Source organism: Enterobacter sp. WP_7_1, assembly GCF_003688535.1.
Lineage (GTDB): Bacteria > Pseudomonadota > Gammaproteobacteria > Enterobacterales > Enterobacteriaceae > Enterobacter > Enterobacter asburiae.
Genome location: NZ_REFK01000004.1, coordinates 401,096 through 446,513 on the forward strand (window position 1 = coordinate 401,096; position 45,418 = coordinate 446,513).

Consider the following 45,418-nt stretch of genomic DNA (forward strand, 5'->3'; position numbering starts at 1 on the left):
TCATTCAGCGCATTTATTGTGTTCAATTAAACGCTTCGTGACAACCTTAACCGAAACATCGCACCCCGGGAGGCCCCATCGTGAGTTTATTCGACAAAAAGCATCTGGTTTCACAAGCTGATGCATTACCGGGACGCAACACCCCTATGCCTGTGGCGACCTTACACGCCGTCAATAACCATTCCATGACCAACGTGCCGGAGGGAATGGAAATCGCCCTGTTCGCCATGGGCTGCTTCTGGGGCGTTGAGCGCCTCTTCTGGCAGCTGCCCGGCGTTTACAGCACGGCGGCTGGCTACACGGGCGGCTACACGCCGAATCCGACCTATCGCGAAGTCTGCTCCGGCGAAACCGGGCATGCGGAAGCGGTACGCGTGGTCTATGACCCTGCAGTCATTAGCTACGAGCAGCTCCTGCAGGTCTTCTGGGAAAACCACGACCCGGCGCAGGGCATGCGCCAGGGCAACGACCACGGCACACAGTACCGTTCGGCTATTTATCCGCTCACGCCCGAGCAGGATGCCGCCGCGCGCGCCAGCCTTGAGCGTTTCCAGCAGGCCATGCGTGAAGCGGGCGATACGCGCGAGGTGACGACGGAAATCACCACCGCGAAACCGTTCTACTATGCCGAGGACGACCACCAGCAGTATCTGCATAAAAACCCGTACGGCTACTGCGGTATCGGGGGCATCGGCGTCTGCCTGCCGCCACAGCTGGCCTGATACTTACCCAGCGCCACGCGAGCCGCGTGGCGCTCAAGAAAGCGACTGCGTTGTCTCATAATATAACAACCACCCGTTAGCCGCCCCCGCCGGCCATCTTCGCCAAATTGTGACCTCTGGCAGATTTACATCTCTTTACGCTATACTACCCGCTGAAATAATCGGCTCAACGCTACGAGCTGATTTTCAATGTGTTTTCACACAAATGGTATCAACTCCCCTTCTGAGGATCTGGCGAGAAGCCGGATAAACTATGTTAAACAGTATTTTAGTAATACTTTGTCTGATTGCCGTCAGCGCGTTTTTCTCGATATCTGAGATCTCGCTGGCCGCGTCCCGTAAAATCAAACTGAAGCTGCTTGCCGATGAAGGCAACATCAATGCCACACGCATCCTGAAAATGCAGGAAAACCCCGGGATGTTCTTCACCGTGGTGCAGATTGGCCTCAACGCGGTCGCCATTCTCGGCGGTATCGTGGGTGATGCGGCGTTTTCCCCGGCGTTTTATAGTCTGTTTGTTAAGTACGTGTCCGTTGAACTGGCCGAACAGCTGAGCTTTATCCTCTCCTTCTCGCTGGTAACCGGCCTGTTCATCCTCTTTGCAGACCTGACCCCGAAACGCATCGGTATGATTGCGCCAGAAGCTGTGGCTTTGCGTATCATCAACCCGATGCGCTTCTGTCTGTACGTGTTTCGTCCGCTGGTGTGGTTCTTCAACGGCCTGGCGAACGTGATTTTCCGCATCTTTAAGCTGCCAATGGTGCGTAAAGATGACATCACCTCTGACGACATTTATGCGGTGGTGGAAGCCGGCGCGCTGGCCGGGGTGCTGCGCAAGCAGGAGCACGAGCTGATTGAGAACGTATTCGAACTGGAATCCCGTACCGTGCCGTCTTCCATGACGGGCCGTGAGAACATTATCTGGTTCGATTTACATGAAGATGAGCAGAGCCTGAAGAACAAAGTGGCGCAGCATCCGCACTCTAAGTTCCTGGTCTGTAATGAAGATATCGACCACATCATCGGTTACGTCGACTCCAAAGACCTGCTGAACCGCGTGCTGGCAAACCAGAGCCTCGCGCTCAACAGCGGCGTGCAGATCCGCAATACCCTGATTGTGCCGGACACCCTGACGCTCTCAGAAGCGCTGGAAAGTTTCAAAACCGCCGGGGAAGACTTCGCGGTTATCATGAACGAATACGCGCTGGTGGTGGGTATTATCACCCTGAACGACGTGATGACCACGCTGATGGGCGACCTGGTTGGCCAGGGGCTGGAAGAGCAGATTGTTCAGCGTGACGATAATTCATGGCTGATTGATGGCGGCACGCCGATTGAAGACGTAATGCGCGTGCTGGATATCGACGAGTTCCCGCAGTCCGGTAACTACGAGACCATCGGCGGCTTTATGATGTTTATGCTGCGTAAGATCCCGAAACGTACCGACTCGGTGAAGTTCTCCGGCTACAAGTTTGAAGTGGTGGATATTGATAACTACCGCATCGACCAGCTGCTGGTGACGCGCATCGACAACAAACCGACCGTACTGGTACCAAAGCTGCCGGACGCGGAAGAGAAGGTGTCGGCGTAAACTCCCTGCCCCCGCAAACATCAACGGCTCCCATTGGGAGCCGTTTTTTTAACTACTGCATAGCACGTTGGTTAAGCCATCTCAGTCTGCAGACGCATAACCTGACGGTTGACTTCGGACATCACAGACAGGTGCTGTTTGTCCTTCACTTTTGGGACAAGGATCTTGCCCTTATCAAACTCAAAAGCGCCAACATCCTTGATGTACAACCGTCCACGGAACAGGATCTTCACGTACTTCGCCACCTGAAGCGGGTTGTAGCGTTGGAAAATTTTCATTCTTGTATCTCCTGCGAATCATACGCTCTTGCGGTGCCACAATCGGCCCGACTGTCCTGAGCGCAAATTTTAATGCCCAATGACTATAGACCAGAACTTAGGTGTTACCCAGTGTGCATAAGTTTATTTACCGTTTGATTACAATTATTCAGAATAATCTTTGCAAAGCGTGACTGAGAGCAGTATAAGCCGTCGTTTTTTCATGGATATGTGCGTTCGCCCGCAAACTGGCATCGGGATTGCGGGAAAACCCCATTGATCGCACTTATGATTAAAAGCGCAAGACCAAGTGGTCGGATCACCTGCAAACAATAAGGAAACGCCATGACCCTACGTAATATCCTTGCAGCAGCCTGCCTGCTGCTGCCCCTGTGGGCTTCCGCTCACAACATTGAAAAAGGACAACGTGTACCGCCAGTCGGCATTGCTGACCGGGGAGAATTGATTCTCGACAATGATAAGTTTAGCTACAAACCCTGGAATAGCGCGCAGCTCGCGGGCAAAGTGAGAGTTGTACAACATATTGCCGGTCGTACATCCGCAAAAGAGAAAAATGCCAACCTGGTGGAAGCGATCAAGGCCGCAAAATTCCCTCACGACCGCTACCAGACGACCACCATTGTTAACACCGATGACGCCATTCCGGGCTCCGGGATGTTTGTGCGATCCAGCCTTGAGAACAATAAAAAACTCTATCCGTGGTCGCAGTTTATCGTCGACAGCAACGGCGTAACCCGTAAGGCCTGGCAGCTGGAGGAAGAGAGCTCCGCGATTATCGTGCTGGATAAGGAAGGTCGCGTACAGTGGGCGAAAGACGGCGCGTTAACCCAGGAAGAGGTGCAGCAGGTTGTCGACCTGCTGCATAAGCTGCTGGCTCAGTAAATAGAGACGCGGAAGCCGGGGTTGAGGAAGGATTCGCGCGGGGTATAGTCCAGCGGCTTGCCCTGCCAGTCGTGAACATGCGCCCCGGCGGCCGCAGCAACGGCATGACCTGCCGCAGTATCCCAGACGTTGGTTGGCCCAAAGCGAGGGTAGAGCTGCGCGTGGCCTTCCGCCACCAGGCAGAATTTCAGCGATGAGCCAATCGAGGTAGTCTGGTGTTCACCCAGCTGCTGCAGGTACTCCTGCAGTTCGCTGTCGCTGTGCGAGCGGCTAATCACCACCAGCGGTGGACGCGCATCGCGCACCTGGATCTGCTTGCGCACGCCGCACTCTTCCTTCCACGCCTTCCCTTCTGCGGCGCTGTACATCACCTTCATTACCGGCGCGTAGACCACGCCCAGCACCGCTTTGCCCTTCTCAATCAGGGCGATATTGACGGTGAATTCACCGTTGCGCTTGATGAACTCTTTTGTCCCGTCCAGCGGATCGACCAGCCAGTAGCGCTGCCAGTGCTGGCGCTCGTCCCAGCTTTGCGGCGCTTCTTCTGACAGAACGGGGATGTCCGGCGTTAAGGCCTGTAACCCTTTCAGAATCACCTTATGAGCCGCAATATCCGCCGCCGTGACCGGAGAGTCGTCGGCCTTGCTGACAACCTCCATAGGTTTACTGCCGTCATACACCTGCATGATGGCATCTCCCGCATCCCGTGCGAGCTGACAAATTTTATCTAGCATTTTCCACCTCTTTGTTAACGCAGTGAGGTTAACTCTTTGTTTTAGTTATATCGTAATGTGAACAATTCCGCTATCTGTGAAGCAATTCCGGTTTCAGGTTACTTTTTTCTGTCAGGATTCACATTTCTGTAAGCAACAAGCTATAGATACATACTCTTTTGTGGTCTGCATCGAAAAAAGGACTCCTCTGATGATTAAGTTTAGTGCAACGCTTCTGGCGACGCTGATTGCAGCAAGCGTACAGGCGGCGACGGTAGATCTGCGTATTCTGGAAACGACCGATCTGCACAGCAACATGATGGACTTCGATTACTACAAAGATACCCCGACGGAAAAATTCGGCCTGGTACGCACGGCAAGCCTGATCGATGCGGCGCGTGGCGAAGTGAAAAACAGCGTGCTGGTCGACAATGGCGACCTCATTCAGGGCAGTCCGCTCGGGGATTACATGGCGACCAGGGGGCTGAAAAAAGGCGAGATTCATCCTGTTTATAAAGCGATGAACACCCTGGACTATACCGTCGGCAACCTCGGTAACCACGAATTCAACTACGGTCTGACATACCTGCACGATGCGCTCGCCGGTGCGAAATTCCCGTACGTTAACGCCAATATCATCGACGTTAAAACGCAAAAGCCACTCTTTACCCCTTACCTCATTAAAGAGACCAACGTCGTCGACCAGGACGGTAAAAAACAGACGCTGAAAATCGGCTATATCGGCTTTGTGCCGCCGCAGATCATGACGTGGGATAAGGCCAACCTCGACGGTAAAGTGACCGTTAACGACATCACCGAAACCGCGCGCAAATACGTGCCGGAAATGCGCGAAAAAGGCGCCGATCTGGTCGTCGTTGTCGCCCACTCGGGCCTCTCCGCCGATCCGTACCAGACCATGGCAGAAAACTCCGTTTACTATCTGAGTGAAGTTCCGGGCGTCGACGCGATCCTGTTCGGCCACGCCCACGCGGTCTTCCCGGGCAAAGATTTCGCCAGCATCAAAGGGGCGGACATTGAGAAAGGGACGCTCAACGGCGTGCCGGCGGTGATGCCGGGCATGTGGGGCGACCACCTTGGCGTGGTGGACCTGGTGCTGAATAACGACAGCGGCAGCTGGAAGGTGACGCAGTCAAAAGCCGAAGCGCGCCCGATTTACGACGCTGCGGCTAAAAAATCTCTGGCGGCGGAAGATAAAAAACTGGTTGACGTGCTGAAGCACGATCACGACGCTACGCGCGAATTCGTCAGCAAGCCGCTCGGCAAATCCGCCGACAACATGTACAGCTTCCTGGCGCTGGTTCAGGACGACCCGACCGTTCAGGTCGTCAACATGGCGCAGAAAGCCTATGCCGAACACTTTGTGCAGGGCGATCCGGATCTGGCAAAGCTGCCGGTTCTGTCAGCCGCTGCGCCATTCAAGGTGGGCGGGCGTAAGAATGACCCGGCAAGCTATGTTGAAGTCGAAAAGGGCCAGCTGACCTTCCGGAACGCCGCCGATCTCTACCTCTACCCGAACACGCTGGTGGTGGTAAAAGCGACGGGCCAGGAGGTGAAAGAGTGGCTGGAGTGCTCTGCCGGACAGTTTAACCAGATTGACCCGCACAGCAGTAAGCCACAGTCGCTGATTAACTGGGACGGCTTCCGTACCTATAACTTCGACGTGATCGACGGCGTGAACTACCAGATTGACGTCACCCAGCCGGCGAAATATGACGGCGAGTGTCAGGCGATCAACCCGCAGGCGGAGCGCATCAAAAACCTGACCTACAACGGCAAGGCGATCGACCCGAATGCCACCTTCCTGGTCGTGACCAATAACTACCGCGCCTACGGCGGTAAGTTTGCCGGTACGGGGGATAGCCACATCGCCTTTGCCTCGCCGGACGAGAACCGCTCGGTGCTGGCGGCGTGGATCAGCGCGGAGTCGAAGAAGGCGGGCGAAATTCATCCGGCGGTGGATAACAACTGGCGTCTCGCGCCGATCAACAGCGATACCAAACTGGATATCCGCTTCGAAACGTCGCCGTCCGATAAGGCAGCCGCGTTTATCAAGGATAAAGCCCAGTATCCGATGAAGAAGGTCGCAACGGATGATATCGGATTCGCGATTTATCAGGTGGATTTGAGTAAGTAAAAACAAAACGGCAACATGCGTTGCCGTTTTTGGTGTTTGTTCCCTCTCCCTATGGGAGAGGGGGTCGCCCACGCAGGCATTAGGTCAGGGTGAAGACATCAGGCCGCACGATCGTCCCTGTTCGCCATCACCTTCGGCGTATTCACCTCAATCCAGTCCGCCAGCGCGGCGACCTTCTCGCTCACCTCAGTCCCCATCGGCGTCAGGCTATACTCTACGTGCGGCGGCACCACCGGATACGACACGCGATCGACAAACCCGTCCAGCTCCAGCGCCTGGAGTGACTGGGACAGCATCTTTTCGCTCACCCCGCCCATTTTACGGCGCAGATCGCTAAAGCGATGCGTTCCCTGGCGCAGGGCCAGCAGAATCAGGACACCCCAGCGGCTGGTCAAGTGTTTGAGCACCTCGCGTGAAGGACACTGTTCCGCGAAAAGATTGCCATCGCGCATTTGTTCGCTGAGCGTCGGTATCGTTGTTTTCATACTTACCTTTTTGTACGTACTTACTAAAAGTTAGCTATGGTGCTAGTGTGCCACAACACCAGACAAACACGAAGGAGATTCATCATGATCGCGATTACCGGCGCTACCGGCCAGCTTGGCCATCTCGTTATCGAACAGCTTCTGAAAACCGTACCGGCCAGCCAGATTGTGGCCATCGTACGTAACCCGGCGAAAGCGCAGGCCTTAAGCCAGCAGGGAATTGTGGTTCGTCAGGCGGACTACACGGATGAAGCCGCATTCACCGCCGCGCTGAGCGGCGTGGATAAGCTGCTGCTGATCTCTTCCAGCGAAGTCGGCCAGCGCGCGACCCAGCACCAGAACGTGATTAACGCCGCCAAAACGGCTGGCGTGAAATTTATCGCCTACACCAGCCTGCTGCATGCGGACAACTCACCGCTGGGCCTGCACGTTGAACACGTTGCCACTGAAAAAGCGCTGGCGGCATCCGGCATTCCTTATGCCCTGCTGCGCAATGGCTGGTATACCGAAAACTATCTGGCGAGCGCGCCGCCTGCGCTGGAACACGGCGTGTTTATTGGTGCGGCAGGCGAAGGCAAAATTGCCTCTGCCACCCGTGCAGACTATGCCGCGGCGGCAGCGAAAGTGATCGCAGAAGAGGGCCACGCGGGCAAGATCTATGAACTGGCGGGCGACCACGGCTGGACGCTGAGCGAACTGGCGGCTGAACTCAGCAAACAGAGCGGGAAGCCGGTAACCTATCAGAACCTCAGTGAAGCGGATTTTGCCGCCGCGCTGAAAAGCGTCGGCCTGCCTGCCGGGCTGGCAGATATGCTGGCGGACTCCGATGTCGGTGCGTCCAAAGGGGGACTTTTTGACGATAGCCATACGCTGAGCAAACTGATCGGGCGCGCGACTACGCCGCTGGCGCAGAGCATTAAAGCCATTCTTTAACGGTGTCACCGTTCTTTCCTGCGGCCGGGTGATTTCCCTTACCCGGCCCGCTCATATTTATTAATAATAAAAACAGATATAACGATTAAAAGTCCGGGTATTCTTTATCCGTCGCGTACGTTATCGGTTTTTCAAATCCGGGAATAGTGATGCCATTCATATCAATCTTAATATCTTCCTCATTTATTCCCTGCTGTCCGAACAGATAAATGACATTCAGTTCCCCCTGTGACGCCGCCTGGTCGTACGCGTTAGCCTGACGTCGCACCTGGCGGTTACGCTGCTGATATTCCGCAAACACCGCTTCCCCATAGCGTTTACGCAACCATTGATGGGTAAGCTTTGGCGAGTAAACCACCCCCGTGGCATTATTACCGCCAAAGCCTTTTGAATTAATAAAGGCGATTTGTCCCTGGTCTTCCTCTAATTTGCAGTCCTGAAGAGGAATGGTTAAGCGCGCGTTATTCACCTGCGGCGCGATGTGGGACACGCTTTTAATTCCCGGCAAAATACCATAGCGGAAGACGCCGAGGCAGCTGATTAGCTGGTCGCCGCTGGCGGGGCCCAGGGAGTGGCCGAGATACGATTTCACCGCCGTCACCGGCCAGTCGCGAATCGAAAATGCTTGCGCAACGCGGTCAAAAATATCCGCCTCGGAGACGCAATTCTTCGGCGTGCTTGAGCCATGCGCCTGAATAAACGATCCCTTCTGCACCGTCTCTATCCCGGCCATCGATACCGCAGAGGCTACGGCTTTCGCCATGGTGATGTAATTCCCCGGACCCGGCGACGCAATAGAACGTTTAAAGCCGTCAGCGTTGATGAAGACGTTCCCCACCGAACCGTGGATCTCTGCGCCAAGCTGCAGCGCCAGCTCGTCGTCCATTAGCACGACATACTGGCTGGATTCTGCGATAACAAAACCGCAGCTGTTGCCAAACGGGCGGCTGCTGTTGCGCCAGTCGGCCGTTTCCGTTTCATCAATGTGCTTAAGCTTGCTCTCCGTTGCCAGGGCGCCCATGGCATCGAAGCCTTCAATCACTTCTGAGGTGACCGGCGCTTCGGCGCTGCCAACGACGGCCACGCGAATGCGCCCCGCTTTGATATCTTCGACTGCCGCATGCAGGTTATACAGAAACGTGGCGCACGCCCCCAGCGTGGCGCTGGTATGACCGACGCTACCCAGCACATAGGCATTGAGGAAATCGGCGCACATGCTGTTCAGGCCCAGCGGGCACTGTTTGGCGCTGACGCGATGGCCTTTCAGGCGCGACTGCAGCATTCCGCCAAAGCCATAATCGTCGAGCTGCCCCATGATATTGCCCGAATAGACGCCGAGCTGATCCGGCGTGATTTTGGCCTGTACCTCTCGCCACGGGATCCCCAGGGCGTTGATGGCGTCTGACGCTCCGACAATCGCCATTTGTAACGCCCGCGGATGGAACTGCGAATTGTAATGGTCGCCCGGGCGGAATCCCTGCGGCAACAGCCCTGCAGCCTGAACCTCCGTGCGCAGCAACGCCTCAATTTTGCAGTCCATCGCTCCCTGAACGGTAATACGGACACGCCGATCCGCTAATTCTTCAACGTGCCATCCCGCCGGTAAGGGTTGAGGTAACTGTCTGGCAGAGATATTAAAACTAAGCCCCTCGTCGCCTGAAACCATATTCAATTTTGCATGGCTGGCGATAGCATCGACATCAAAATAGTCGCGCGTGATTTTTCTGATAAGGGTCCCCTCAAGCGCCTCGTCTTTTATCCTCGCGGCAGCCTGAGCAGGTGTAAATATTTTACCGGAAATATCGCGATACCCACTTTCATCATATTTAAGGGCGCCCATCAGAATGGCTAACGATAATAACGTCCCCTGCCTTTCCTCTTCAGATAATGACTCGATAATCATTCGGCGAAATGCATGATGTGAAGAACTACGACCAGCTGGACCATAGCCGCCAAATGCCGTTATTACGGGTAACTTCACCATAATTTATCCTGTAGTGGTCGTGAATTTATTTCGGTAAGTAAGTGCGATAATTCCAGATATTAGTTTACAAACCACCACCAAAAGCTAATATGCAAATCCAGCCAAAATGCTGACTTTTTTGGCCAGGACAACGATGAGCTACCAAAAACAATAGTCAAAACAGGTATTAATCAAAAATGACAAATACACAAATAGGATTTGTGTTATGCGAACGCATGCTAAGTTCCGGTCTCAGTCTTCCGATTGAAATGTGGAAAGCCGCAGCCAGTAGTTATTTAGCTGAGCAAAAAACAACATCTCACGCAGACACGCACAAACAGGAGAAGTCGCCCTTCAGGCTCTGTCGCCCGGAGAGTATTCTGAAGGTGAATACCATTGGCATAAACAGCGAGCCCATCCTGACGCACAGTGGCTTTAGCATTACCGCCGATACTACACTTGCCGCAGACAGGCACTATGACGTTATCTATCTTCCGGCCCTTTGGCGCAATCCTCGCGCAGTGGTCAGACAACAGCCTGAGCTCCTGGAATGGCTGACCGAGCAGGCCGCGCGAGGAACCCGCATCGCCGCCGTCGGAACGGGCTGCTGCTTTCTGGCGGAGTCGGGACTGCTCGACGGGAAACCCGCCACTACCCACTGGCACTACTTCAAACAATTCTCGCGCGACTACCCCGCCGTAAAATTACAAACAAAACATTTTCTCACTCAGGCCGATAATATTTACTGCGCCGCAAGCGTTAAGGCCCTGTCAGACCTGACGATCCATTTTATAGAAACGATATACGGGAAACGTGTAGCCACACATACTCAACGGACATTTTTCCATGAAATTCGTAGCCAGTTTGAACGCCAATGTTACAGTGAAGAAAACAAGCCCCATCCGGATGAAGATGTTATTCAAATTCAAATCTGGATAAAAGCTAACTGCGCTTCGGATATATCCATGCAAAGTCTTGCAGATATGGCCGGCATGAGTTTGCGCAACTTTAATCGCCGCTTTAAAAATGCCACCGACATGTCTCCTCTGCAGTATTTATTAACCACCAGAATTGAATCCGCCATGACAATGCTGCAATCCACCAATCTTTCCATTCAGGAGATCGCGAATGCGGTTGGATATCAGGATATTGCGCACTTTAATCGCCAGTTTAAGCATAAAACAACGGTTTCACCGGGGGATTACCGTAAGACCGTCCGGGCAAAGATGTTTAGTGCATAAACGCCGGTCATCTCTGATAATGAAAAGATGATCACGAGGAGGCTCAACGTGCAAGGCGTACCGGAACAGTTTAATGATGAAAGAGACAGCGCGCGCTTTCGCCATCTGGCGCAGCTGCCGGGCCTGGAGCTTTATCACGCGCATATTTCTGACTACGCCTTTGAGCCTCACACCCATGAAGCCTTCGGGATCGGCACGATTGAAACCGGTGCCGAACGCTTTCGCTATCGCGGTACCCAGCATCTCGCGGCGGAAAAATCCGTCGTCACCATGAACCCGGACGAGATCCATACCGGCGAATCCGCCACCGAAGGCGGCTGGCGCTACCGGATGGTCTATATCGAACCCGACCTGCTGGAAGAGGTGACCGGCCTCCGGCACTGGTGGTTTAGCGATGTCACGCGTCATGACCCGCTGCGCTCGCAGCAAATCGGCAGGCTGATTTACGGCCTGTGGCACACGGACGATCCGCTTGCGCAAAAAGGATTACTGCTGGATCTGATTGAGACCTTCCGGCCGCTGGCCCATCACGCGCCGGTGATTCAGGAAGGCGCGCACCGCTTCGAACGCGTACGCGAGTATCTGCACGACAACTATATGCGCGCCCTGACGCTGGACGAGCTGGCCAGCGTCGTATCGCTCAGCCCGTACCATTTCCAGCGCCAGTTCAAAGCCCATTTTCACGTTACGCCGCACCAGATGCTGATGGCCATTCGCCTCTGGCGCGCCAAAGCGTTCCTCACCCACGGCATGCCCGCCGCCGAAGTGGCAGCCGCGACCGGGCTGACCGACCAGTCCCATTTAACCCGCGCGTTTACCCACCGCTACGGCATTACGCCCGTGCGCTACCAGAAGCAGGTCACCCGGCGCTAATGCGCAACCTCATACAATACGCGCGCATTTTGCCCTCCTACACTGCCTACAGCGTAAATACCTGTGGATGGAAAAATGATTAGTGGAGTGTTATATGCCCTGCTGGCCGGGATGATGTGGGGGCTGATTTTTGTCGGCCCATTAATTGTGCCCGAGTATCCGGCAATACTGCAGTCGACCGGGCGTTATCTGGCGCTCGGGCTGATTGCCCTGCCTCTGGCGTGGCTGGGACGCGCGCGCCTGCGTCAGCTCAGCCGTCAGGACTGGGGTACCGCGCTGGCGCTGACCATGATGGGCAATCTTATCTACTACGTTTGCCTCGCGAGTGCCATTCAGCGTACCGGTGCGCCGGTATCTACCATGATTATCGGCACGCTGCCGGTCGTTATCCCCGTCTTTGCTAACCTGCTCTACAGCCACCGCGATGGCAAACTGGCGTGGTCGAAAATGTCACCGGCGCTGGTATGCACCGCCGTTGGGCTGGTATGCGTCAATATTGCCGAGCTGCGTCACGGGCAGGCGGAAGTTGACCTGTGGCGTTACGGTTCTGGTATTGTGCTGGCGTTCATTTCCGTGGCGTGCTGGGCATGGTATGCCCTGCGCAACGCGCGCTGGCTGCGGGAGAACCCGGACAAGCACCCGATGATGTGGGCGACGGCGCAGGCGCTGGTCACGCTGCCCGTCTCGCTGGTGGGCTATGCCGGGGCGTGCATCTGGTTAGGCCAACAACAGCCAGACTTCGCCCAGCCCTTCGGGCCAAGACCCTGGGTGTTTATCGGCCTGATGGTTGCGATTGCGGTGCTGTGCTCATGGGTGGGCGCGCTGTGCTGGAACATTGCCAGCCAGAAGCTGCCAACGGTGATTTTAGGGCCGCTGATTGTCTTCGAAACCCTGGCCGGACTGCTTTATACCTTCCTGATGCGTCAGAGCGTGCCGCCGCTATTTACGGCCTGCGGGATCGCGCTGCTGGTGGTGGGAGTGGTGATGGCGGTAAGAGCGAAGCCGGAAAAACCGAGGGTCGTTCCGGCGTCGGAGGTGTGAGCATTGCCCGGCGGCGCTGCGCTTGCAGGGCCTACAAAACCGTAGGCCCGGTAAGGCGTAACCGCCACCGGGCAAGTCCTTAAAACGTTTCCCAGTTCCCTTCAGACGCCGCCGCTGCGGGCTGCGCTTTTGGCACATAGGTTTTCACCGGCGCCGCTTTTACCGCCTGGTTGCGGGTGATTTTGAACACCGCCACCGCTTCGTTCAGGCGTGCAGCCTGATCTTCCAGCGCCGCCGCCGCGGCCGCGGACTCCTCTACCAGCGAGGCGTTCTGCTGGGTCACGCGGTCCATCTCGGCTACCGCCTGGCCTACCTGGTCAATACCGCGGCTCTGCTCGTCAGAGGCCGAGGCAATTTCGCCCATGATGTCGGTGACGCGGGTGACCGCATTAACGATCTCTGCCATCGTCTCCCCGGCTTCGTTAACCAGCTGGGAGCCCGCGTTCACGCGCTCGCCGGAATCATCGATCAGCGCTTTAATCTCTTTCGCCGCCTGGGCACTGCGCTGGGCGAGAGTACGCACTTCCCCAGCCACAACCGCGAAACCACGGCCCTGCTCGCCCGCGCGCGCCGCTTCCACCGCCGCGTTTAGCGCCAGGATGTTAGTCTGGAAGGCAATACCGTCGATCACGTTAGTAATTTGCGCGATTTTACTGGAACTGGTGGCGATTTCGTCCATTGTACGCACCACGCCTTCCACCACGTTACCGCCCTTCTTCGCCGTTGAGGAGGCGTCCAGCGCCAGACGGGAAGCCTGACGCGCGTTATCGGCGTTCTGCTTCACGGTTGCCGTCAGCTGTTCCATGCTGGCTGCCGTCTCTTCCAGAGACGCGGCCTGCTGCTCGGTACGGGAAGAGAGGTCATTACTGCCCGCAGAGATTTCGCCTGCACCGGTGTAAATCGTATCTGCGCCTTCACGCACCACGCCCACGGTGTTCGCCAGCGAGGTCTGCATCTCCTGAACGTTGCGCGCCAGGATAGCCATTTCGTTCTTACCTTCAGCCTGAATCGGCTGGGTTAAATCCCCTGCCGCAATGGCGCGAATATGGTTAATCACCTCTTCCAGAGGCAGCAGCAGCACGCGGCGCATGGCTACCCAGCTGGAAATAATCACCACAATCACCAGCAGCATAACCGCAGAGAGGATCCACAGAATGCGCCTGTAGTCGCTTTCATTGTCCTGGATGCCTTTATCGGTAAGCGTTGCCTGCGCTTCGCGCCATTCACGGTAAACCGTCTGCATCGCGTTTTGCTTTTGCTCTGCATTCTGCTTGAACATATCTTCCAGATTGCCCTGGCTCAGCAGAACGTTCATTTGCGTCAACGTTGCAGAGTAAATGCGGTACTGCTCTTCCAGACGCTTGGCCAGGTTCTCGTCCAGGCCCGGCGTATTTGGCAGGGCATAGTATTTATCGTAATGGACCTGTGCATCGGCGAGCAGATTTTTCGCCGTGTTGACCAGCTCATTAAGCTGCCCACCGTTAATCTGAGAGGCCATGCTGCTTTGCAGACGCAGCATCCCGCGGTTCAGCGTTACGCGCGCCTGGTTCAGACTGATCCACGCATCGGTAAACTCCGCCACGTTCTTGCTGGAAAGCTGCGACACGGTGAAGTTGTCTTTATCGTTATTCAGCGCGTTGATAAAGATACCGGCGGAAATCACTTGCATGATACCGAGCACAAGCAGCACCGAAATCAGAAGGGTAATGACTTTTATACGTTTAAACATGCGTTGCCTTTGTTATATGCAGGTTTGTCTGACGTGGATATATCGGCAGGCGCGGCGGGTTGTTTACTGTTTCTACACCTTTAAAAAGTTTCTAAACCACTTTCCTATGTCCATTCAGAGAGTTAAACGGGGTATTTTTTTGTGATCTGCTTCTCACTTTCCCCCTTGCCTCTAAAGGGTTATAGCGCTGGCTTAAAGGTGCATTTAATATGCATCTTATATTATTGATGACGAGGTAACTGCTATGGCCTTTCGCGACCAACCCCTTGGCGAGCTGGCGCTCTCCATTCCTCGCGCTTCTGCGCTGTTTCGGAAATACGATATGGATTACTGCTGTGGCGGTAAGCAAACCCTGGCATGTGCGGCCTCGCGCAAAGAGCTGGACGTTGAGGTGATTGAAGCAGAGCTGGCGCTGCTGGCCGAGCAGCCCGTCGACAAAGACTGGCGAGCCGCCCCGCTCGCTGAAATCATCGACCATATCATCGTCCGTTACCATGACCGCCACCGTGAACAGCTGCCGGAACTGATCCTGCAGGCAACCAAAGTTGAGCGCGTACATGCCGACAAACCTTCCGTACCGCGCGGCCTGGCGAAGTACCTGACCCTGCTGCACGAAGAGCTTTCCAGCCATATGATGAAAGAAGAGCAGATCCTCTTCCCGATGATTAAGCAGGGAATGGGAGGCCAGGCGATGGGGCCTATCAGCGTGATGGAAAGCGAGCACGATGATGCGGGTGAACTGCTGGAAGTGATCAAACACACCACCCACAACGTCACGCCGCCGCCAGAAGCGTGCACAACGTGGAAAGCGATGTACAACGGCATTAACGAAATGATCGACGACCTGATGGAACACATCAGTCTTGAGAACAACGTTCTGTTCCCGCGGGCATTAGCTGGGGAATAAAAAAGGCCGCTGCGGCCTGATGCCCTCACCCCGGCCCTCTCCCACGGGGAGAGGGTGCAAAAACTAAAAACGGCAACCGAAGTTGCCGTTTTGCTTTTACCTTATGCCTGCCATACGTTTCTTACCGATAAACACCCAGCCCAGCCCCAGCGCGATAAACCACAGCGGCGTGACGATGAGTGCCTGACGGGTATCATCTTCCAGCGTGAGCAGAACCAGCACGAAGACGAAGAACGCCATGCACACCCAGCACATCAGCTTGCCCAGCGGCATCTTGTAGATCGATTTTTCATGCAGGTGCGGGCGCTGCTTGCGGTACACCAGGTATGAACAGAGGATGATGGTCCAGACGAACATAAACAGGATCGCAGAGACCGTGGTGATCATAGTGAACGCGCCAATCACGCTTGGGTTCACGTAGAGCATCACCACGCCGCCCAGCAGGCACATGCAGGAGAAGGTCAACCCTTTTGCCGGTACCGCGCGCTTAGACAGCTTGGCGAACGCGCTCGGCGCCACGCCTTCCTGTGCCAGGCCAAACAGCATACGGCTGGTGGAGAACACGCCGCTGTTCGCGGAAGACGCCGCAGAGGTCAGCACCACGAAGTTAATCAGGCTCGCAGCGGCAGGCAGGCCTACCAGCACGAACAGCTCAACGAACGGGCTCTTGGTTGGCACCACGGAGCTCCACGGCGTCACGGACATAATGATGATCAGCGCAAAGACGTAGAACATGATGATACGCAGCGGAATAGAGTTAATCGCGCGCGGGAGAGACTTCTCGGGATCTTTGGTCTCCGCTGCCGTCGTGCCCACCAGCTCGATGCCCACAAAAGCAAATACCGCGATCTGGAAGCCGGCAAAGAAGCCGCTAATACCTTTCGGGAACCAGCCGCCGTCATTCCACAGATGGGTAAACGACGCCTGCACGCCCGTTGGCGACTGGAAGTGGGTGAGCACCATCACCAGACCCACGACGATAAGCCCGACAATCGCCACGATTTTGATCATCGCGAACCAGAACTCCATCTCACCGAACATTTTAACGGTGGCGAGGTTCAGGCTCAGCAGCAGAACAATGACCGCCAGCGAGGCGACCCAGTCCGACAGTCCCGGGAACCAGAACTGCGCGTAGGCGGTAATCGCCACGACGTCCGCCATACCGGTGACGACCCAGCAGAACCAGTAGGTCCAGCCGGTGAAATAGCCCGCCCATGGCCCGAGGAGGTCAGAAGCGAAGTCGCTAAAGGATTTGTATTCGAGGTTCGAGAGCAGCAATTCACCCATTGCACGCATCACGAAGAAGAGCATAAAACCGATGATCATATAAACGAAGATGATCGACGGCCCCGCGAGACTGATGGTTTTGCCTGACCCCATAAACAGCCCGGTACCGATGGCACCCCCAATCGCAATGAGCTGAATATGACGGTTTGTGAGATTGCGCCGTAGCGACTGTTCAGACGTCGCCTCTTCTGTAGCGGCGACTTTGACCTGATCTACCATGTAATTTTCCTGTTTATGCCTGTCTGTGTTGTTAAGGCTCTTCTGGCCTTTAAAAACGTCAAAAAAATGACGGTCCCTTTGTAAGGGTTTATCGATATTAGGTAAGAATCGGCGGGATGAATACTATGATTTAGATATTATGTTAATAATATGTTGAAAGTGAGTGTCATATCACTCATACAGCGCGAAACAGCTCACAAAAATACACGCAACAGTTTCGTTTGCAAGATAAAATATTGATTACGTCGTAACTATAGGTTTTAACACTATTTTCCTCTCCCCAACCGGGGAGAGGAAATAAGAAAAGTCGATTACAGAATTTCCAGCAGCTCGACTTCAAAGACCAGGGTGCTGAATGGCGGAATGGACGCGCCGGCGCCGCGCTCGCCGTAGGCCAGGTTATGCGGGATAGTCAGTTCCCATTTGGAACCCACTGGCATCAGGGTCAGAGCTTCGATCCAGCCTGCGATCACGCCGTTGACCGGGAACTCAGCCGGTTCACCGCGCGCCACGGAGCTGTCGAACACGGTACCATCGATCAGTTTACCGGTGTAATGCACGCGAACGTGGTCGGTACGCGCCGGGATTGCGCCGTCGCCCTGATTGATCACGCGGAACTGCAGACCGGATTCGGTGCTGTTCACGCCTTCACGCTCACGGTTCTCTTCCAGATATTTCACACCTTCGGCCGCCATCTCTTCGAAGCGCGCGCGACGCACGGCGTCAGCACGTTCGTGGATTTCACGCAGCGCACGGTGCACAACGTCTACCGGAACGGCAGGCTGTTTGCCTTCCAGCGCGTCAGCGATACCCGCCACCAGCGCTTCTGGTAACAGACCTTCCAGGCCGGATTCGCTCAGCTGCTGTCCTACCTGCAAGCCGATACCGTAACTTGCCTGCGCTTCGATAGTGTCAAAAGTCGGGGTGGTCATGGGTTTTCCTTCCATCACATTTAAAGTAGCGGGCAGCATATCAGCCATGCCCTTATGGGTAAAACTTTGTCTGAAGTTAAGGTGACAAACCGCGACGAAACAGAAACAATAGAGATAACCAGGATTAATCCCGAACTGATGTCACGGATGTCGGGTTTACTACGCCGTTCAGGCAGTTAGCAAACTATACTTCGGGGCACAGGATAAAAAATACGCGGAGCAGGAGGAGTGCCATGCCCGGGCGATTTGAACTGAAACCTACCCTGGCGAAAATCTGGCAGGCGCCGGACAATTTTCGCATCATGGACCCGCTGCCTCCTCTGCATCGCAGAGGGATCATCATTGGCGCGCTGATGGTGATCGTGGGCTTCCTGCTTCCTTCCGGGGGCGATGATGTCGATACCGCGCCCGTCACCCGCAATGCTCAGCTGGACATTCAGTCGCAGACGCGGCCTCAGCCTGACGCACAGCCGATGCAGACGCAGCTCGTTACCCCGTCTAACGATCCGGGTCAGGTCGCGCCGGTTGAGCCAGAACCTATTCAGGATGAACAGCCGCAGGATCAAGCCGCCGCCCCGTCTCAGCCTCAGACGCAACAGCCTACCGGTATTGAGCAACAGTGGCGTTCCTATCGCGTAGAGCCGGGTAAAACTCTGGCACAGCTGTTCCGCGACCACAACCTGCCGCCAACCGACGTGTATGCCATGGCGAAGGTGGAAGGTGCGGGTAAACCGCTCAGTAACCTGCAGAATGGTCAGATGGTACAGATTCGCCAGAATGCCAGCGGGGTGGTGACAGGGTTAACGATTGATACGGGAAGTGGACAACAGGTACTGTTTACCCGCCAGCCAGACGGCAGTTTCATCAGGGCGCGTTAAGACCCGGATCTGTAAAAAGCAAAACGCCGGCACAAGGCCGGCGTTTCAACGTGAGCAGAGTAAAAAATTACTCAGCTACAACGTTAACAACCAGTTTAGCGAACACTTCGCTGTGAACCTGGAAGTCAACTTCGTGCTCACCAGTGGTACGCAGAACGCCGTTCGGCAGACGAACTTCGCTCTTAGCCACTTTAACGCCTGCTGCAGAAACTGCATCAGCGATATCGCGGGTACCGATGGAACCGAACAGTTTACCTTCGTCGCCAGATTTAGACGCGATGGTAACGGTGCCCAGTGCGTTGATTGCTTCAGCGCGAGCGTTAGCAGCCGCCAGAACGTCAGCCAGTTTGGCTTCCAGTTCAGCGCGACGTGCTTCGAAAAACTCTACGTTTTTCTTGGTAGCTGGAACAGCTTTACCCTGTGGAACCAGGAAGTTACGTGCGTAACCCGCTTTAACGTTAACCTGATCACCCAGGCTGCCCAGGTTTGCTACTTTATCAAGCAGAATAACTTGCATTACCTTATCCTCTTAAAGTCGTATTAATGGACCGTGCCCGATTACTGATGACGATCAGTGTACGGCAGCAGGGACAGGTAGCGAGCGCGTTTGATAGCGCGAGCCAGCTGACGCTGGTATTTTGCACGAGTACCGGTGATACGGCTTGGGACAATCTTACCGCTTTCGGTGATGTAGTTTTTCAGCGTTGCGATATCTTTATAGTCGATCTCTTGAACGCCTTCCGCGGTGAAACGGCAGAACTTGCGACGACGGAAATAACGTGCCATATGGCTAGTCTCCAGAATCTATCAAATCAATCTGCTCGGCATGCAGAACCATTTTGCTCAGGCCGTTCTTTGCCTTGTGGCAAGAGATGAACCCCTGAACGATTACTGCGCTACCGACCGTTAAACTGTGAGTAATGGCCTGGTTTTCGTGTCCGCTAATAATAACGGGCATTTGGCACCATGCCTGCCGGTGAAACCCGGCTTCCTCTTGCACAGAACGATGCTCAAGCACGAACTGGCAATGCGGAATTCCTGATGGACTGACCTTTCGAAGGGGAGCCCTGCATACGATGCCGGACAACGCCAGACGGTTGGTCATCAGAAATTACTCTTCAGAATCCCCAGCATCAGAATCATCTGCGGTTTCGTTTGCGAAATCATCGCGACGCTCACGGCGCTCGTCTTTCGCTTTAACCATCGGAGATGCTTCGGTAACTGCGTTTTTGGTACGCATAACCATGCTGCGGATAACGGCATCGTTGAAGCGGAAGGTAGTTTCCAGCTCATCGATCACTTCCTGCGGCGCTTCAACGTTCATCAGAACGTAGTGTGCTTTGTGCAGTTTGTTGATCGGGTAAGCCAGCTGACGGCGGCCCCAGTCTTCCAGACGGTGGATCGTACCTTCTGCACCAGTGATGGCAGCAGAGTAACGCTCGATCATACCCGGAACCTGTTCGCTCTGGTCAGGATGGACCATAAAAACGATTTCGTAATGACGCATCGAATTGCTCCTTACGGATTATTCAGCCTCCTGTCTGGGTCAGCCGAGGCCCGGGGAGGCAAGGAACGTGTTAAAGGTCGGCTGAAAAATTGACGCGTCATAATACTTGCGCGCCCCTGGAAACTCAAGCTGATTGCACAAATAATTCGCACAAAGCGCGAAGCGGGTCTAAGTGGGTGATTTAAAATTGGTCACACCCGGAAGCGTTGTTTTTTTGAACAACTGCATCAGAAATGGTCACGCATCCCCGCCGGATGAGTGATTACACTTTAATCAGAGATCGCCTGAATTAAAGAAGGAGCATCCCCCCTCTCGCAGCACGTAGTCGTGGAGCGCATATCATGAAAAAAATCGCATTAGCCATAATGGCGGCGCTTTTGCTCAGTGCAAACGCGATGGCAGCCATCAAGATAGACAGCCGACAGGCCAGAAACATGGATGATGTGCAAAGCTTGGGCGTCATTTACATCAATCATAATTTCGCCACGGAAAGTGAAGCAGATCAGGCATTAAACGCAGAAACCGATGCGCAGGGCGCAACCTATTACCACGTGATGTTAACCCGTGAGCCCGGCAGCAACGGCAACATGCACGCCAGTGCAGATATTTACCGATAACGCTTTAACGCTAGCACCAGGAAAGCCAACAACGAGAACATAGCCATAGTTGACGTTGCCCCCTGCCCGGGGGCTTTTTTTTTGTGAGTGAATGGCTCCCGAATACTCCCGGTAAAAGAGCCCCCAGAGATCCTCCTGAAGCGGGAAGATCAGGGCGTCAAAGTTCTGCGCGTTTACAGGTGCTGGCGGAAAAACGCCACCGTAGCGTCCAGCGCCGTTGGCGTAATGCGGTGGCGGACGCCCGGTTCCCACAGGCAGGTCAGATTACCGTCCAGCCCTTCATTCATTAACGCCTGCTGCAGACGAAAGGTTCCCTCGGGCGGGACCACATCATCCGCGTCACCGTGCCACAGCAGCAGCGGGCGATCGGCCACGCGCGGCAATGCCCGGGTCACTTCCCACTCTGCCAGCGTCGCGGTCATTTCCGTTAAATCCTGAGGGGGGAAAAGGGTCTTCGCCAGCGAAGTAAAATAACCCGAGCCCATCAGACAGGCGACAGACTTCACTTCAGGATGATGCGTCATAATCCCCAGCGCCGTCATACCGCCCATCGATGCCCCGGCTACCGCCAGACGATTGTCGGCCACCAGCCCTGCCTCATAAAGCGCATCGCGCAGCCCGGCAAACTCGGTCAGACTCCCGTGCAGAATCTGCCAGAACTGCCCCAGCCGCGCCTGTTCATTACCCGTAAAGCGTGCGCCGTGGTCGGGTGCATCTGGCATCACCACGCGAAAACCCGCCTGCGCCAGCGCTACCGCAAAATAACTGTAAACCAGCTTCGATGAGGTAAACCCATGATAAAAAACCACAACAGGCAGCGGTTTATCACGTTTACCCGCTGGCATCGCGTGTAAAATTTCATGGTCGCCGAGGTGGCGTATTTCAATTTCAATCATTGTCGACCCTGTGCGAATCTATGATTCATAATGTTGAGAACTGGATTACGCTTTCGCGTCATTTTCATTCGAAATATACGTACCAGATAACACTTCGGGAACATTCCCCCAAAACTAAATTCACAGACAACTACACTATGGCTATCAGGAAACGAGATATGGTTATGCGCAGGTTTGCTGCTTTATTGCTGGTGTTTCTGCTGAGTGGCTGTAGCGCGCTGCAGGGAACGCCGCAACCCGCTCCACCGGTCGCCGATCATCCACAGGAGATTCGTCGTAATCAGACGGAAGGATTACAACGAATGGGCACCATCTCCGCGCTGGTTCGCGGCTCTCCGGATGACGCAGAATCGGCAATAAAAGCACAGGCCGTCGCCGCCAAAGCAGATTATTACGTCATCATTATGATCGACGAAACCATCATAACGGGACAGTGGTATTCACAGGCCATTTTGTACCGTAAATAATGGTTTTCCTTTGAACGAGATTTACACTGCTTTGCGTCCATAGACATTTTCCTGTCCACAATAAACTCCACGACCGCATCAATGGAAGGGAGTTTATTAGCGAAGGATTGCCCGGCGGATACCGGATATATGTGAAATGGAGCTGACGATGAAACGAACTCTTGCTTTGACCTCACTGTTGCTCTCAGCAGGCCTGCTGAGCACCACCGCGCAGTCAGCAGAATTCGCCAGTGCTGATTGCGTGACTGGCCTGAATGAAATTGGCCAGATCTCCGTGAATAATATCTCGGGGAGCCCGCAAGACGTTGAACGTGTCGTGGCATTAAAGGCCGATGAGCAGGGGGCTTCATGGTATCGCATCATCCAGATGCAGGAAGATAACCATATCGATCGCTGGCGGGTACAGGCCATTCTCTACGTGTAAACTCCCTCCTGATAAAAGCCACTTACTTTTAGTGGCTTTTCGTTTTTGCAAATTTTTTATCTTATATAAAACCAATAAAGAACAATTAAATAACATTTTGTTACATTAAAACAGTAAACGTAATCCCCGCTCTGCCGTTGAAGAACCATACCTTTTCAATGATGAGCAATTTATGATCAACGTTTTTCGCCGCGCAGGCCTGGGTGCGAAGCTGTCACTGCTTACGGGCGTCAGTGTCGCCACGCTGTTTCTGCTATTCACTTTTCTGCTCAGCCAAAAAGCCAGCCAGCAGCTTGAAGCCCTTGCGGTCGAAGATCTGCATAATCAGTCCACCGGCATGGTCGACATGGTGCAGATGTTTAATACCAGCCTGAGTGAAGAGGTTGAGAGCTATACCCGTCTGTTTACCACCTTTTTACCGCAGCCCCTGAACATTGATACTTCCCAAACCCGGACGATTAACGGGCTCAGCGTTCCGCTTCTGAAAGGCGGAGACACCGGGCTGCATGAAAATAACACCCTTTCGGACGAGTTCCTGAACCGTACGGGAGCCATTTCGACGCTGTTTGTACGCAGCGGTAACGACTTTGTTCGCGTAGCCACTTCCCTGCGCAAAGAGAATGGCGATCGGGCAATGGGTACCGTTCTGGATAACGCCAGCCCGGCCTTTGCTGCCGTCAACAAAGGTGAAGTCTACCGCGGCCTGGCGCTGCTGTTCGGCAAACGCTACATCACCCAGTACCAGCCCGTTAAAAACGCCGAAGGACAGGTCATTGCGATCGTCTTTGTCGGGGTGGACATCACCCACTCCTGGAACGTCATGCGCGAGAAAATCCTCAACCGCCGCCTGGGCGAGAGCGGTCACTTCTTCGTGCTGGATCGCAGCAACGGCAAAACGCGCGGGCAATACCTGTTCCATGCCAGCGAAGAGGGAAAACTGCCGAAGTGGGACGGCGCGACGCAGCAGCAGCTTCTGGGCGACAAACCCGGCACGCTGGAGCGTACAAGCGACGACGGCCGGACGCTGAAAATGGCCTATACCCCGCTGCCGGGCTGGAACTGGACTATCGTGGGCGAAGTGGATAAATCGGTGCTGCTCTCAAGCGTTACCGCCATGCGCGATCGCTTCCTGCTGGCCGGCGTGGTCTTATCCATCCTTTTTGCTGGCCTGTTCGTGGTCATTATTCGCCGCGTGCTGACCCGTCCGCTGCGCAACGTTATCCATCTTGCCCGACAATATTCCGCAGGGGATCTCCGTTCCAGCCTGCCCGTGACCCGCCAGGACGAAGTCGGCCAGCTGATCGATGCTATCAACGGCATCGGCGGCGGCCTGCAAAAAATTGTCCTGCAGGTTCGTGAGGCAGCAGGCGAGATCCATTTGGGCACCAACGCGCTGGCCGCCGACACTGGCGAGATTTCAGAGCAGATCAACAAGCAGGCCAGCAGCGTGGAAGAGACGTCTGCCAGCATGGAGCAGCTGGCCGCCACCGTTCAGCAAAATGCCGCCAATATGGAGCAAACGCAGCAGCTGGTGGGCGAAACCTCGCTCGCGGTCCATCAGGGTGGTGAGACGGTCACCCACGCAGTGTCGACCATGGACGACATTCGCGAAGCGTCAAAACGCATCGAAGACATCACGCGCGTGATCGAATCCATCGCTTTCCAGACCAACATTCTGGCGCTGAATGCGGCAGTGGAAGCGGCCCGCGCAGGCGAGCACGGAAAAGGGTTTGCAGTTGTCGCGCAGGAAGTTCGCGCGCTGGCGGGACGCAGCGCTAACGCGGTGAAGGAGATTGAACAGCTAATTGGCGATACGCTCAGAAAAGTGAGTGAGGGTCATGCGCTGTCTGAACAGACGCGCCTGGCGATGGATGACATCATCATTCATATCGATAACATCAGCCAGCTGGTCACCGAGATTAACCATGCCTCACGCGAGCAGTCCGCCGGGATCGGCCAGGTGAACCTCGCCATGACCCATATTGGCGAAGCGTCGCATATCAATGCCGATCGCATCTCACGCAGCGAGCAAACGGCTCAAACGCTGCGCGAGAAGGGTTCACACCTGACTCAGCTGGTGAGTCTGTTCCAGCTAAAAGGCTAGCCAACTCTGCCCGTCGCACGCAGCAGCAGGTCGCTTTGCACCTGCTCGCTCATCAGCGTACCGCCACGGGTGTCCAGCATCATGCGGCACCACGCCTGCGCCACCGGGGGCGATGCGTGCCGCAGCATCTGGCTTCCGGCACCCAGCAAGAAAAGCTGCTGCGCGATCTCCCGGCCCTGCGCCTCCTGAGGTTTACGCAGTTTTTGCTGAAGCTGTCGCCAGCTGCGGTCGAAGTGTCTGTCCTGCCCTTTCACCTGCGCAAACTCGTCGGCAAGCAGGTCGTGAATACCCGGCTGCTTCGCCAGCACGCGCAGCACGTCCAGGCACATGATATTTCCCGATCCTTCCCAAATACTGTTCACCGGCATCTCGCGGTACAGGCGGGGAAGTTCGCTCTCTTCGCAATATCCGATCCCGCCCAGCACCTCCATCGCCTCAGCGACAAACGGGATGCCCGCTTTACAGACGCTAAATTTCGCCGCCGGGGTAAACAGCCTCGCCCAGGCGGCCTCCTGCGGATTGGCACGCTTGTCCCACGCCCGGGCCAGGCGGAACAGCAGCGCCGTGTGCCCCTCCAGCACCAGCGCCATCCGGCTTAGCACTTCGCGCATTAACGGCTGATCGATGAGATTTTTGCCGAAGGTTTGACGCTGATGGGCATGGTACAGCGCCACCGAAAGCGCCCGACGCATCAGTCCGTGGCTGCCCAGCGCGCAGTCAAAGCGCGTCAGACCGCCCATTTTGAGGATCTGCCGTACCCCTTCGCCCTCTTCCCCCAGCAGCCAGCCAGAGGCATCGAGGAACTCCGCCTCGCTGCTGGCGTTGGAGCGGTTCCCGAGCTTGTCCTTGAGGCGCTCAAGACGCACGGCGTTGCGCTGTCCGTCAGGCAAAAAGCGTGGCACAAAAAAGCAGGATAGCCCGCCCTTCGCCTGGGCCAGCACCAGATGCGCATCGCTTTGCGGGACGGAGAAAAACCATTTATGCCCCACCAGCCTGTAGCTGCCGTCGCTGCATTTTTCCGCTTTGGTGGTGTTGCTGAGCACGTCCGAGCCGCCCTGCTTTTCCGTCATCCCCATGCCAATCAGCAGGCCGCGCTTTTGCGCACCGGGGGCCAGATGCGGATCGTAGCGATCGCTGAGCAGCGGCGTCAGCCAGTCGTGAAATGCTTTGGGGAGCGCCTGCTGCAGCAGCGGCGTGGCGGCGAACGTCATGGTGACCGGGCAAAGCGTGCCCGCCTCCACCTGAGCATGAAGCACAAAGCGTGCGGCCCGAGCGACAAACGACCCTTTACGCGCTTCCTCTTCCCACGCCAGGTTATGCACGCGGTTGGCGCAAAGCCCCTGCATCAGCAGATGCCACGCCGGGTGAAAGCGGACGTCGTCCAGCCGCTCTCCGGTGACGTCATAGCGTAACAGCTCGGGCGGGTTGACGTTTGCCAACCGGCCCAGCTCCAGCGACTCCGCGGTGCCTAACTGCTGTCCGATGCTGGCGAGCAGCTCAATATCCCACTCGGCCCCTTCACGCGCGACCGCATCGCGCAGGGCGCAGTCCGAGAGGAAAAGGTTGCTGTTGGAAAGCGGTGCAGGTTGATTGAAAACGGTATGGGTCTGCCAGTGCATGCTGTCTCCCTCCTTCAGTGGCAATGACGATAAGTATGGACAGACCGCGCGCACGCTGCATGGGAGGGGAGTCACACGTTCACGATCCCGCTGATATCATTCGTGAAACAGCTCACAGAACATAAGAATAAACTATTTCATGACTCCGCTTTTGTTGAATAATTTATTCTTACCCTTTTCAGTGAGGATCGTTATGCAACCGGATGCGCACAAGCGAGCATTAATTGCAGGCTCCATTGGTAACTTTATCGAGTGGTATGAGTTTGCGGTCTACGGTTTTCTGGCGACCGTCATTGCGAAAAACTTCTTCCAGCTTGAAGGAGAGGCGGGGCTGACCAGCCTGATCCTCACCTACGCCTCGTTTGCCATCGCCTTCTTCTTCCGCCCGCTGGGTGCGGTGGTGTTTGGCCGCATCGGCGACCGGATTGGCCGTAAGCCGACGCTAATCATTGTGCTGGTATTGATGACGCTCGCTACCGCCGCCATCGGCGTTGTGCCGGTCTATGCCAGCATCGGGATTGCCGCGCCGCTCATTATTACGCTGCTGCGCATCCTGCAGGGGCTGTTCGCGGGCGGCGAGTACGGCGGTGCGGTCTCGCTGATGACGGAGTTCGCCCCGCGCGGCAAGCGTGGGCTCTATGGCGCGTGGCAGTCCTTTACCGTGGCGCTGGGGCTGTTAGCGGGTGCAGGCATCGTGGCGCTGCTCTCCGCCCTTCTCACGCCTGAAGCCCTGCACGACTGGGGCTGGCGCATTCCGTTCTTCCTGGCGCTGCCCATGGGCGTTGTGGCGCTGTGGCTCCGGGTCAGCATGGAGGAGACGCCCAGCTTCGTGCAGCAGCAGGATAAACCGGCTGTCGCTCAGGCGGATACTGTCGCCACGCTCCGGGCCATCGTGATGGGGATTGGGCGCGTAATGGTCTGGTCTGCGGCGGGGTACACCTACCTGGTGATTATGCCGACCTATCTGCAGTCGGCACTGCACACCGGGTTTAACCAGGCGCTGCTGATAGCGGTGATTTCGAATATTGGTTTTGCGCTGACCATCATTCCGTCGGGGATCCTGAGCGACCGGATCGGGCGCCGCACGGTGATGATTATCGCCACCGCGCTGCTGCTGATCCTCGCCCTTCCGCTGCTGAAAATCCTGCAGGCGGAGTCGAGCACGCTGGCGATGAAGGCTGGTGTGGTACTGATTGCGGGCGGTCTGGTGGGCATGCTGGCGGGGCCGGGCCCGGCGATGCTGTCTGAGATGTTCCCGACGCGCGTGCGCTATACGGGGCTGGGGCTGGCCTACTCCTTGTCGAACGCGATTTTCTCGGGATGCGCAGGGCTAATCATTACCGGGCTAATTAAGCAGACGGGCAACCTGGATATTCCGGCGTATTACGTGATGGCGACGGCGGTAGTAAGTATTTTCGCGCTGATGACGCTGAGGAAGGATGACCATTTGCGGTCGTTGGAGGAGTAAGTTTTTCACCGTCTGGTGCCCTCACCCCGCCCATCTCCCACAGGGAGAGGGAGAAAACACAAAAGGCCGTCCTGTGGACGGCCTTGCTGTTTATTCTCCGCGCTGACGCACCGCTTCAAACAGGCAGATGCCCGTCGCAACGGAAACGTTCAGGGACGACACGCTGCCCGCCATCGGGATGCTGATCAGCTCGTCGCAGTGCTCGCGGGTGAGACGACGCATGCCTTCCCCTTCAGCACCCATCACCAGCGCCAGACGGCCGGTCATTTTGCTCTGGTACAGAGTATGATCCGCTTCACCGGCGGTACCGACGATCCAGATATTCTCTTCCTGCAGCAGACGCATGGTGCGCGCGAGGTTGGTCACGCGGATCAGAGGAACGTTTTCCGCCGCGCCGCAGGCCACCTTCTTCGCCGTCGCGTTCAGCTGCGCGGAGCGATCTTTCGGCACGATCACCGCATGCACGCCCGCCGCATCGGCGCTACGCAGGCACGCGCCGAGGTTGTGCGGATCGGTTACGCCATCGAGGATCAGGAAGAACGGATTCTCGAGCTCGGCAATCAGATCCGGCAGATCGTTTTCCTGATACTGTCGACCCGGCTTCACGCGGGCAATGATCCCCTGGTGTACCGCACCTTCGCTTTTCTCATCCAGGAACTGGCGGTTCGCCAGCTGGATCACCACGCCCTGTGCTTCCAGCGCGTGGATCAGCGGCATCAGACGCTTATCTTCACGCCCTTTCAGAATAAACACTTCCTGAAAACGCTCCGGTGCGCGCTCGAGAAGGGCCTGCACCGCGTGGATGCCGTAAATCATTTCACTCATTGATGGTTCTCGTAATAAGTATTTCCCCTCCCCCCGTTGGGGAGAGGGTCAGGGTGAGGGGAGAATTTACTCCGCCTGCTTTTTCTTGGCCGCGCGCTTCGCTTTGGTGGCGGCAGCGATTTTCTGCGTTTTCGCGGAAGGTTTTTTCGTTGAACGAGCTTCTTTCTTCGCAGCCTTCGGCTTCTGTTTCTTCTCGCCGCGGAACGCGCTGTCCGGCTCGAAGTTTACCTTCTTGCCCGCCTGACGACGTTTACCGCCGCCCGGTTTACCGTTACCGGTTTTTTTCGCCCTTTCACGCTCGGTTTTACCGACGTTACGCGGCGCGCGCTCGCTGGAAATCAGGCTGAAGTCGATCTTACGGTCGTCCATATTCACGGCTTCGACCTTCACTTCCACACGGTCGCCCAGACGGTAGGTCTGGCCGCCAGATTCGCCAATCAGGCGCTGGCCGACCTGGTCGAAGCGGTAGTAGTCGTTATCCAGGCTGGAGACATGCACCAGACCGTCGATGAACAGCTCGTCCAGACGAACGAAGAAACCAAAGCCGGTCACGCTGGCAATCACGCCTTTAAAGACGTTACCTACCTGATCGAGCATAAAGTCACACTTCAGCCAGTCCGCCACGTCGCGTGTTGCTTCATCGGCACGACGTTCGGCCATGGAGCAGTGCTGACCCAGCTGCAGCATCTCTTCCATCGAATAATGGTAGCCACCGGTTTCGGTGGTGTTCCCTTTATGGCCCTGCTCCTGCGCCAGCAGATACTTGATCGCACGGTGCAGAGAGAGGTCAGGATAACGACGGATCGGCGAGGTAAAGTGGGCGTAAGACTGCAGCGCCAGGCCGAAGTGCCCGCGGTTTTCCGGATCGTAAATCGCCTGCTTCATAGAGCGCAGCAGCATCGTCTGCAGCATTTCTGCGTCAGGACGGTCGCCAATGGACTCCAGCAGCTCGGCGTAATCGCGCGGCTCTGGCTTGTTGCCTCCGGGCAGTTCCAGACCCAGTTCAGCCAGCACGGAGCGGAACGACGTAATGGCTTCCGTGGTCGGCTTATCGTGAATACGGAACAGAGCTGGCTCTTTGGCTTTCTCGACGAAACGTGCCGCCGAGATGTTCGCCAGAATCATACACTCTTCGATCAGCTTGTGCGCGTCGTTACGCTGGGTCTGCTCGATACGCTCAATACGGCGTTCGGCGTTGAAAATGAATTTCGCCTCTTCACTCTCAAACGAGATCCCGCCGCGCTCTTCGCGCGCCTGATCCAGCGTTTTGTAGAGGTTATGCAGCTCTTCGATATGTTTGACCAGCGGCGCGTACTGTTCGCGCAGATCCTGGTCGCCCTGCAGCATATGCCAGACCTTGGTATAGGTCAGACGCGCGTGCGAGCTCATCACCGCTTCGTAGAACTTGTAGCCGGTTAAGCGCCCTTTGGTGGAGATGGTCATCTCGCAAACCATACAGAGGCGGTCAACCTGCGGGTTCAGGGAACACAGGCCGTTAGACAGCACTTCCGGCAGCATCGGCACGACCTGGGACGGGAAGTAGACCGACGTACCGCGGCTGCGGGCTTCGTTATCCAGCGGAGTGTGCGGACGGACGTAATAGCTTACGTCAGCGATAGCAACCCACAGACGCCAGCCGCCGCCGCGTTTTTTCTCGCAGTAGACGGCGTCATCGAAGTCGCGGGCGTCTTCACCGTCGATAGTGACCAGCGGCAGGGAGCGCAGATCCACGCGGCCCACTTTGGACTCTTCCGGCACTTCTTCGCGCAGGCTTTCGATCTGCTCTTCAACTGCTTTCGGCCAGATGTACGGAATTTCATGGGTGCGCAATGCCATATCAACGGCCATCGTAGTGCCCATGTTATCGCCAAGCACTTCGACGATTTTACCTACCGCTTTGGTGCGACGGGTTGGGCGCTGGGTGAGTTCGACCACCACCACAAAGCCCATGCGGGCGCCCATCACCTCTTCAGGTGGGATCAGAATGTCGAAGCTCAGGCGGCTGTCGTCCGGCACCACGAAGCCCACGCCAGCGTCGGTAAAGTAGCGGCCGACGATCTGGCTGGTTTTTGGCACCAGAACGCGCACGACGCGCGCTTCGCGGCGGCCTTTACGGTCAGCGCCCAGCGGCTGCGCCAGGATCTGGTCGCCGTGGATGCACATTTTCATCTGTTCAGATGAGAGGTACAGATCGTCTTTACGGCCTTCCACGCGCAGGAAGCCGAAGCCATCGCGGTGACCAATGACGGTGCCTTTCAGCAGATCGAGGCGTTCTGGCAGCGCGTAGCACTGGCGGCGGGTAAAGACCAGCTGCCCGTCACGCTCCATTGCGCGCAGGCGGCGGCGAAGGGCTTCAATTTGCTCTTCACCTTCAATGTTTAATTCAACGGCAAGTTCTTCACGATTGGCGGGTTTTTCGCGTTTTGTTAAGTGTTCAATGATGAACTCGCGGCTGGGAATAGGATTCGCGTATTTTTCGGCTTCGCGTTCCTGGAAAGGATCATGTGACATGTCGGTTCCTCCGTTGTCAGCTCCGGTGGAAATTTTCTTCATTCCACCAGCAATAATTTATAAAGCGGTTGATTCTCTTCAACCAAATCGGCCAGCGTGTAGTTATCCAGTTCCATAAGAAAACTTTGCACGGCCTTTGAAAGCGCCTTTTTCAGGCGGCAAGCGGGCGTGATGTGGCAGAACTCGCTGCTGCAGTTCACCAGAGACAGCGGCTCCAGTTCACGTACCACATCGCCCACACGAATACTCTGTGCCGGTTTACCGAGACGGATCCCACCATTCTTCCCGCGGACGGCAGCAACGTATCCGGCACGACTAAGTTGATTGATTATTTTGACCATATGATTACGGGATACGCCGTAAACCTCTGTGACTTCAGAGATACTGGTCATCTTCCCCTCGGGTAACGACGCCATGTAAATCAGCGCACGTAAGCCGTAATCGGTGAAACTTGTTAACTGCACATCAACCTCAGGAAAAAGGGAAAACGCGGTCAAACCGCAGAGATATTCATTAATGATGATAAACCAGCCAGATAGTGAGCGGCTAATTTATTTGACAGACGGGGCGAAAAAGCGGAGATCCAGGAGCGTTCGCCGGATGGCGCTACGCTTATCCGGCCTACGGGTCACCCCGCAGGCCAGCATTCACGAAGATTATGCGTCGAACGGGTCGCGCAGGATCATCGTTTCAGTACGATCCGGGCCGGTAGAAATAATATCGATCGGCACTTCGGTCAGTTCTTCAATACGCTTGATGTAATCCAGCGCCGCCTGCGGCAGGCCGCTACGCTCTTTCACACCGAAAGTGGTCTCAGACCAGCCCGGCATGGTTTCGTAGATTGGCTCAATGCCTTCCCAGTCGTCAGCAGCCAGCGGAGTGGTGGTCACTTCGCGACCATCTGGCATACGGTAGCCTACGCAGATTTTCACTTCTTTCAGGCCGTCCAGTACGTCCAGCTTGGTCAGGCAGAAGCCAGACAGGGAGTTGATCTGCACTGCGCGACGCACTGCAACCGCATCCAGCCAGCCGGTACGACGACGACGACCGGTGGTCGCGCCAAACTCGTTACCCTGCTTGCAGAGGAACTCGCCGGTTTCATCAAACAGCTCGGTCGGGAATGGACCCGCACCCACGCGAGTGGAGTACGCTTTGATGATGCCCAGCACGTAATCCACATAACGTGGACCCAGGCCAGAGCCGGTCGCCACGCCACCTGCAGTGGTGTTAGAGGAGGTAACGTACGGATAGGTACCGTGGTCGATGTCCAGCAGCGTACCCTGCGCACCTTCGAACATGACGAAATCGCCACGCTTGCGCGCCTGGTCCAGCAGATCGGACACATCAACAACCATACCGGTCAGAATGTCAGCGATCGCCATGACGTCATCCAGCACTTTCTGGTAGTCAACAGCGTCAGCTTTGTAGAAGTTCACCAGCTGGAAGTTGTGATATTCCATCACTTCTTTCAGTTTTTCAGCGAAGGTTGCTTTGTCGAAGAGGTCGCCCACGCGCAGACCGCGACGTGCAACTTTATCTTCGTAAGCCGGACCGATACCACGACCGGTGGTGCCGATCGCTTTCGCGCCGCGCGCTTTCTCACGCGCTACGTCCAGCGCCACGTGATAATCCAGGATCAGCGGGCAGGCTTCGGAGAGCAGCAGACGCTCACGAACAGGGATACCACGGTCTTCCAGACCTTTCATCTCTTTCATCAGCGCAGCAGGAGACAGCACAACGCCGTTACCGATGATGCTGGTGACGTTATCACGAAGAATGCCTGATGGAATAAGATGGAGGACGGTTTTTTCACCGTTGATTACGAGAGTATGGCCTGCGTTGTGACCGCCCTGGTAGCGTACAACATATTTAGCCCGTTCAGTCAGAAGATCAACAATCTTCCCTTTACCTTCGTCACCCCATTGGGTGCCCAGTACGACGACGTTGTTACCCATTTTTTTCAAAATCACCGTTTGCTTAAAAATGGATTCTACCATCGCTTTTTCAGATATACAGCACTTTTTGACCTCAAAATACGCCGATTGCGCCTACTTTTTGATCAGCCAATCGTTTTCCTCAACATGTAGTAGATCACGATGCCCGCAACCACAAGACCGCCGCCAAAACGACGCAAAATATTATCCGGCAGCTGGCTCATCGTGGCGATCATTCGGCGCCAGGCGCGCGGATAAAGCATCGGTCCAAGACCTTCCAGCACCAGGACCAGGGCCAGTGCGAGCCAGATCGTTGAATTCATTTTTATTCCTTATAAAAGAAAACCACCGCTCCGTTGAGAGCGGTGGTTTGAATACTCAAACGAGCCTGAGTTTATCGCGTTGCGTTAGTCGGCGTCTTCATATAACGGAAGAAATCGCTGTCCGGGCTGAGCACCATCACATCCTGGTTGCTCTGGAAGCTATTCTCGTAAGCGCGCAGGCTACGGATAAAGGCGTAGAAGTCAGGATCCTGGCTGAAAGCATCAGCAAACAGCTTCGCCGCTTCGGCATCGCCTTCACCGCGCAGGATACGGCCCTGACGCTCAGATTCCGCCAGCGTCTTGGTGACTTCATAGTCCGCTGCTGCACGCAGCTTCTCAGCCTCTTCCTGGCCCTGTGAACGGTGACGACGGGCTACCGCCTCACGCTCGGCGCGCATACGGTTGTAAATCGCCTCGGACACTTCCGCTGGCAGGTTGATCTGCTTGATACGCACGTCAACCACTTCGATACCCAGCGCAGCCATACTGTTCGGGTTGATCACCGGCACTTTACCGTTGGTCTCCGCCTGAACGCGTTCAGCCGCTTTGGCAATCGCATCATCTGCTGCCGGCGTTGAAACTTCATCTTCCGTGCCCGCGGTACCGGAGTTCAGCGCATCGCGAACTTCCAGGGTCAGACGACCACGGGAGTCGGTCACAATGTCTTTCACATCCAGACGACCAATCTCGGAACGCAGACGGTCAGAGAACTTACGTTTCAGCAGCACTTCTGCCTGAGAAACGTCGCCACCGCCCGTTGCCAGGAAGTAACGGCTGAAATCGCTGATGCGCCATTTGATATAGGAATCAACGATCAGGTCTTTCTTCTCTTTGGTCACGAAACGGTCGGCCTGGTTATCCATGGTCTGGATACGCGCATCCAGCGTTTTCACTGACTGAATGAACGGCACCTTGAAGTGCAGACCCGGCTCGTAAATCACCGGGCGTTTGTCGCCATCACGCACGACGCTGCTGAACTGGAACTTAATCCCACGCTCGCCTTCTTTCACCACAAAAATCGAGGTATAAAGCGCGACCAGTACGATGACGATGATCGCAATAACTGACTTACGCATCCTTATTCCCCCTGACGCTGGTAGTCGTTACGCTGCGCGTTAGCACGGCGTTGGTCCATAATGTCACCATCGTTCGAAGAAGGCGTTGTGTTCGTGCTGGCGCTGCCTGTTGAGGCTGGCGGCAGACGCAGCAGGTTGTTCGCGCCGCTGGTGTCGCCTTTCGCTGCTGGTGCAGAACCGCCTTTCAGCATCTGATCCAGCGGCAGAACCATCAGGTTTCCGCCTTTACTGTCGTTAACCAACACTTTGCGGGTGTGGCTCAGCACTTTTTCCATGGTCTCAATATAGAGACGCTCACGGGTAATTTCCGGCGCCGCTTTATATTCCGGCAGGATCTTCGCAAAGCGAGCCACTTCACCCTGAGCTTCCAGGATGGTCTGCGTCTTATACGCGCGCGCTTCTTCCAAAATACGCTGCGCCTGACCGTTAGCGCGTGGCTGAACTTCGTTGGTGTACGCTTCTGCTTCACGGATGTACTGCTGTTCGTTTTCACGGGCAGCAATCGCATCGTCAAATGCGGCTTTCACCTCTTCCGGCGGACGCGCAGCCTGGAAGTTGACGTCCAGCAGGGTGATACCCATGTTGTACGGACGAATGGTCTCTTCCAGCTCGCGCTGGGTATCGCTACGAATAACGGTACGACCTTCGGTCAGGATACGGTCCATGGTGTATTTACCGATCACACCGCGCAGGGCGCTGTCGGTCGCCTGACGCAGGCTGTCATCGGCGCTGGTCACGCTAAACAGATAACGCTCAGGATCGGTCACGCGGTACTGCACGTTCATCTCAACGCGCACCACGTTTTCGTCAGAGGTCAGCATCACGCCAGAGGCGGCCAGTTCACGGACGGATTCCACGTTTACCGCGGTCACGTCGTCAATGAAGGTCGGCTTCCAGTTCAGACCCGGCTCAACCAGATGGCTGAACTTACCGAAACGGGTGACTACGCCGCGTTCTGCTTCTTTAATGGTGTAGAACCCGCTGGCTGCCCAGATGATGACTACCGCAGCGGCCACGATGCCCACTACGCGGCCACCCATTGGCGGGCGCGAACTCTGAGTGGAATTGCCACCCGAGCCAGAACCTTTTCCTCCGCCAAGGCCACCAAGCTTCTTGCTCAGTTTGCGGAAGATATCATCCAGATCCGGCGGCCCCTGCTCGCGACCACCTTTGTTGCCATTTCCCTCAGAGTTGCCGCCAGGTTTGCTGCTTCCCCACGGGTCGCGGTCTTGTCCGTTATTACCGGGCTGATTCCACGCCATGTATATGCTCCATATTTGTTATGCAAGGGCGAATTATTCAGGCATCCCCTTTCTGATCAGACGATATAGTCGACCAGCGCAGGTTCTTGTTTACAGAGGCGACGCCAGTCAACGATCGGCATACGCACCTGCATCCCCACGCTGCCGTCATCCTCCATCCACTCTTTTTCTATCGCCTGAAGCTGATAAAACCGGCTGCGCAGCCTGCCTTCCTGTGGCGGCAGTCGCAGCGTGTGCTGAGCTACCTCACCGGAAAGACGTTCTGTCAAAGCCTGGAAAAGCAGTGGCACACCAATACCGGTCTGGGCAGAAAGCCAGACCCGAATCGGTTTGTTTTCTTCATCTCTGTCGATACGCGGTTCGAAATCGTCCAGCATATCGATCTTGTTCATGACCAACAGCGTTGGGATCTCATGGGCGTCGATCTCTTCGAGCACCACGTTCACCGCGTCGATATTCTCCTGCACGCGCACGTCTGCTGCATCAATCACGTGCAGCAGCAGAGTCGCCTGTCGCGTCTCCTGCAGGGTGGCTTTAAACGCCGCCACCAGGTCATGCGGCAGATGGCGAATAAACCCTACGGTATCCGCCAGCACCGTTTCACCGACGTCTGCAACGTCAATACGGCGCAGCGTAGGATCCAGGGTCGCAAACAGCTGGTCTGCGGCATAAACCTGGGCCTCGGTTATCTGGTTAAACAGGGTCGATTTACCGGCGTTGGTATAGCCCACCAGCGACACCGTCGGGATGTCGGCTTTCGTTCGCGCCCGACGTCCCTGCTCACGCTGTTTCTCGACACGTTCCAGACGTGAGAGGATCTGGGTAATTCGGCCACGCAGCAAACGACGGTCGGTTTCGAGCTGGGTTTCACCCGGGCCGCGCAAACCAATCCCGCCTTTTTGTCTTTCAAGGTGTGTCCAGCCACGCACCAGACGCGTTGCCAGATGGCGCAGCTGCGCCAGCTCAACCTGCAGTTTCCCTTCGTGGGTACGTGCACGCTGAGCAAAAATATCTAAAATCAAACCCGTGCGATCGATAACACGGCATTCGCAAAGGGCTTCCAGGTTGCGCTCCTGGGCTGGAGACAGCGCATGATCAAACAACACGACTGACGCGCCGGTTGCTTTTACGGCATCCGCAATTTCGACTGCTTTACCTTCACCAACAAAATACTTTGGGTGCGGCGCTTTACGGCTACCGGTAATCACCTGCATTGCTTCGACACCGGCGGAAGAGACCAGAGATTCAAACTCCTGGAGGTCTTCCATATCTTTGTCTTGCGAAAAATAGATGTGTACCAGCACCGCCTGCTCACCGGCATCATAACGGTCAAACAAGCGTAAACCTCTCTAAAAAGATCAGCGGGGAACGCAGGATCCCTGGCTCCCCGTGTGGATAACAGTGCAAAACCTTATTCGGTTTCGTCGCTGTCCTGCGCCGGCGTTGAAGAACCCTGCGCGCTGCTGCCATGATGGTAGTTACTACCAGTGCCGCCGCCAGCGTTATTGCTGTGATGAGATACCGGACGGGACGGAACAACAGTAGAAATAGCGTGCTTGTAGACCATCTGACTGACCGTGTTTTTCAACAGAATCACAAACTGATCGAAAGACTCAATCTGACCTTGCAGCTTAATACCATTCACCAAATAAATAGAAACTGGAACACGTTCCCGACGCAATGCGTTCAGGAACGGATCTTGTAAAGATTGCCCCTTAGCCATTCTATCTTTTCCTTATATGCTTGTTTTGTACTTAGAACCTTGCGATTCTGAAAAATTGCGCACGATACGTCTCAATTGTACACATTCAGTGAGCGATATCACCAACAACCTCAATCACTTCGTTTAACGCCTGTTGCGGTTTTTCACTGTCTAACCAGTGAACGCCGTCCCAACCGCGCAACCAGGTGATCTGGCGCTTCGCTAACTGTCTCGTGGCGCAAACACCTCTATAAACCATTTCATCGTATGAAATCTCACCTTCAAGATACGACCACATCTGGCGGTATCCCACACAACGAATGGAAGGCATGTCCGTATGCAAATCTCCACGGGCAAATAGCGCCCGCACTTCTGCTTCAAAATCTGAAGCTAACATCTGATGAAAACGCTGCTCAATTCGCTGATGGAGCAGTTCACGGCTCGCCGGGGCGATGGCGAACTGATGCACCTGATACGGCAGAGCGTCTCCTGACGTTTGCGTCAGTTCCGTTAAAGTTTTACCCGAAATGAAAAAAACTTCCAGTGCCCGGGAAAGCCTTTGCGGATCATTTGGATGGATCCGTGCTGCCGCAACCGGGTCAATCTCCGCCAGTTGCTGATGCAAAACGTCCCAACCCTGCTCTGCCGCCTGCTGCTCAATTTTCGCTCTTACTTCCGGATCCGCGGATGGCAGAGGTGACAACCCCTCCAGCAACGCCTTGAAATAGAGCATGGTTCCGCCAACCAACAGCGGTATACGTCCCGCCGCCGTTATCTCGGCCATCTCGGCTAAGGCATCCCGGCGAAAATCCGCTGCGGAGTACGCCTGAGCCGGGTCGAGAATATCCAGCAAACGGTGCGGTGCCGCACGCAACTCTTCTGCGTCAGGCTTCGCCGTGCCGATGTCCATCCCTCGGTAGATGAGGGCGGAGTCGACGCTAATCAACTCTACAGGCAAAACTTTACGCAACTCAATGGCTAGCGCCGTTTTGCCGGAGGCCGTTGGGCCCATTAAAAAAATTGCCTTAGGCAGGCTCGCCTTACTTGCGTCAATCATGTTTCAGGGCGTTCATCGCCGTTTGTAAATCAACAGGTTGTAATAACCCACCCGGCGGCGTTTTCACCAGATGCGGACAGAGGCGTTCCACCTCCGCCAGCACGCTAATGGCCTGCGCCATACTCCACGGCGCGTGTTCGCTTGCCAGATGGCGGGCGATCCACTGCGCGGTGTTGGCGGCATCAAACGATGTTTGCTGCGCCAGGTAGCCTATCAGTTCAGGAATCAAGTTTTGTAAATTTTGTTGGCGTAAGGGTAAAGGCACTGCACGAATTGTCACATGTTGTGGTTCGAGCACAGTTTCAATACCCATTTGCGCCAGCTGCGGCTCTGCGCGCCGCAATACCCTTGTTTCTTCAGGGGATATTTTCAGGCGAACCGGAATTAAGAGCGGCTGCGCGCAGGCTGCATTTTCACCTGGCGTGAGCTGCACCTGCTTGAGCCAGCGTTCAGCGACCGGCAGTGCCAGAAGCATCAATTTGCCGTCACGCTCAAGCAGCGCCATATCCGGCGCAATAATCGTCAGCACCCGACCAAAACTTTGGCTATGCCCGTCCAGAGAAGGCTGAGCGGGCGGAATGTGCTCTTTACGCTCCACGGCTGGCGTTTCCAGCAGCTTGCGGTACAACGCGCCCTGCTGCTTCTGATAGCCGGGCTGGGCATTCGGGTAGTTCGCGCCCGTTGGACGCGGTGCGCTCCCTGCCGGGGAGAAACGCGGGGCCTCCGGTTCACGCGCGACGGCAGGCTCCGCAAAATGGTTGCGGCCTGCCGCGACACGGTTTTCCGGCAGCGGACGCGGTGCAGGGGCGTCGTTCTCCAGCGGCAGCGTTGGCTCTGCCTGCTGCTGCAACACGGCGGCCACGCCCTGATAAATAAAGTCGTGAACCAGACGCGACTGGTGGAAACGCACCTCATGCTTGGCTGGATGAACGTTTACATCCACCTGATGGGGGTCGATTTCCAGATAAAGGACGAAAGCTGGCTGCTGATCGGCCCCGAGCTTGTCTTCGCAGGCCTGGCGAATCGCGTGATTGATGAGACGGTCGCGCATCATGCGACCGTTCACGTAGCAATACTGAATTTCATAGAACGCAGCACTGCTCGCGTTTGGATCGGCAACCCAGCCGCGTAACGCCAGGTCGCCGTGCTGCCACTCAATGGCCAGCGCCTGTTCCAGAAACGGCGTCCCGCAGATGGCCCCCAAACGACGCTCTTTCTGTCCACCTTCTGTCACCGCGCGATACTGGCGCATCACCTTGCCGTTGTGGCTGAGGTTGATGGTGACATCGAAGCGGGCCAGCGCGATACGGCGAATGATCTCGTCGATATGGCCGAACTCGGTCTTCTCGGTACGCATAAACTTGCGTCGGGCGGGGGTGTTGTAGAACAGATCCAGGACTTCCAGCGTCGTGCCGACAGGGTGCGCCGCGGGTTTCACCGTCACATCCATATCGCGCCCTTCGGCGTAAGCCTGCCAGGCTTCCTGCTGTTCAGCGGTACGGGAGGTCAGCGTTAAGCGCGAAACGGAGCTGATACTGGCCAGCGCTTCGCCGCGAAAACCGAGGCTAATAATCGCTTCCAGGTCATCCAGAGAGGCGATTTTACTGGTGGCGTGACGGGCCAGCGCCAGCGCCAGCTCCTCTTTTTTAATGCCACAGCCGTTGTCGCGAATACGGATAAGCTTCGCGCCACCGCGTTCGATATCAATATCGATGCGGGTGGCGCCCGCATCGAGGCTATTTTCCACCAGCTCCTTCACCACCGACGCTGGGCGTTCCACCACCTCACCGGCGGCGATTTGGTTCGCGAGCTGCGGCGGTAGAACCTGAATCGGCATGAATTCTCCTTAGTTGGTCGCGGTCATCTCACCCGGCAGCGCTGCGCTGGCCGTCTGGGCAGCGCCGCTCTGTGGCGCAGACTGCAGAGGATGCGCCTCAAAATATTTACGCAGACCGTTATAAATCGCTTCGGCAATTTGCTGCTGGTAGCTGTCGCTTCCCAACAGACGCTCTTCACCGTTGTTACTGATAAAGCCCGTCTCCACAAGGATGGACGGGATATCCGGCGAGCGCAGAACGCCGAGGCTGGCATGTTCCGGACGACGCTTATGCAGCACGCCAACGCTTTGCAGCTGGTTCAATACGTTAGTGGCGACATCATACCCGACGCGCTGAGAATGACCGAACTGTAAATCCAGCACCGCCTGGCTGAGGTACGGATCGGACTGGCTGTTCGCCAGCACGTCGCCCGCGCCGCCTAACAGTTCAGACTGCTTCTCATGCTCTTCCAGCCAGTTGGCCATTTCGCTGTTAGCGCGACGGTTCGACAGCACCCAAACCGAGGCGCCGGTGGCGCTACGATTCGGTGCGGCGTCCGCATGAATGGAGACCAGGAAGTTCGCGTTTTGCTTACGCGCCACATCCGAGCGTCCCATGACGGAGATAAAGTAGTCCCCGTCGCGGGTCAACACGCCTTTAAACATAGGGTCGTCATTGAGTAACGAACGCAGCTTACGCGCGATAGCGATGGTCACGTTTTTTTCTCGCGTGCCGCCAGGGCCAATCGCCCCCGGGTCTTCCCCACCGTGGCCCGCATCAATGGCGATAATCACTTTGTCACCGCTGACCGTCGCGCGTCGCGCGCTGGCCGCAGGGCGCGTCACCGTATCGCTGCTGGTTGCCGCAGTAATGCGATCGTTCTGCGATTTAAACGGATTACGCGCAGGTTCAGAAGGACGCGGCGTATATACCGGTTCTTCCACGCGCTTCGCTACGACCGGCGGCGGTGGAGGCGGAGGCGGTGCGTCGGCATTGATGGTAAAGACCACCGTATAGTTCGCCCCGTTTTGCTGCTTCACCGCCTTCGTTTTACCCTTTTCGGTCAGATCGACCACCAGGCGTAACGACTGGCTATCCTGCGGCGTTCCCGAACGGATACTTTTCACCAGATTATTACCGCTGAACCGCAGCGGTAGCCCCTGGATCACGCCTGTTTGTTTGATATCCAGCGCCACGCTGTGGCTGTCTGGCTGTGAGAACGCATATTCAGGATCGCCCATAAAGCTGAACGTGATCCGGGCCTGGCTTTCGCCGTTTGATACCTGAATATCTGAGAGGTTTGCCGCCCCGGCCTGCGCGCACAGCAGCACGGTGGCAGCCAACAACCAACCTTTAACGCGATTTATCATCCCGTCATCCCTACGCTTAACCGGCCAGTCGCGCCAGTAAGGAACTGCCTGATGAGGAAACAGCACTGATGCGTGCCTCACGCCCTTGTGCCTGGTAATCTAAGTGAATTTCGACATCCGGGTCAGGCAGCACACCCGCACCTTGTTGCGGCCACTCCACCAGGCAAATGGCGTCGTTGGCAAAATAATCACGAATCCCCATAAATTCCAGCTCCTCAGGATCCGCAAGGCGGTATAAATCAAAGTGGTACACCATGAGATTTTCAAGGGTGTACGGTTCGACCAGCGTGTAGGTTGGGCTTTTCACATTCCCGTTATGCCCTAACGCCTGCAAAAAACCCCGGCTGAAGGTGGTTTTACCCGCACCTAAATCACCATACAGATAAATGACGGTTGCCCCCTGACAGGCCTGCGCCACGCGCTTGCCGAGTTCTAAAGTGGCTTGTTCATCAGGTAAAGGAATCGCTCGATTAGTCATTTTCTACGTCAATCACATCCGGGTTAACAACACGCCGCAGCGTGCAAAAAAGATCGGTGGCCAGCATACCGCGTGTACCGTAACGCGCGCCCAGTTTATCCGCCGCGACACCGTGGGCCACGCAGCCCGCGCAGGCTGCATCATAAAGGGGAAGTTTCTGTCCAAGCAATGCGCCAATGATGCCGGAAAGCACATCGCCCATGCCGCCGCTTGCCATGCCCGCATTTCCGGCATCAATAATGCCCTGCGTCTCGTCACTGGCGACAACGGTTCCTGCCCCTTTCAAAACAGCAACACCTCCGTAACGTTTTACCAGACGCTGAGCAGAAAGTAAGCGATCGCTTTCAATTTCTGCCACGCTGCAGTTAAGCAGTCGCGCGGCTTCGCCGGGGTGTGGCGTCAGAATGCGATTGTGACGCTTATCCGGGTTTATTGCCAGAAGGTTAAGCGCGTCGGCATCCCACAGCATCGGTTTACGAAAATTCTCGACCTTTTGCAGGGCCTGTTTACCCCATGCCTGCTGCCCAAGGCCCGGGCCAATCACCACTACATCCGCCCATTCAAGGCTCTCTTCAAGCGCCTGGGGCGTAAGCTCGTGCACCATCAGCTCCGGTCGGGCTGTAACGATCGGCGCAATATTCTCGATGCGAGTGAGTACTCGCACTAATCCGGCACCGCTGCGTAATGCCGCTTCGCCGGTCATGCGAATCGCACCTGCCGTACCATGGTCGCCGCCAATAATCACCAGCCTGCCGTGATCGCCCTTATGAGACGTCGGCCGGCGCGGCGGGAGCCACGCCGCAAGCTGCGACGCATCAAAACGCGCGATGCGCATTTCCTGCCCGGACAGCCAGCTCTCCAGCCCCAGCGCATGATGGTGCAGCACGCCAACGACGTCTCGTGCTTTACCGGTCAGTAACCCCGGCTTGAGGGCGATGAAGGTCACCGTATGTGCAGCCTCAATGACAGCTCCCGGCGTCGCGCCGGTTTGAGCAATCAGGCCAGAGGGAATATCCAGGGCGACTACCGGCGCGGAATGTCTGTTAGCGTGTTCAATCAGCGCGGCAATGTTTTCACGAGGCGCACTGCGTAGGCCGGTACCCAGCAGACCATCAACAATCAGATCCACCTTTTCCGGCCAGACGATATCAGGCGCATGAATCACACCGCCTGCGTTAAGCCACGCCTCCCGGGCCGCGCTGGCCTCTTCCGGCAGCGGTTTATCACTCTCCAGGGCCAGCAACGTCACGCGGATACCTGCCGCAACCGCCAAACGGGCGACAACGTAGCCGTCGCCGCCGTTATTGCCGTGACCGCACAGAATCAGCCAGTGGGCGGCCTGAGGGTACGCGCTGCGGGCAACGGTAAACGCCGCCTCCCCCGCGCGCAGCATCAGTTCATAAAGGGTAATCCCGAGGCTGTCTGCGGCCTCTTTTTCGGCGCGCCGGAGGTCATCCGCATGCCAGATGGAATGTGGTATACTTGCGGGGTTTTTCTTCACCGTATGGTCCGTCATGTCACAGCCCCTCGATCTCAATGAATTAGCGCAAAAAATAAAACAGTGGGGTGCTGAGCTTGGCTTCCAGAAGGTGGGCATTACCGATACCGACCTTTCCGCCAGCGAGCCAAAACTGCAGGCCTGGCTGGACAAACAATACCACGGCGAAATGGAGTGGATGGCGCGTCATGGCATGATGCGCGCCCGCCCTCACGAGCTTTTGCCGGGCACATTACGCGTCATCAGCGTGCGCATGAACTATCTGCCCGCCAACGCGGCCTTTGCGCGCACGCTAAAAAATCCCTCTTTGGGTTACGTCAGCCGGTACGCCCTGGGACGTGATTACCATAAGCTCTTACGTAACCGTTTAAAAAAACTCGGGGAAACTATTCAGCAGCACTGTGTTTCGCTGAATTTTAGACCCTTTGTCGATTCTGCGCCTATTCTTGAGCGCCCGATCGCCGAAAAAGCCGGGCTTGGCTGGACAGGTAAGCACTCACTTATCCTCAGCCGCGACGCCGGTTCGTTCTTCTTCCTCGGTGAACTGCTGATTGATTTACCGCTGCCGGTAGACGGCCCGGTAGAGGAAGGCTGTGGACGCTGCGTGGCCTGCATGACCATCTGCCCGACGGGTGCCATCGTTGAGCCTTACACCGTTGATGCGCGCCGCTGCATCTCCTACCTCACTATAGAACTGGAAGGGGCCATTCCCGAAGAGTTTCGACCGCTTATCGGCAACCGTATCTACGGCTGCGACGACTGCCAGCTTATCTGCCCGTGGAACCGCTATTCGCAGCTCACGGACGAAGAGGATTTCAGCCCGCGTAAGGCGCTGCATGCGCCTCAGCTCGTTGAGCTGTTCGCCTGGACCGAAGCCTGGTTCCTGAAAGTGACGGAAGGTTCGGCCATTCGCCGTATCGGTCATCTGCGCTGGCTGCGTAATGTTGCCGTCGCGCTGGGTAATGCCCCGTGGGATGAAGCCATTATTCGGGCGCTTGAAAGCCGAAGAGGTGAGCACCCACTTCTTGATGAGCACATAGAATGGGCGATTGCGCAGCAAATAGAGAAGCGTAATGCCTGCACGATCGAGGTACAGCTACCGAAGAAACAGCGTCTGGTGCGGGTGATTGAAAAAGGGCTTCCGCGGGATGCCTGAACTATTCACAGCCTGTGAATAAAATTACAAACTCAAGCGCCATCTGGGCTGGAGAAGAGGTCAAGTGATCTCAATAACATTTTGAAATGAAAATTTATCTACTAAATACAGCGCGTTACAAAGATATTATTCACCCTGCTAAGCTTTAGCCTTGTTTCGGTTAAGCGCAGTTTCTGTGGATAACTCTGTTCACAAGAATATTTCAGAGACAATAGAAAACGTCCCCAACGACTCTTTTCGCTGTGGATATTTTAGAGATTAAGAAGAATTTGGAGCGGGAAACGAGACTCGAACTCGCGACCCCGACCTTGGCAAGGTCGTGCTCTACCAACTGAGCTATTCCCGCTTGGGTGGTCCGTGCTTTGAAAGCACTTTCAAATTTTGGAGCGGGAAACGAGACTCGAACTCGCGACCCCGACCTTGGCAAGGTCGTGCTCTACCAACTGAGCTATTCCCGCTTGGGTGGTCCGTGCTTTGG

General features: G+C 55.9%; 43 protein-coding genes and 2 tRNA genes. 16 read left to right on the top strand and 29 right to left on the bottom strand.

Going from position 1 to position 45,418, the window contains the following annotated elements; translation table 11 throughout:
• Positions 1-80: 80 nt before the first annotated feature.
• The gene (gene msrA, locus BJ885_RS18210) at positions 81-722 is read left to right on the top strand and encodes a peptide-methionine (S)-S-oxide reductase MsrA (protein ID WP_023310171.1); all 642 of its coding nucleotides are present in this window, start codon (positions 81-83) and stop codon (positions 720-722) included.
• Between the two features lie 253 nt (positions 723-975).
• Positions 976-2,313: a hemolysin family protein gene (locus BJ885_RS18215; protein ID WP_029741953.1), complete on the top strand. Its 1,338-nt coding sequence runs from the start codon at positions 976-978 to the stop codon at positions 2,311-2,313.
• 71 nt (positions 2,314-2,384) lie between these two features.
• Here BJ885_RS18215 and BJ885_RS18220 read toward each other — a convergent pair whose 3' ends face one another.
• Positions 2,385-2,591 carry a DUF1107 domain-containing protein gene (locus tag BJ885_RS18220; RefSeq protein ID WP_008501430.1) on the bottom strand — a complete coding sequence of 69 codons (207 nt, stop codon included), beginning with the start codon at positions 2,589-2,591 and terminating at the stop codon, positions 2,385-2,387.
• A 324-nt stretch (positions 2,592-2,915) separates the two neighbouring features.
• On the opposite strand from BJ885_RS18220, the gene BJ885_RS18225 reads away from it, so the two are divergent.
• On the top strand, positions 2,916-3,473 hold the full coding sequence (locus tag BJ885_RS18225) for a YtfJ family protein (protein WP_121932361.1): 558 nt from the start codon (positions 2,916-2,918) through the stop codon (positions 3,471-3,473).
• Here the strand turns inward: BJ885_RS18225 and cysQ are convergent.
• Complete coding sequence (gene cysQ, locus BJ885_RS18230; RefSeq protein WP_023310160.1) at positions 3,467-4,207, bottom strand: 3'(2'),5'-bisphosphate nucleotidase CysQ; 741 nt, start codon at positions 4,205-4,207, stop codon at positions 3,467-3,469. The two genes, BJ885_RS18225 and cysQ, sit on opposite strands and share 7 nt — an antisense overlap.
• 190 nt (positions 4,208-4,397) lie before the next feature.
• On the opposite strand from cysQ, the gene BJ885_RS18235 reads away from it, so the two are divergent.
• Positions 4,398-6,341, top strand: coding sequence for a bifunctional 2',3'-cyclic-nucleotide 2'-phosphodiesterase/3'-nucleotidase (locus BJ885_RS18235; RefSeq protein ID WP_121932360.1), 1,944 nt, complete (start codon positions 4,398-4,400; stop codon positions 6,339-6,341).
• Positions 6,342-6,439: 98 nt separating this feature from the next.
• On the opposite strand, the gene BJ885_RS18240 is transcribed toward BJ885_RS18235, so the two are convergent.
• Positions 6,440-6,826, bottom strand: a complete 387-nt coding sequence (locus BJ885_RS18240; protein WP_121932359.1) for a helix-turn-helix domain-containing protein — start codon at positions 6,824-6,826, stop codon at positions 6,440-6,442.
• 84 nt (positions 6,827-6,910) lie between these two features.
• Between BJ885_RS18240 and BJ885_RS18245 the strand changes: the two genes are divergently transcribed.
• Positions 6,911-7,759, top strand: a complete 849-nt coding sequence (locus BJ885_RS18245; RefSeq protein WP_047646490.1) for an SDR family oxidoreductase — start codon at positions 6,911-6,913, stop codon at positions 7,757-7,759.
• Positions 7,760-7,844: 85 nt separating this feature from the next.
• Here the strand turns inward: BJ885_RS18245 and BJ885_RS18250 are convergent, their stop codons facing one another.
• Positions 7,845-9,743, bottom strand: a complete 1,899-nt coding sequence (locus tag BJ885_RS18250; RefSeq protein WP_121932358.1) for a beta-ketoacyl synthase — start codon at positions 9,741-9,743, stop codon at positions 7,845-7,847.
• 176 nt (positions 9,744-9,919) lie between these two features.
• Between BJ885_RS18250 and BJ885_RS18255 the strand changes: the two genes are divergently transcribed.
• The 3 genes from BJ885_RS18255 (at position 9,920) to BJ885_RS18265 (ending at position 12,877) form a co-directional block, all read left to right on the top strand.
• Positions 9,920-10,963 (top strand): GlxA family transcriptional regulator, encoded by a 1,044-nt coding sequence (locus BJ885_RS18255; protein ID WP_259467229.1) that lies wholly within the window; start codon positions 9,920-9,922, stop codon positions 10,961-10,963.
• 48 nt (positions 10,964-11,011) lie between these two features.
• A complete protein-coding gene (locus BJ885_RS18260; protein WP_023310154.1) occupies positions 11,012-11,836 on the top strand; it encodes an AraC family transcriptional regulator in 825 nt (274 codons plus the stop codon).
• A 75-nt stretch (positions 11,837-11,911) separates the two neighbouring features.
• Positions 11,912-12,877 (top strand): DMT family transporter, encoded by a 966-nt coding sequence (locus tag BJ885_RS18265; protein ID WP_121932357.1) that lies wholly within the window; start codon positions 11,912-11,914, stop codon positions 12,875-12,877.
• 79 nt (positions 12,878-12,956) lie between these two features.
• On the opposite strand, the gene BJ885_RS18270 is transcribed toward BJ885_RS18265, so the two are convergent.
• The gene (locus BJ885_RS18270) at positions 12,957-14,606 is read right to left on the bottom strand and encodes a methyl-accepting chemotaxis protein (RefSeq protein ID WP_047646486.1); all 1,650 of its coding nucleotides are present in this window, start codon (positions 14,604-14,606) and stop codon (positions 12,957-12,959) included.
• A gap of 244 nt (positions 14,607-14,850) precedes the next feature.
• Between BJ885_RS18270 and ytfE the strand changes: the two genes are divergently transcribed.
• Positions 14,851-15,513 carry an iron-sulfur cluster repair protein YtfE gene (ytfE, locus tag BJ885_RS18275; RefSeq protein ID WP_121932356.1) on the top strand — a complete coding sequence of 221 codons (663 nt, stop codon included), beginning with the start codon at positions 14,851-14,853 and terminating at the stop codon, positions 15,511-15,513.
• 96 nt (positions 15,514-15,609) lie between these two features.
• Here the strand turns inward: ytfE and cycA are convergent, their stop codons facing one another.
• Together cycA and fklB are read right to left on the bottom strand one after the other, a co-directional pair.
• A complete protein-coding gene (gene cycA, locus BJ885_RS18280; RefSeq protein ID WP_029740380.1) occupies positions 15,610-17,019 on the bottom strand; it encodes a D-serine/D-alanine/glycine transporter in 1,410 nt (469 codons plus the stop codon).
• Positions 17,020-17,330: 311 nt separating this feature from the next.
• A complete protein-coding gene (gene fklB / locus BJ885_RS18285; RefSeq protein WP_008502892.1) occupies positions 17,331-17,951 on the bottom strand; it encodes an FKBP-type peptidyl-prolyl cis-trans isomerase in 621 nt (206 codons plus the stop codon).
• 233 nt (positions 17,952-18,184) lie between these two features.
• Between fklB and BJ885_RS18290 the strand changes: the two genes are divergently transcribed.
• On the top strand, positions 18,185-18,829 hold the full coding sequence (locus tag BJ885_RS18290) for an OapA family protein (RefSeq protein ID WP_048977315.1): 645 nt from the start codon (positions 18,185-18,187) through the stop codon (positions 18,827-18,829).
• Between the two features lie 67 nt (positions 18,830-18,896).
• Here the strand turns inward: BJ885_RS18290 and rplI are convergent, their stop codons facing one another.
• The 4 genes from rplI to rpsF are packed head-to-tail and all read right to left on the bottom strand — an operon-like array spanning position 18,897 to position 20,336.
• Positions 18,897-19,346, bottom strand: coding sequence for a 50S ribosomal protein L9 (rplI, locus tag BJ885_RS18295; RefSeq protein ID WP_023310148.1), 450 nt, complete (start codon positions 19,344-19,346; stop codon positions 18,897-18,899).
• A 41-nt stretch (positions 19,347-19,387) separates the two neighbouring features.
• Positions 19,388-19,615, bottom strand: a complete 228-nt coding sequence (gene rpsR / locus BJ885_RS18300; protein WP_000135199.1) for a 30S ribosomal protein S18 — start codon at positions 19,613-19,615, stop codon at positions 19,388-19,390.
• Positions 19,616-19,619: 4 nt separating this feature from the next.
• The gene (gene priB, locus BJ885_RS18305; RefSeq protein ID WP_008502895.1) at positions 19,620-19,934 is read right to left on the bottom strand and encodes a primosomal replication protein N; all 315 of its coding nucleotides are present in this window, start codon (positions 19,932-19,934) and stop codon (positions 19,620-19,622) included.
• Between the two features lie 6 nt (positions 19,935-19,940).
• Positions 19,941-20,336, bottom strand: coding sequence for a 30S ribosomal protein S6 (gene rpsF, locus BJ885_RS18310; RefSeq protein WP_014068637.1), 396 nt, complete (start codon positions 20,334-20,336; stop codon positions 19,941-19,943).
• A gap of 341 nt (positions 20,337-20,677) precedes the next feature.
• Here rpsF and yjfY point away from each other — a divergent pair, with 341 nt between their 5' ends.
• Positions 20,678-20,953, top strand: coding sequence for a DUF1471 family protein YjfY (gene yjfY, locus BJ885_RS18315; protein WP_029740378.1), 276 nt, complete (start codon positions 20,678-20,680; stop codon positions 20,951-20,953).
• A gap of 173 nt (positions 20,954-21,126) precedes the next feature.
• Here yjfY and yjfP read toward each other — a convergent pair whose 3' ends face one another.
• The gene (gene yjfP / locus BJ885_RS18320; protein WP_047646483.1) at positions 21,127-21,849 is read right to left on the bottom strand and encodes an esterase; all 723 of its coding nucleotides are present in this window, start codon (positions 21,847-21,849) and stop codon (positions 21,127-21,129) included.
• A gap of 137 nt (positions 21,850-21,986) precedes the next feature.
• Here yjfP and bsmA point away from each other — a divergent pair, with 137 nt between their 5' ends.
• From bsmA to BJ885_RS18335, 3 genes are all read left to right on the top strand, one after another.
• Positions 21,987-22,316, top strand: coding sequence for a biofilm peroxide resistance protein BsmA (bsmA, locus tag BJ885_RS18325; protein WP_029740376.1), 330 nt, complete (start codon positions 21,987-21,989; stop codon positions 22,314-22,316).
• A 136-nt stretch (positions 22,317-22,452) separates the two neighbouring features.
• A complete protein-coding gene (gene yjfN / locus BJ885_RS18330; protein ID WP_032665074.1) occupies positions 22,453-22,740 on the top strand; it encodes a DUF1471 family protease activator YjfN in 288 nt (95 codons plus the stop codon).
• 172 nt (positions 22,741-22,912) lie between these two features.
• The gene (locus BJ885_RS18335; RefSeq protein ID WP_121932355.1) at positions 22,913-24,844 is read left to right on the top strand and encodes a methyl-accepting chemotaxis protein; all 1,932 of its coding nucleotides are present in this window, start codon (positions 22,913-22,915) and stop codon (positions 24,842-24,844) included.
• On the opposite strand, the gene BJ885_RS18340 is transcribed toward BJ885_RS18335, so the two are convergent.
• The gene (locus BJ885_RS18340) at positions 24,841-26,463 is read right to left on the bottom strand and encodes an isovaleryl-CoA dehydrogenase (RefSeq protein WP_121932354.1); all 1,623 of its coding nucleotides are present in this window, start codon (positions 26,461-26,463) and stop codon (positions 24,841-24,843) included. The genes BJ885_RS18335 and BJ885_RS18340 overlap by 4 nt on opposite strands.
• 193 nt (positions 26,464-26,656) lie before the next feature.
• Here BJ885_RS18340 and BJ885_RS18345 point away from each other — a divergent pair, with 193 nt between their 5' ends.
• On the top strand, positions 26,657-27,931 hold the full coding sequence (locus BJ885_RS18345) for an MFS transporter (RefSeq protein WP_121932353.1): 1,275 nt from the start codon (positions 26,657-26,659) through the stop codon (positions 27,929-27,931).
• Between the two features lie 90 nt (positions 27,932-28,021).
• Here the strand turns inward: BJ885_RS18345 and rlmB are convergent, their stop codons facing one another.
• The 14 genes from rlmB to nnr form a co-directional block, all read right to left on the bottom strand.
• Positions 28,022-28,756: a 23S rRNA (guanosine(2251)-2'-O)-methyltransferase RlmB gene (gene rlmB, locus BJ885_RS18350; protein ID WP_028015258.1), complete on the bottom strand. Its 735-nt coding sequence runs from the start codon at positions 28,754-28,756 to the stop codon at positions 28,022-28,024.
• 66 nt (positions 28,757-28,822) lie between these two features.
• The gene (rnr, locus tag BJ885_RS18355) at positions 28,823-31,267 is read right to left on the bottom strand and encodes a ribonuclease R (protein WP_121932352.1); all 2,445 of its coding nucleotides are present in this window, start codon (positions 31,265-31,267) and stop codon (positions 28,823-28,825) included.
• Between the two features lie 38 nt (positions 31,268-31,305).
• Positions 31,306-31,731 carry a nitric oxide-sensing transcriptional repressor NsrR gene (nsrR, locus tag BJ885_RS18360; protein ID WP_023334253.1) on the bottom strand — a complete coding sequence of 142 codons (426 nt, stop codon included), beginning with the start codon at positions 31,729-31,731 and terminating at the stop codon, positions 31,306-31,308.
• A gap of 192 nt (positions 31,732-31,923) precedes the next feature.
• Entirely contained in the window at positions 31,924-33,222 is a 1,299-nt protein-coding gene (locus BJ885_RS18365; RefSeq protein WP_024907332.1) for an adenylosuccinate synthase, read from the bottom strand.
• Positions 33,223-33,326: 104 nt separating this feature from the next.
• Complete coding sequence (locus BJ885_RS18370) at positions 33,327-33,524, bottom strand: DUF2065 domain-containing protein (protein WP_003855996.1); 198 nt, start codon at positions 33,522-33,524, stop codon at positions 33,327-33,329.
• Positions 33,525-33,595: 71 nt separating this feature from the next.
• Positions 33,596-34,600 (bottom strand): protease modulator HflC, encoded by a 1,005-nt coding sequence (hflC, locus tag BJ885_RS18375; protein WP_029740370.1) that lies wholly within the window; start codon positions 34,598-34,600, stop codon positions 33,596-33,598.
• Between the two features lie 2 nt (positions 34,601-34,602).
• A complete protein-coding gene (gene hflK / locus BJ885_RS18380) occupies positions 34,603-35,862 on the bottom strand; it encodes an FtsH protease activity modulator HflK (RefSeq protein WP_023310137.1) in 1,260 nt (419 codons plus the stop codon).
• 56 nt (positions 35,863-35,918) lie between these two features.
• On the bottom strand, positions 35,919-37,199 hold the full coding sequence (hflX, locus tag BJ885_RS18385) for a ribosome rescue GTPase HflX (protein WP_023310136.1): 1,281 nt from the start codon (positions 37,197-37,199) through the stop codon (positions 35,919-35,921).
• A 74-nt stretch (positions 37,200-37,273) separates the two neighbouring features.
• Positions 37,274-37,585: an RNA chaperone Hfq gene (gene hfq, locus BJ885_RS18390; RefSeq protein ID WP_023334248.1), complete on the bottom strand. Its 312-nt coding sequence runs from the start codon at positions 37,583-37,585 to the stop codon at positions 37,274-37,276.
• Between the two features lie 85 nt (positions 37,586-37,670).
• Complete coding sequence (miaA, locus tag BJ885_RS18395) at positions 37,671-38,621, bottom strand: tRNA (adenosine(37)-N6)-dimethylallyltransferase MiaA (RefSeq protein WP_063144099.1); 951 nt, start codon at positions 38,619-38,621, stop codon at positions 37,671-37,673.
• Positions 38,614-40,458 carry a DNA mismatch repair endonuclease MutL gene (mutL, locus tag BJ885_RS18400; RefSeq protein WP_121932351.1) on the bottom strand — a complete coding sequence of 615 codons (1,845 nt, stop codon included), beginning with the start codon at positions 40,456-40,458 and terminating at the stop codon, positions 38,614-38,616. Before mutL ends, miaA begins: the two co-directional genes overlap by 8 nt.
• Before the next feature lie 9 nt (positions 40,459-40,467).
• Positions 40,468-41,808: an N-acetylmuramoyl-L-alanine amidase AmiB gene (amiB, locus tag BJ885_RS18405; RefSeq protein WP_121932350.1), complete on the bottom strand. Its 1,341-nt coding sequence runs from the start codon at positions 41,806-41,808 to the stop codon at positions 40,468-40,470.
• A 16-nt stretch (positions 41,809-41,824) separates the two neighbouring features.
• Entirely contained in the window at positions 41,825-42,286 is a 462-nt protein-coding gene (gene tsaE / locus BJ885_RS18410) for a tRNA (adenosine(37)-N6)-threonylcarbamoyltransferase complex ATPase subunit type 1 TsaE (protein WP_013095283.1), read from the bottom strand.
• Positions 42,279-43,802, bottom strand: coding sequence for a bifunctional ADP-dependent NAD(P)H-hydrate dehydratase/NAD(P)H-hydrate epimerase (gene nnr, locus BJ885_RS18415; RefSeq protein WP_121932349.1), 1,524 nt, complete (start codon positions 43,800-43,802; stop codon positions 42,279-42,281). Before nnr ends, tsaE begins: the two co-directional genes overlap by 8 nt.
• Between nnr and queG the strand changes: the two genes are divergently transcribed.
• Entirely contained in the window at positions 43,801-44,940 is a 1,140-nt protein-coding gene (queG, locus tag BJ885_RS18420) for a tRNA epoxyqueuosine(34) reductase QueG (protein ID WP_121932348.1), read from the top strand. The two genes, nnr and queG, sit on opposite strands and share 2 nt — an antisense overlap.
• Positions 44,941-45,210: 270 nt before the next feature.
• Here the strand turns inward: queG and BJ885_RS18425 are convergent.
• Together BJ885_RS18425 and BJ885_RS18430 are read right to left on the bottom strand one after the other, a co-directional pair.
• Positions 45,211-45,286 (bottom strand) — tRNA-Gly (locus BJ885_RS18425).
• Between the two features lie 36 nt (positions 45,287-45,322).
• A tRNA-Gly gene (locus tag BJ885_RS18430) sits at positions 45,323-45,398 on the bottom strand.
• Between the last annotated feature and the right edge of the window lie 20 nt (positions 45,399-45,418).

What these genes read in the sequence shown, in the direction of transcription:
- BJ885_RS18215 (WP_029741953.1), top strand. Translation starts at nt 976, where the DNA reads ATGTTAAACAGTATTTTAGTAATACTTTGTCTGATTGCCGTCAGCGCG.
- BJ885_RS18220 (WP_008501430.1), bottom strand. Translation starts at nt 2,591, where the DNA reads ATGAAAATTTTCCAACGCTACAACCCGCTTCAGGTGGCGAAGTACGTG.
- BJ885_RS18225 (WP_121932361.1), top strand. Translation starts at nt 2,916, where the DNA reads ATGACCCTACGTAATATCCTTGCAGCAGCCTGCCTGCTGCTGCCCCTG.
- cysQ (WP_023310160.1), bottom strand. Translation starts at nt 4,207, where the DNA reads ATGCTAGATAAAATTTGTCAGCTCGCACGGGATGCGGGAGATGCCATC.
- BJ885_RS18235 (WP_121932360.1), top strand. Translation starts at nt 4,398, where the DNA reads ATGATTAAGTTTAGTGCAACGCTTCTGGCGACGCTGATTGCAGCAAGC.
- BJ885_RS18240 (WP_121932359.1), bottom strand. Translation starts at nt 6,826, where the DNA reads ATGAAAACAACGATACCGACGCTCAGCGAACAAATGCGCGATGGCAAT.
- BJ885_RS18245 (WP_047646490.1), top strand. Translation starts at nt 6,911, where the DNA reads ATGATCGCGATTACCGGCGCTACCGGCCAGCTTGGCCATCTCGTTATC.
- BJ885_RS18250 (WP_121932358.1), bottom strand. Translation starts at nt 9,743, where the DNA reads ATGGTGAAGTTACCCGTAATAACGGCATTTGGCGGCTATGGTCCAGCT.
- BJ885_RS18255 (WP_259467229.1), top strand. Translation starts at nt 9,920, where the DNA reads ATGACAAATACACAAATAGGATTTGTGTTATGCGAACGCATGCTAAGT.
- BJ885_RS18265 (WP_121932357.1), top strand. Translation starts at nt 11,912, where the DNA reads ATGATTAGTGGAGTGTTATATGCCCTGCTGGCCGGGATGATGTGGGGG.
- BJ885_RS18270 (WP_047646486.1), bottom strand. Translation starts at nt 14,606, where the DNA reads ATGTTTAAACGTATAAAAGTCATTACCCTTCTGATTTCGGTGCTGCTT.
- ytfE (WP_121932356.1), top strand. Translation starts at nt 14,851, where the DNA reads ATGGCCTTTCGCGACCAACCCCTTGGCGAGCTGGCGCTCTCCATTCCT.
- cycA (WP_029740380.1), bottom strand. Translation starts at nt 17,019, where the DNA reads ATGGTAGATCAGGTCAAAGTCGCCGCTACAGAAGAGGCGACGTCTGAA.
- fklB (WP_008502892.1), bottom strand. Translation starts at nt 17,951, where the DNA reads ATGACCACCCCGACTTTTGACACTATCGAAGCGCAGGCAAGTTACGGT.
- BJ885_RS18290 (WP_048977315.1), top strand. Translation starts at nt 18,185, where the DNA reads ATGCCCGGGCGATTTGAACTGAAACCTACCCTGGCGAAAATCTGGCAG.
- rplI (WP_023310148.1), bottom strand. Translation starts at nt 19,346, where the DNA reads ATGCAAGTTATTCTGCTTGATAAAGTAGCAAACCTGGGCAGCCTGGGT.
- rpsR (WP_000135199.1), bottom strand. Translation starts at nt 19,615, where the DNA reads ATGGCACGTTATTTCCGTCGTCGCAAGTTCTGCCGTTTCACCGCGGAA.
- priB (WP_008502895.1), bottom strand. Translation starts at nt 19,934, where the DNA reads ATGACCAACCGTCTGGCGTTGTCCGGCATCGTATGCAGGGCTCCCCTT.
- rpsF (WP_014068637.1), bottom strand. Translation starts at nt 20,336, where the DNA reads ATGCGTCATTACGAAATCGTTTTTATGGTCCATCCTGACCAGAGCGAA.
- yjfY (WP_029740378.1), top strand. Translation starts at nt 20,678, where the DNA reads ATGAAAAAAATCGCATTAGCCATAATGGCGGCGCTTTTGCTCAGTGCA.
- yjfP (WP_047646483.1), bottom strand. Translation starts at nt 21,849, where the DNA reads ATGATTGAAATTGAAATACGCCACCTCGGCGACCATGAAATTTTACAC.
- bsmA (WP_029740376.1), top strand. Translation starts at nt 21,987, where the DNA reads ATGGCTATCAGGAAACGAGATATGGTTATGCGCAGGTTTGCTGCTTTA.
- yjfN (WP_032665074.1), top strand. Translation starts at nt 22,453, where the DNA reads ATGGAGCTGACGATGAAACGAACTCTTGCTTTGACCTCACTGTTGCTC.
- BJ885_RS18335 (WP_121932355.1), top strand. Translation starts at nt 22,913, where the DNA reads ATGATCAACGTTTTTCGCCGCGCAGGCCTGGGTGCGAAGCTGTCACTG.
- BJ885_RS18340 (WP_121932354.1), bottom strand. Translation starts at nt 26,463, where the DNA reads ATGCACTGGCAGACCCATACCGTTTTCAATCAACCTGCACCGCTTTCC.
- BJ885_RS18345 (WP_121932353.1), top strand. Translation starts at nt 26,657, where the DNA reads ATGCAACCGGATGCGCACAAGCGAGCATTAATTGCAGGCTCCATTGGT.
- rlmB (WP_028015258.1), bottom strand. Translation starts at nt 28,756, where the DNA reads ATGAGTGAAATGATTTACGGCATCCACGCGGTGCAGGCCCTTCTCGAG.
- rnr (WP_121932352.1), bottom strand. Translation starts at nt 31,267, where the DNA reads ATGTCACATGATCCTTTCCAGGAACGCGAAGCCGAAAAATACGCGAAT.
- BJ885_RS18365 (WP_024907332.1), bottom strand. Translation starts at nt 33,222, where the DNA reads ATGGGTAACAACGTCGTCGTACTGGGCACCCAATGGGGTGACGAAGGT.
- BJ885_RS18370 (WP_003855996.1), bottom strand. Translation starts at nt 33,524, where the DNA reads ATGAATTCAACGATCTGGCTCGCACTGGCCCTGGTCCTGGTGCTGGAA.
- hflC (WP_029740370.1), bottom strand. Translation starts at nt 34,600, where the DNA reads ATGCGTAAGTCAGTTATTGCGATCATCGTCATCGTACTGGTCGCGCTT.
- hflK (WP_023310137.1), bottom strand. Translation starts at nt 35,862, where the DNA reads ATGGCGTGGAATCAGCCCGGTAATAACGGACAAGACCGCGACCCGTGG.
- hfq (WP_023334248.1), bottom strand. Translation starts at nt 37,585, where the DNA reads ATGGCTAAGGGGCAATCTTTACAAGATCCGTTCCTGAACGCATTGCGT.
- miaA (WP_063144099.1), bottom strand. Translation starts at nt 38,621, where the DNA reads ATGATTGACGCAAGTAAGGCGAGCCTGCCTAAGGCAATTTTTTTAATG.
- mutL (WP_121932351.1), bottom strand. Translation starts at nt 40,458, where the DNA reads ATGCCGATTCAGGTTCTACCGCCGCAGCTCGCGAACCAAATCGCCGCC.
- amiB (WP_121932350.1), bottom strand. Translation starts at nt 41,808, where the DNA reads ATGATAAATCGCGTTAAAGGTTGGTTGTTGGCTGCCACCGTGCTGCTG.
- tsaE (WP_013095283.1), bottom strand. Translation starts at nt 42,286, where the DNA reads ATGACTAATCGAGCGATTCCTTTACCTGATGAACAAGCCACTTTAGAA.
- queG (WP_121932348.1), top strand. Translation starts at nt 43,801, where the DNA reads ATGTCACAGCCCCTCGATCTCAATGAATTAGCGCAAAAAATAAAACAG.
- nnr (WP_121932349.1), bottom strand. Translation starts at nt 43,802, where the DNA reads ATGACGGACCATACGGTGAAGAAAAACCCCGCAAGTATACCACATTCC.